Genomic DNA, 57671 nt, shown 5'->3' on the forward strand with positions numbered 1-57671 from the left:
AATACAATTAAACTGTTTATCAGTAAAGAAAAGTCAACTTTATTAATTTTTCTAACCTCCTCTTTTTTTTCTATATTATCAATCATTTGTATATTTATTTTTTCGAAATAGTATCTATTTTGATATATTTAATTTAAGCTCAAAAATAAAATGAGTGCTTGACTTGGAGGGAGGAGAAACGCTGCATGGCAGAGGACTCCTCCATTTGCTGTTAAACCCGATTCTTTTGCAGGATGTAGTTCTACAAAGGAAACATTCATATTTAATTGTGATTTACAAAATCGATTTAATGGGTGTCAAAAAATTTTTTTAGGTATGGATTTGGTAGCATGAAAGGTACTCAAAGACCATGCGATGTTTTTGTTTTCTGATACTTACAATTTATAAATTAATCCTTAATTTAATAGATAAACCTAAAAATTAGTGATTACTATAGAGGGGCTAGCAGCGAAGGGGCAGAGGAATTCTGGAGAAACGGTAGTGCTCGTATTTAAAGCCCGATTCCCCCTGTAAACCTCCGTTACAATAAAGGAATCGGACTTTAACAGCGATCGGAAGAATCCTCTGCCGCGCAGCGTCCCCTCCTTCTAGAGGGCAACCACTAATTTGGGTTTTGAGCCAATTTAACTGTATAAAAATGTCCTACAGAAGATAGAAATACATACTTGTTTCGTTTCTCCCATTCATTTATAGTAGATGAATATTTAGGATACTATTAAAGCGACCGGGGGAGGGGAGCCAACATGACCTTGATTCAGGTAGACAATCTGTATAAAGAGTTTAAAAGGCAAAAACGGAAAGATGGCTTTTGGCAGCTTATGAAAAGTCTGGTCTATCGTGAATACGAGATGAAGACCGCTGTCGAGAACATCTCCTTCCAAATTGACCGTGGAGAAATTGTCGGTTATATCGGTCCAAACGGTGCAGGCAAGTCCACCACGATTAAAATGATGGTAGGCATTCTGGTGCCAACATCCGGTCAAGTGCTTGTCAACGGTCTCGTCCCTTATCAAAACCGGATTGAAAATGCCCGCAAAATCGGCGCGGTGTTCGGTCAGAAAAGCCAGCTCTGGTGGGATACGCCCGTTATCGAATCACTTCGGCTTACCAGATATATGTACGACATCCCGGAGGACCGCTTCCATCAAAATATGAAGCTGTTCGATCAAGTGCTTGGTCTGGACGAATTCAAAACGGTTGCCGTTCGCTCGCTCAGTCTGGGGCAGCGGATGCGCGCGGACTTATGCGCAGCACTGCTGCATGATCCGGACATTCTGTATCTGGATGAGCCGACGATTGGCCTGGACGTTGTGGTTAAGGAAAGAATTCGGGAGTTTATTAAAGAAATTAATCGCCAGAGAGGGACGACCGTCATTCTGACGACGCATGATATGTCCGATATTGAAAAGCTGTGCAGCCGGGTTATGGTTGTCGATCAAGGCAAGCTGATGTATGACGGCAATTTAAGCACACTGAAGCATGATTTCGGCAACATGGAGTCGATGGAGCTAGAAACGACCGAGCCGTTTATAACCGAGCAGTCGCTTGTTCATATGGGGGTTTCCGTCAATGCCGGCGAGGATAACAAGACGCTGCTTACGTATGACAAAAACGAAATCAATTCGTCTGCCATTATGAAATGGCTGATGGAGCGTTATACGGTAACAGATTTTAAAGTAAAGGAAACGGAAATTGAAGCCATTATCCGCAATCTGTACGGTCAGTTCGAACAGGTTAAAAGCAAGCGGCAGGAGCAGGAAGTGAGCTTGGTATGAAGCTGGTTCTCTACCGTGAAATGACGATGAACTCATTCCGCTCTCTGCTCGCGTTTAGGGCGGAAGTTCTTTTGTTTCTGCTGTCGCAGGTGTTTAGAATCTTTATTCAAATTTATATTTGGCACGCTTTATTTGACGGCAAGGATGCCTTGAATTCACAAGCAGGAGCAATCTCTCTGCATGAAATGATTACCTACGTTTTGATCAGCTCTGTCATCTCGGTCTTTGCGACTAATGATGTCATCTTCCGTGTCAGCTCCAAAGTGTCCTCGGGCGAGATCGCCATGGATCTAATAAAGCCGATGAGTTTTCGGTCCGTTGTTTTTTGCCAAATGCTTGGCAGCAATTTATACCGCATTCTATTTGAATTAGTACCTCTTATCGTCATCAGTATCTTATTTTTCCATGTTCAGCTCCCTTCCTTTGCTCACGGAATCGCCTTTTTATTGCTCGTTCTAGGCGGCTTGTTCCTGAACTTCGTGATTACATATACAATTGGGTTGATCGCTTTTTGGTACATTTTAATCTGGCAGGTTAACATGTTATTAAACGGCCTGATCCGATTATTTTCCGGCGCATTTATTCCGATTTGGTTTTTCTCCGATTCGTTAATCCAAATCTCGTACTTTTTACCGTTCCGCCTCATCTACTATGAGCCGATCTCCGTTTATCTGGGCAAAATCTCAAGCGTGGAAGAGCTGCTGCTGCTGTTTGCCCAGCAACTGGCCTGGATTGTCGGATTGCTGCTGCTGCAAAAATGGATGTGGACGAAAGCTGTAAAACGTCTTGTGCTGCAGGGAGGTTAACATGAGATATTTGAAGCTTTATATGCGCTTTATCCCTGTTTATTTTAAAAGCAAAACGGAGTATGGTTTTGGCTTTTACATGGACTTTATCGGCTTTGCCATTTCACATGTCGTCAGCTATATGGTTATTTGGGCGCTTATGAGCCGTTTTGAGACGATCAACGGCTGGAATATGTACGAAGTGATGCTCATTTACACATTAAATCTCATTACGTTTGGAATTGCGGGCGCCTTTTTCTTTTTTCAGATGGATGATGTAGAAAACATGGTGCACCAGGGGAACTTTGACGGCTTTTTAGTGAAGCCGATCAACCCGTTTATTCATATGATTATTAAAAGTTTCGGCCATTTTTACTTGGGCGATATTGTCATTGCCATCATAATGCTCGCTTTTTGCTTTCAAAAGCTGGGCTTGAGTCCCGATATGATCGCCTACGCCAAGCTGATCTTTGTTTTGCTAGGGGCTGTACTCGTTCAAGCTTCCTTTATTGTGATGACTGGCTCAATGTGCTTCTGGCTCGTGCGTTCCCGATCCATCATGAATATTGTCTTGTTCGGCATGCGCGGCTTTGTCGATTACCCGATCTCGATTTACAGCAAGTTCATCCGGATTTTACTGACATTCGTTATTCCGTACGGCTTTGTAAACTTTTACCCGGCCCAAATCATATTAGACAAGCAAGACGGCGCTTTGTTTGCCGGCTGGCTGCCTTATGCAACGCCAGTTGTTGGGCTGATCCTGTTTATGATCGCGTACAAGGTGTATATGACGGGCATTAATCGTTACCAAGGAACAGGGAGTTAGCTAATAAATGGTCAAGCCCCACCGCTAGAGTCCATCTTGCGCGGTGGGTTTTTGCTGTGTTCTCTTACAAGCGATATTTCTAAATAATTGCTGCCTAGAGTGAAGCTATGTCGTATCATTTATTGGCGAATTTTAAGAAACAAGGTCGAAAATAGGTCTCAATTGTGATTTTTTTCACATACAACATTAATGAAATAAGTCATACTGTAGATGTAGCAAAGATCACATCAAAGATTAAGTAGTGAGGGGAGATGTCAACATGATTAGAAAATGGTGGACTGAGCATACGGGGGCTTCGGCTCTGCTTGCCTTACTGAGGATTTATCTGGGGTGGCAATGGTTAGTGGCGGGGTGGCATAAGCTTGCGGCGGTTAAACCGTTTGACGCGACAGGGTTTTTGAACCAGGCGATAACTAGCCCGGTGGCGGAAAAGGGAACAGGTGCAGTACTTTATCCGACCTTTACAGCCTTTATAGAGCACTTTGCCTTGCCGAATGTGAAGCTGATTAATTTTATGATTCCGCTGGGCGAATTCCTGGTCGGTCTGGGCCTTATTCTTGGGTGGCTGACGCTGACGGCAACATTCTTCGGACTGCTCATGAACTTCATGTTCATGTTTGCCGGTACGGTATCGACGAATCCGTGGCTGATACTGTTTGGCTTCCTGATTATCTTGGGTGGCGCGAATGCCGGACGCTTCGGTATTGATTATTACATCCGTCCGTTTGTCAATAAGACGATTGCCAGATTGAGAAAAGGCAATACACCGGTCAGCAGCGACCATCCAAATCGACCAGCCTGAGTTAGTGGAAATCGACAAGTGTAAACGGCTGGCAGTCGTGAGACTGCCAGTCAATCCTGAAGAAATCCCCTTTAGTTCCTGCAGAGAGGACAACTAAAGGGGATTTCTGATCAAGCCTGTGGCTTCGGTTACATTCTGCAAATATCTTTGGGACAGTTCTCGCAGTGACAAATATCCCGCAAATAATTGATATCATGGATGACCAGATGTTGCTGGTCGTAAGACAGCACGCCGCGCGCCTTGAGATCGTTAAGCATCCGGTTGACACTTTCCCGTGTCGCTCCGATCATTTCGGCCAAATCGGTGTGGGTCTGCTTGCTGGAAATGTAAATGCCATCATTCCGCTGCACACCATACGAGTTGGACAGACGAATCAGCGTAGAGCAGAGGGCGCCCGGCTTGCCGAACATCATAAGATCCCTGAACTTCGTTTGCGTAACCCGGTGCATGAGCCCCATCCATTTCATAAATTCCACTGCCAGCTCTCCATGCCGCCAGAGCAAAATTTCCAGGTCACGCTGCTGGATGACTCCGATTACCGTATCCTCCAACGTATCCGCGCGGAACGCGTGCGTTGATTGCTGAAACGGATCGACTTGCCCGAACAAATCTCCCTCCTGATGGATGCACATAATAATCTGCTTGCCATCCGGCGAGGTTTTCGTTATTTTCACACTGCCTGACTTCAAATAGTATAGTTTATCCGCGTGATCTCCTTCTTCATAGAGGGAGGTATTGGCAGGCCATTTTTTGTCATACATGATTTCTGTCAGCTTTACCAGACTTTCCGACGAAAAGCAAGACGTATTCCGTATTCCCGTATCCTGAACTTGTGATTCATATGCGGTCATGTGGATCCCCTCCAATACTGATAATCTTATTATATACGGAAAATATTGTTTTTGAGTGTGATAAATATCACACCGTGGTGACGGAATGCCAGAAACGTGAGATATCTCACAGCCAAAATGTTTTCTGGGTGGTTTAATTAAAGCTAAAATCAGGGAGGGAGGAGAAAAGGATGGATGTAACAGGAGTCATTTTGGCGGGAAGCCGAGCTTCCAGGACAGCGGGGAAACCAAGTCATGCTTTTTGGTTCTACAATGGGGAGATGATGTTGGAGCGCCAGCTTTCATCCATGCGTCAGTTTTGCAAAGAACGAATTGTAGTCACCGATTCCCCGAAGCCATTTTTGGATGTGCTTGACCCCAATGTTCGGCTTATTACCGATTTCGCTGCAGGGAACGGTCCGCTCGGAGGGTTGCATGCTGCGCTCCACCTGTCGACTCATCCGGTTATCTGGGCTGTTGCCTGTGATTTGCCGCTTTTGAACAGCAAGGCAGCGGAGTATATGACTCATAAGCTGGAAGGCTATGATGCAGTTGTACCGGTGCTTAATAACCGATTGCAGCCTTGGTTCGGTATTTATGACAAGCGCTGTGCGAAGGTAGCGTCAGAGCTTCTGAACCATGGTCTGACATCTCCTCTGGTGTTTTTGTCCTTTATACAATATAAGCCGGTTCCGGCTTTTGAATTTTTGGAACACGGCATTGATCCCGGCTTTTTGTATAGGCTCAGCCATCCGAATGAGATGACGCGGCCATCTTGATCATAGAAATCATTCACGAGTTCTGGCCGTGTGACAAAAATCACAGCACATATTCAGATAAACAGTTATAATAGAAGTATTCAAGGGAATACATTCGGGCTAACCAAGCCGCGTTCCCAATGCAAAGGGGGAAATTAATACTCAGAGCTGTATGCTCAATTGCATGAAGTATGAAGGTAATACGTTAAGCCACAGTCTCAGCAGCATCGAGAAGATAAGGCTTTACCTGCACGAACAACAGACAAGATGATGGAGCCTTCCACTCCAAGATATGAGAGAGCTGATTCCATGGCATGAACGGATACTCGAATCGGCTAATTCGTCTCCGGGTTCCCCCGGGCTATACCTCCCGGTTGGAGACATTAGAATATACACCCTATAAGCGCAGCGGCTGCCGCATCCCTTTAACCGGCAGACACGCTGCGCGCATACAATGAAAATCAAGCAGTCGGATGAAAAGTTTCCTTGTAAAGAGGAGATTTTCTTCCGGCTGTTTCTGCTATATACGTGGAACGAAAGAAACGAAAGAAACGAAAGAAACGAAAGAAACGAAAGTAGCGTGGCGAAGTCTGGAGGAACCCGGAAAATGAAGTCAAGCGCCCGTTTACGTTTTGAGCCGAAAAATTTTTGCTGAACACGGAACCAGTTCCTCTCTTGTATTGTCTAATAGATGGAGGTGAGGATATTTGGATGATTCAGACTGGAAATATGTCGAGCAGATGGATACAGATGGTCTACAGCATCTTATGTCTGCTTACGGTCAGGACATATGGAATCTGGCTTTCCTGTTGACGAAGCGCCATCATTTGGCGGATGACATTACGCAGGATGTTTTTATTAAAGTGTATCAATCCATTCATCTGTTCCGTGGAGCATCCAGTATGAAAACCTGGCTGTTGTCCATTACACGGAATATTGCCATTAATTATTTGCGGACCGCTTTTATGCGGAAGGTGACTTTGACAAGCTGGATTTCAACCCAGGGGGTTAACGCATCGGCTGAAAAAGAAGTGCTGGAACAGTCGGTTGCCGAGGAGATTTGGCGCGTTGTGCTGGAGTTGCCGTTAAAGCTGAGAGAAGCGCTGATTTTACATGCCAAATATGAGCTGTCCATGAAGGAAATAGCCAGTGTGCTTGGGGTATCATCCACAAGCAGCGGACCCGTCGGACCAGGCGGATTATGGTTGCAGCCGCAGCCTTTATGATCATTGCAGGAATTGCGGCCTATCAAGGCAAGATCGGAGAATAGGCAACAGGCTACTGGAAGGAGATCACGGTGCGGCAGGTCCCTCCAGAATCTATTGATCCTCCAAATTAGACCGAAGAAGAACCCAAGGAACCGGAGAAGCTGTTCCCGATTAAAATCAAAGCGGCATCCGGGGTGCTGAAGGATGTATGGCCTATTGATGACGTCTCCGATATATTCATTTATAATGAACGGACCGGAGAAAAGATTGAAATTCCCAAGGAGCGTCAGTATGTCGTGACCCAAGCGCTTGCCTGGACGGACCTTGACAAGGCAAGGGCCTTGAAACCAGATGATAAGGGATATATGGTGACCTTGGCGCTGTACATGCAAGATGGGAAGGAATATGGTTTCCGTTACAACCCGGTGCAAAATACGTTTGATTTGGACAGCGGGCAATATTATGCCAATGACAAAATGTTGTTGCTCCTCAAAGGACTGCTGGAGCCGGACTCCAGATTAGCTGAACTGGATCGCTTGCTGGAGCAGGCGCGCGTGGAATATTCAGCCGATGACAGCGCCAAATCGACGAAAGCTTCATGTATGATTTTCGGCGTTTGCTGGTGGATGGCAGCGATTTTTACGCGTGGCAAAAGCGGCCTGCTGTTTTCAGTAACGTACAGCTTTATCTTTATTATGACAGTATGGTAGAAAAGATCGCCACAATGGGAGAATACGGCGGGGCCGATAACCTGATTGTTCTCAATTCTCAATTCGTGTTTGCCAGCAGCGACTATAAAACGGTGGACGGCATTGGTGTTGGGTCTCTTGAAGCAGAGGTGCTTGAGAAGCTGGGCAAGCCGAATTTGAAGACAAAGACAGGTTGGGGCTATAAATCCGGAGATTATGCAGCATTCTACCTTTATTTTGAAGAAGGCGTCGTCAAGTATATGTCCATCGGCATGCCTTCATAGAAGAACGAGTCAGCATTCCGGGCGATTCTCATACGAACAGGAGGTTCATTTATCTTGAAGCTGCGTTACAAATTCATGCTCATTCGAATTTGCTTTCTACCTTTTATAATCTACTATGCGGTTTTGATATCCCGAATCTCATTTTTCAAGCTTCAATATACGGCAGGCAATGTTCTGCTCGCCATTCTTCCACTTCCGTTGATAATTGCTCTGGCTATAGCTGTCTACTCCAAATGGCTGAAGAAAACGGCAAAAGCATACATGAGCATCTTTGTTGTAATGGGAATTGTATTTTGCCTGATTTCCATATCTTTAATGGGGTACAATCTCAATCATACCAAATTCGACTACAATAAGTGGGTCGGCTCCCCGCAATTGCGCATGGATATAGTCGACCATATGCTGAATAAGTATGGTCTGGAGGGACGCTCCAAAGATGGCGTTATTCAACTGCTGGGGCTTCCCGATCAGCCGGGGACGTCGCTGGAAGCTGCCGATTCATCCTTGTTTGTCTACCATCTTGGAGCAGGAACAGTAACAAAGGATGACAGGCAATATTATTTGGCCATTCGATTTAACCAGGAAGATCAGGTAGAGAACTATAGCATTTACTCGAATTCTTAGAGACTGAAGCGTGATTCGGCAGCCCTTTTTAACCCCGGTTGTAGGGGCCGGATCGGAGCTGGACAGGTCATAATTCTTTGTCCAGCATCATAGCTATATATCGGGAGACCAATTTCGCAGCGGGAGAGGAGAAGCGGTACGAAGGAGCATTACAACTGGCAGGGAGGGAATGCAATGAGTACAGAACTGCTCATTCAACTGCTTGTGCTGATTGTAATGATCATCGGGCTTGCTGTCCGTTCGGATTAGTCTTGCCAGAGGGGAAAACCGGAGGTCCGCGGCGGCTTCCGGTTTCTTCTGCTTGCAGCGTTGCAGCAATTCATCATTAGCCATTTACGAAATCTGGAATAACGTTTAAGATGGTGACAAGACCCGATGGCGGACACGCTGTGTCTCCAAAAGCGCCGCTTGGTGTTTGGGGCTCTGCAGCCGACAAGGGGTAATAGGAGACGAAGGGGTTAAATAGATGGCAAGAGGCTTGGAGGGAAAACGGATTGTGCTCGCAGGTTCGAGAAAATTAAACGAGCTTGGCGTCATGATCGAAAAGCAGGGCGGAGAAACGGTCGTCCGTTCACAGCAAGGGCTGCTTCAACTGGCGGAGAGCGAGGTGGAGCATGATCTTCGCCTGTTGCTGGACAGCGGAGCAGACTGGATGGTGTTCACAACAGGAACAGGTCTGGAGGCCATACTGAATCTGGCGGAGCAGCACGGCTTCCGGGACCGCATTGTGGAGCGAATCAAGCAATCCAGGGTAGCCGCAAGAGGCTACAAAACGTTTGCCATGCTTAAAGGGCTGGGAGTCGTCCCGGAAGTTACAGATGACGATGGCACTGTCCAGGGGTTGATCCGGGCATTGGAGCCGAATCGTTTTGAAGGCTCGAATGTCATGCTTCAATTGCATGGCGAGCTAATGCCGGAGCTGGTGCATTTTCTGGAAGAGCAGGGTGCTTCGGTCCGCAGCATACTGGCGTACAAGCATATTCCACCGGATTCCGAGGTGTCGCTGCAGCTCTGCAAGGAAGTTGCGGAAGGGGCGATCGACGCGGTTTGCTTTACAACGGCTGTGCAGGTCAGGTATTTATATGAATTTGCCCGGCAACACGGGTATGCCGATCGGCTCACTGACAGCTTCAATACCCGTGTGTTGGCAGCGGCTGTCGGCAGGGTAACAGCTGATGCATTAAGGGAAGCCGGGGTGGAGCGGCTGGTTGCGCCTGAACTGGAACGAATGGGTGCGATGCTGGTGGAAGTCGCCCGCTATTATCAGCAGCAAGCGGAAGAGGGACAATGAGAGAGGGAATGCCCCCGTATGCAGAAATAAAAATGCTAAAAGAAAATCGCCTGCGGCCCCTTACAAAATGGAGCGCAGGCGATTTTTTCATGCTTGAACAGCAATTAGGCGTATCCGCGGACCTGCGCATCTTTGGGCAGCCATACGGCAAGCAGACCGAGAAGCGGCAGGTAAGAGCAAAGCTTCATGACGAAAGCGATGCTTGTGGCATCCGCGACCGTACCGAGCACGGCGGAGCCGAGGCCGCCGACACCGAAGGCTAGCCCGAAGAACAGGCCGGAAATCATTCCGATTTTGCCCGGCAGCAGCTCCTGCGCGTAAACGACAATAATCGAGAAGGCGGAAGACAGGATAAAGCCTGCCAGTATAGCCATAACCGCCGACCAGAACAGATTGGTGAACGGCAAAATGATTGAGAACGGCGCTGTTCCCAAAATCGAGAACCAGATAATATTGCGCCGCCCGAAGCGGTCGGCCAACGGGCCGCCAAGGAATGTTCCGATTGCCGCCGCGCCGAGGAACGCAAACAAAAACCACTGCGATTCGCTGACTGACAGACCGTAGTCATGTATCAGATAGAACGTGTAATAGCTGATCATACTGGCGGTATAGACATTCTTGGAAATGACCAAGAGGACGAGAATGGCAACGGCCCATGAGACTTGGCTGCGGTTCAAAACACTGGCGTAACCCGGTTCTGATGCAGCGTGCGCCTTCCGTACCGGTCTTGGAGCAAGCTGCTGTCCTTTGTACCAGCGCGCAACATAAATTTGAATCCCTATTGCTGCCAAGGCCGCCAGGCTGAACCAGATGACGCCGAACTGGCCGATTTTGACAAACAATACAGCGGTCATGATCGGCCCGAGCGAGCTTCCGATATTGCCTCCCACCTGAAAGATGGATTGGGCAAGTCCTCTGCGGGGACCGGCTGCCAGATAAGCCACGCGCGACGATTCGGGATGGAAGATCGCTGAGCCAATCCCGATTGCGGTGACTGCCGTCAGGATGAGGCCATACTGTGGTGCGAGTGCCAGCATCAGAATCCCGATTAGTGTAAAGCAGACTCCAAGCGGCAAAATCATCGGCGTTGGCCTGCGGTCAGAAAATTGCCCGACTAGCGGCTGCAGAACGGAGGAGGTCAGATTCATCGCCAGAGCAATCATACCGATCTGGGCGTAACTTAAGTTCAACTCATCTTTTAGGATGGGAAATAAAGCGGACACTGTGGACTGCATTGTATCGTTCAGCAGATGGACGATACTGATTGCAAACAGGATCGGATATGCAGTTGCTGACGCTGCGCCTGCTCCCTGCTGAATAAACTCTTTTTTTGTACTCATGGTACGTTTTCTTTCACTTCCCTCAATTATAATTACATTTAATAGAATGCTGTCCTAATTAGGCTACTATATCACAGAAGTCAGGAAGCGTGTGAGGGAATTTTTCAAATTTTCTCCATTTCATATATCCGCTCGGATCGCCTTACAGAGTACCCGTCCATACGTGGATATCTTTGCGGTAGCGTTCGATGTCCGCGGCGCGGCAAGATAAGGTGAGTCTGGTTCCTTCCTCCTCATAGGCAGTAGCCTGCACATCCGCATTAGAGTTGAAATAGGCCACGATCTGACCTTTATCATAGGGTACAAGGATATCGCAGTGAACAAAGTCCCGGAATATCCGCTTGGCCAGTTCTGCTGATAGCTCATTCATACCGTATTTCTCCCTGGCGGATAAATAAATGCTGTTCTCTGTTACCCGCGGGTACGGCTCATCAGTCAGATCGGATTTATTGTAAACCGTAAGCTCCTGCACATGATCCGCTCCCAGATCGCGGAGCGTCTCCCGTGTAACTTCCATTTGGCTAGGCCAATCCGGATTGGATACATCCACAACCTGCAGCAGCAGGTCAGCTTCTGCCACCTCTTCCAATGTAGAACGGAATGCCTTCACGAGATGATGGGGCAGTTGACTGACAAACCCGACCGTATCGGTCAGCACAAAGGATTTGTTGCCGGGCAACTCGATGCTGCGCGACTTCGTCTCCAATGTAGCGAACAGCATATTATGAGCAAATACCTGTTTATCTGTATCCGGGTTATAAGTTTCCAGCATTGCATTCATCAGCGAGGATTTGCCGGCATTCGTATAGCCGACTAGACTGACGACGGGGACTTCGTTTTTACGGCGCTGTTTACGCAATATCTGGCGTCTGGACACCAGCTTCTCCAGTTCACTCTCCAGCGCGGCAATCCGGTCTTCGATCCGGCGGCGATCCAGCTCCAGCCTGGTTTCACCTGAACCACGGTTTTTCAGGCCAGATCCGCCGCCTTGTCTGCCCAGCGATTCACGGCTGCCTACCAGCCGGGGAAGCATGTAATGCAGCCGTGCGACCTCGACCTGGAGCTGGGCCTCTTTCGTTTTCGCCCGTTGAGCGAAAATTTCCAGAATAAGCATGGTTCGGTCGATAATTTCACAATTCAGCTCGGATTCGAGGTTGCGGATTTGAGCCGGGGACAGCTCATCATTGAACAAGACGGTCGAATGCTCATGGGCTTTAAGCATAGTCTTAAGTTCCTCGAGCTTCCCCTTGCCGATATAGTGGGAGGAGTGGAAGCGGGCTGATTTTTGTGTCAGTGCGCCAATCGGCTCCATATTGCAGGCTTCAGCCAGGTTGGCCAGTTCCTGCATGGAATAATCGAATTTGTAATGCTGCGGCAGTTGTGCGCCAACGAGCAGCGCTTTGGTTTGTTCTACGGTCATCTGTATATCTTCCTTTCGTCGTACCTGATTTGTTCAAACAAATAAAAGCACAGGCAGGCTGCCTGTGCTTAAGGTAAGCGAAGAGGAAACAGGGGACGATATGAGAGCGCTAAAATGCATGGCGGCACTCAACATGTCCGTGGATTGACCAATATTCCAATGCCGGAGAAGTTCAGAGCAAAGCAGCATGGAGTCCGACTTCAATTAGGCAAACGAAGGGGACAGCCGGGTCGATGCTTGGCGAGACCAGTTCCGTATAGGGTGAAATGGGCAGACCTATCCTGATTCCTCTGCTTACGAGGCAGAGCCTTGAGCGTGTTCAATTAACCGCGCAAAGTGCGAATCCGGATAAAATCTATCACACTTAACCCTCCGTTCATTCAAAATTAGACCTAGTGTAGCATACTCGGCTTCGCCTGGCAAGGGTTGGAAAACAAGAGTTTACAAATTGCTGCCACATCCTCAAAAAATATACGAACGAATTCTGCAAAATTCCCGCGAATTCGAGTAGCAAACGCTCTCGCAAGATCATTGACAATGAGGAAGGAAGCATTATACATTGATGGTAGTCTGTAACGTTATACAACCAATCAGAGGGGGAATGGATATGACCCTGCATTTAGGAATTGATCAGGGCGGGAGCAAGACGGTTGCCGTATTGTTCGGCTCCGATGGAAAATTGCTGTCTCAGGGCAACAGCTATGGTTCATGCTTTTATTATGACGGGGTAGAGCATGCGCTCGAAGCCATACGCCAGGCGTCACAGCAGGCACAGGCGCAGGCAGGTGTGACGTGGGAGGACATTCGCACGGTTGCAGGAGGGATCGCCGGCGTGAACTGGCCGGAGGAGGAAGTGCTGATTTCCAATGAACTGCAGCATCTGTGGGGTGAAGCGCGCATCAAGGTCGTTAATGATTGCCTGATTGCTTTGGGAGCAGGCACGAACAAGCCGAATGCGGCCGTGCTGTGTGCAGGTACCGGATTGAATGTGGCGCTGCGTGGAAGCGGCGGCATTGAGGTCGTTTACGGCAGCTATATCGATCGGCTTGACCAGGGTGGGCGCGGGCTTGGCGAGCGGATTCACCAGGCACTGTTCGACGCAGAGATCGGCCGCATTCCGCAGACCCGGTTGACTGGCAAGGTGCTTGAATTTTATGAGCTGAAGTCGGTAGTGCAGGTGTTGTATGATTTGCCGCGCGACCGGCTGAAGCGCAGTCCGAAGGATATGACCTACTTGCTCTTTGAGTTGGCTAATGAGGGCGATCCGGCTGCGTATGAGATCGTCAGCAGCTTTGCCCGCAACATCAGCAGCTACATAACGGCTGGAATCGCTAAGTATGGCCTGCAAGAGACGGATTTTGATGTAGTTCTGACGGGCGGGCTGTTCAAGACACGGCATCCGTTGCTGAGAGAGACGGTTGTATCGGAAATTCACAGGATTGCTCCGCGCGCACAAATTGTAGATGCCTGGTATGAGCCGGTTGTAGGCGCGGTGAAGCTCGGACTTGGCGGCTTGTATGCCGGGAGTATTCCTGAGGAAGTGCTGCTGCAATGCGAGCAAGGGGCAGATCAGTACGGCCTTGCAAGAGTCTGATGAACGATGAAGGTCGAATTATAAACGTTACGATGGTTAAGACGGAACGGGTCCTTCGGTGAAGCTGCAAGGCAAGAGAGTAATTCGTTCGCTGTACCACGTGTTGCAGATTCTCTGCCGTGTTTTCAAAATGTCAAGAAGAGAAAATTTATTTTTTTCTCATAAACAGGACTAGTCCCGCGCCTGTACTGGTTTTTTTGTATCAGAGGTACATTTTAGGAAATGCCCGTTGTGGTACATTGGATTACAGATACAACACATTCTGACAGAAAGCTGGGGATAGCAAATGAATCCACAACGTGTACCTTATGCAGGCAAATGGCTGGCGGCGGCAGGGCTTGGCTTGACACTGATATTGTCTGGTGGAGGGATCGGCGCACTGCCTGCAACATACGCGGCCACGGAAGGCTCTTCACAGGCGGATGCTGTCATAGCTACCGGAAAACAGTTTCTGGGCGTCGATTACAAATTTGGGGCTCCATCAGGGAGAACGGATGAATTTGATTGCTCTTCTTTTACGCAATATGTGTTTAAACAAAACGGTATTGACCTTCCGCGTTCTTCTAGAGAGCAATCGACTGAAGGCGTCAAGGTCTCAAAGAGCCAGCTTCAGCCGGGTGATTTGATTTTCTCCGATACAGATCGGGACGGTGTCATTAATCATGTCGGGATTTATATCGGGAACAATAAAACGCTTCATACGTACCGCAAAGGAATTGGCGTCACGATTTCGGAATTTTCCGGAAGCACTTGGGACGATACCTTTGTAACTGCTCGCCGTGTCATTAAAGGCATTCCGTCAACGGATGGCGATAGCGGTTCGGCAGTTGACCAGCAAAGTTCCAGCAAGCCTGACGAACCAAATTCAGGTAAGGATAACACCCCTAATCAAAGGGATCGTAACAGCAGTGGCGGTGCCGGAGAGATTGATTCCGGACGGAATGGCAATGGAAATGGAAATGATCAATCGCGTCCGGACAGGAATGACCGCTACAATTACAACAACAACAACAACTGGTTGAATAGATTCTTCTAAATTATTCGGACAGGAATAAAATAATAATTGCACTTGAATTTCTAATGGCAGAAAGGGGACAGTTAAATCTGGTCTCCTTTCTGCTTGTTGTTGCCTTCACCTTGTCAGTCTGCATCCGGGAGTTGTATTCTACTTATACAAGCCAAACCTTTGGTTTAAACGACTGATGACACGATACATAAGGGGAGACAAGATGAATGAGCAATATCATTGATTTAAAGGAGATTAGCTGGCGGAGAGAAGAGAAGACGATTCTTCACGATGTGAACTGGCAGGTAGAAAAAGGGCAGCATTGGGCGGTTCTCGGCCTGAATGGATCCGGCAAAACCACGATCCTGAATATGATTAATGGTTACATCTGGCCGTCAACAGGCTCCGTATCTGTACTCGGACATCCGTTCGGAACCATTGATTTACGGGAACTGCGCAAATCAATCGGCTGGGTCAGCTCATCGCTGCAGGAGAAGATGAACTATAATGACAAGACAGACAACGTGGTAATAAGCGGCAAATACGCCTCCATCGGCTTGTATGAGAAACCGGCGGCGGAGGACATCGAGCAGGCGCATCAGTTGATGCGAGATCTCCGCTGCGGACATCTGATCGGCGGCCTGTACCGGACCTGCTCCCAGGGGGAGAAGCAGAAAATTCTTATTGCCCGCGCCTTGATGGCTTCTCCGAAGTTGCTGATTCTGGATGAGGCCTGCAACGGGTTGGACTTTATTTCCAGAGAGGCGCTGCTGTCAAGCATCAGTGAGATAGCTTCCCGTGCGGATGCGCCGACACTTTTGTACGTCACTCACCATACGGAGGAGATTTCCCCGGTCTTTACCCATACGCTGCTTGTCCGCCGGGGTACTATTTTTGCAGTGGGGGAGACCAAACAGGTGCTTGCAAGCAAGGTGCTTAGCGAATTTTTCGAAATGCCGGTTCAAATTTCCTGGCAAAAGGAAAGAGCCTGGCTGTCCGTACTCTAATGCAATGGTAAGTCGTACTTACAATAAACAGCCCCCGCACGGCATTCCGGCGGGGGCTGTTGCTAATGTTACAGCTTATTCGTTAAAGTAAACGGCTTTTCCGGTGTTGGACGACTCATAGATCGCTTCCAGAATTCGCGATACTACATAAGCTTGCTCCGGTGTGACGATCGGATCGGTATCCTCATCGATAGCTTTGAGCCAAAGCTTCATCTCCAGATCCGGTCCTTCTTCGCTTGTGCCGTCATAGAAAGCAACGCCGCCGGATTCCAGCTCAACTTCAGTTGTATACAGACGGCTGTTGCGCTCGCCATTCAGGCGAAGGCCGCCTTTCATGTCTGCTCCGGCTTTTGTTCCGGAGAGTGAACATTTAGCCTCATCCACCTCAAGCGTATTCAGCGCCCAACTGGACTCGACCATGATCGTTGCACCGTTCTCCATAACAACCATAGCGAATGCGGAATCTTCTACAGTAAATTTAGCAGGGTCCCACGATCCCCAGGCATTTGCCGCGTTTTCCGTCTGGGAGAGCTTGTGATAAGCTTGGCCCAATACAACTTTTGGCTTATAGTTGTCCATCATCCAAAGCGTAAGGTCAAGCGCATGCGTACCGATATCAATTAGCGGACCGCCGCCTTGTTTCTCTTCATCAAGGAATACACCCCACGTAGGAACCGCGCGGCGACGGATTGCATGAGCCTTCGCGAAATAGATTTCACCCAGTTCGCCTTCTTCGCAGAGCCTTTTCAGATGCAGGCTATCTGTTCTGAAGCGGTTGTTGTAGCCAACAGTAAGCTTCTTGCCCGTTCTCTTAGCCGCTTCAACCATCCGTTTGGCGTCAGCTGCTGTTTTGGCAATCGGCTTCTCACACATAACATGCTTGCCGGCTTCGAGCGATGCGATTGTAATGTTCGCATGGGAGTCATTTGGTGTCAAGACATGAATAACATCAATGGAACCGTCTTTAAGCAGCTCTTGGAAATCTGTGTAAACTTTGGCTTCCGACGTTCCGTATTTCTCAGCTGCCTGTTGTGCACGCTCTTCGATAACGTCACAGAAGGCAACCAGTTCAGCGTTTTTCTGTTTGCTCAGGCTTGGCAAATGTTTGCCGTTAGCAATTCCGCCACAGCCGATAATTCCAATGCGATACACCTTGCTCATTTGTCATTCCTCCAAATTCATTATAGGTTTGCGTATATTTGCGAAAAAAATTACAACTCAGGAATATGAATCTCAACCTCGCGCTTCAACTCGGCCGAGCGAAGGAAGCCGTCCAAAATCGCCTGGCTGCGGACAATCTGCTCGCCAGGAATAGGAGCCGGTCCATTTTCCCTGACAGCTTGTACGAAGTCACGGACCTTCTCATGGAATAGATTCAACTTATGATCAATAAGCGGAATCTCACTGTGCGTATTATGCTTCTGAATATCATGGTACAGTGTAATCGATCCGACACGTCCGTCGAATACACCGCTCCATGGTCCTGTTCCGGCAGGAGTGATCTTCAGTCCGGCATCCGTGCCCAGGAACATCGTTGCGCCAAGCGTATCCATGTGCATCGCCCAGGAAATTTTGAAATTCATCACGATATCATTTTCGAAGCGAATCATCGCGACCCCGAAATCCTCGACTTCAAAAGCGGAAGCCTGTGGATGATAGAGCGGATTCGTTCCGAAATGATTGGAGGAGTAGGCCGATACGGACAGCGGTTTCGGGAAGCCGAGCGCATTAAGCGCCATATCCAGTGAGTAGGTCCCTATATCGACAACTGCCCCAGCGCCAGCCAAATCCTTGCGGATGAAAGTACCTTGCGGCATGCCGCGCCGTCTGCCACCGCCGGTCTCGACGTAATAGATTTTGCCGAGTTGGCCGGACTGCACCAGATCACGAACAAGCACTGTATTCGGGTCATAGCGCGGCTGGTAGCCGATGTTCAGCATCGCTCCGGTTTCTTTGGCGACTTGCGTCATATGAACAGCTTCATCTAGTGTAACAGACATTGGCTTCTCCAGCATAACCTGCTTGCCAGCGCGAAGCGCGTCAATAGTCGTCTGATAGTGTGCGACATTCGGCGTACAGATGCTGACAGCATCCAGATCGAGCTCCAGCAGTTTGCGGTGATCGTCAAAGGCTTGTGCTTCCGCCAGCCCTGTCTGCGCGATGAATTCCGCAGCTTTTCCCGGAATAATATCAGCTACAGCTGCGATAACCAGGTTATCCAGCTGACCGTATGCTTCAGCGTGAGCGCGTGCAATGCCGCCGCTGCCAATAATGCCAATCCGCAATTGTTTACTCATTGGGAAGTTGCCCTCCGTTTCGTAATGAAGTTTGATTGCGGTATTCGGACGGCGTCATGCCAAGCCGCTTGCGAAATACCGAGTGCAGATAATTCCCGCTGGCGAAACCTTCGAGAGCAGCAATGCTTTCCACAGAAAGGCCGCTGTCCTCAAGACGTCTGCATACTGCCTCCAGCCGAACGTCTTCTACAATGATGCTGAAGGAGCGCTGATCCGGCTGGGATTTAAAAATACGCTGCAATTGCCGAGAACTGATGTTCAGCTTCTCGGCGACGTCTTCCAGTGTAAGAGGACGATTATGATTTGCGCGAATATATTTCATTGCCAGGCGGTAGCGGATCGCATTCATATCCCTTGAAGGAAGACTGGGCTGAACTTTTCCAGTATCATAAGCGCGCACAGTCCTCAGCAGAATCTGGATAACCGCTTGCTTGATGGTCGTATAGGAACCGATGTAATTATCCAGGCTAGCCTGAAACGCCTCCAAAAAGCAGGGCATAGCCTGATACACATCCTCAGCAGGTTCTAGCGGCATCTCACGAATCTTGGATACACATTCATGAGCCTCCGCAATCTCCCACTGATCGGTAATTCCGATATTCCCTTCGGTACGTTCTTTAATATCCACATGAAGACACAACTCATACATCGCTTCATTAGAGTCTGCTTCCTGATAATGAACGACTCCCGGACCGGTCAAGTAGAGCATTCCGCGTTCCAGCGGAAATTCCCGCTCGCCTATGATAACCTTGCCCATGCCGCGGGGAATATAATGAAATTCGAATTCCTCATGCTTGTGATAACTGACGACTTTGCCTGGAAGGAAAGTCGCCAGATGGAAACGGAGGACGCGAATGTCGTAATTGCCCCACTGAATGCGCAAATCGAGCCGATCAAGCACTTCCATCCGGTCCTGCATCACTTCATAGAGGAAGCTATTCATGGTGTGGCGCCTCCGGCGGTAATTATGCTAAAGAAATCGTGCGCTTTTCCACATTCGAGTTGTTTGCAGCTTCCATAAGCTTGGACAGTTCAACCGCCAGGAAAATATTTTCATCAGCAGTAGTGCCATTCTCGATATGTGAAATCCATTGTTTATAAGCGCTCTCGCGATTTGCAGGGATTGGAAGCTCATGCCACGATTTAGCGTACTCTTCACCTTTGCGGTTTGTACGCAACAAGAGCTTTTCATCCGGCGTGCCGTACAGCAGCGTGCCTTCAGTACCTTGGATTTCTACAGTAAACGGCGAGTGGCTGTTTACAAATCCAGCTTCTACGATGCCTACTGCGCCGGATGGAGTTTTCAGCACAGCTACTGCATTATCTTCAACTTGTCTGCCAGTGACATAGCCGTATTGGGCAGTCAGAGATTCCGGGGCTTCTCCCAGGAACAGGCGAGTCAGATACATCGGGTGGCAGCCCAAATCAATCAGCGCGCCTCCCAGACAATCTTCCAGACTGTAAAAATGCTCAGGCAGCCAGTTCTCTAAAGCGCCGTTGTGCGACAAGCGAGCGCGTACTTGGGTGATCTTGCCCAGAAGCTGCTGATCCAGCACTTCGCGAATCGCCAGTGTGTATCCATCATTCAAACGCGGGAGGGATACCGTAAGCTTGACGCCGCTGTTGTTCACTTCCGCAACAATGTCCTCAGCTTCTTTTGCTGTAGGAGCAACAACTTTTTCAGTAAAGATATGTTTGCCTGCGCGCGCGGCTTTAACCATCACTTCATGGTGCAAACGAGTAGGCGCATCGACAATGACTGCATCGATGTCACTGGCAAGCAGGTCATCAAGCGAAGCATAGAACGGCACATTCAGCTTGTCTGCAGCTTCTTGTCCGCGTTTTGGGTCTTCATCCCACACTGCAACGATTTCGGAACCTGGATGCTCCTGTGCCTCTTTTGTATAATCCCAGGCATGAACATGCCAAAAGCTGATTTTACCTATTTTTAAAGTCAATTTAATCGCTCCTATCTTACAGGCCAATGTTTTGTATGCCAGCTTATTTTGGAGTCATACAGAGCCTATATATAATATTATGACATTTCGAAATAACTTTATCATATCTAATCCTTTATTTTAAGTATGAAATAACGACAATTATATTCAATATTACGACTTAGATTGAAAAAGATCAAGTTGTTTTCAAGAAAAAATATTGCATAAAATGTACAAAGTGGGGCAGGCCACTTAATGGTAGGAATAAAAGTTGAAGGGAGAAAACGCATAACCTATTGGTACGCAAGCGTGGAGAAGGGTGCCTGGTGCAAGTGGGAATCACTGCATCAGGCACCCTTGAAAAACGGGGATGAAGCTAACATCTTAAGTTATGAAAGTAAGGGGAGAATTAGCGAATTATTGCAATTGCTCCAATGTGAATTGTTCCCATTGTCCGCCATACGAAGGTCGGTTCGCATATAGCACAGGCGTACTCTGGCTGAGATCAACGCACACATATTGGTTATTGGCTAGCGCTTTGAGCGCTACAAGGCCATTGCCCACATTTTCAAGCTGGAATTTCTCCCATTGCTGAATGGTGTTCCCATTGGCAATCAGTCGACCGCCCTGATTCGGATTGGCTTGAACATAACGGTTGTTCGCCATCGAGAGGAAGGAGACGGTACCGTCCGGGTTGTTGATCATTTTGAACATTTCCCATCCGGATGCTTGTGTCCGGTCAGCGATCAACGGATTGTTTCCATAGTTGTCGGCGCTGACGTATCTCTGGTTCGCATTGGCTTTCAGTGCAGTCCAGGTAGCTGGCGTAGGAGCTTGCTGCGTATATTTTTTTACCAGATTAATAAGACTGGTGTTGGTATTGAAGTTGGAAGTGACGAATTGGTTCCATTTAGAAATAATAGTTGACGCACTGTCTGTATTCAGGTTTGGCGAAGGGTTGTTATTATTATTGTAATAACCCCAGTTGCCTCCACCCTTGACTTTATAGGTCCAGTTTGTCCAGGAAACGTTCAGAGCATTCAGTCCGGAAAGCCATTTTTCATATAGATCATTATGGTCAAAGGAGAATTCGCCTGCGTACACCGGAACATTCCAGTTGCGCTGGTAGGTCGTAATATTGCGAAGCCAGCGTTCGATTTCGGAATTGGTCAGATTCCAGTTAAACCAGTCTGCAAAATTGTAGTGGTGGGTCTGATAGACAACGTTGGTCCAGCCGTAGGTGGAAGGTGGAAGAGCGGCGAACCACTCAAAGAAAGCAGCGATCATGATGATGTGATCCGGGTCTTTCGCACGAACCGCTTTATATAGTCTGTCATAGAAGTCCATTTTTTGACGAACCTGGGCGGCATTTTCTCCGGCGCCGTTTGTTACGAGCGGCTCATTGAGCAGGTCATAGGCAGCAACAGTCGGATTGCCGTTGTAGCGTGTAGCGATGCGCTCCCAGATTTGAATCGTCCAGTTTTGATATGTTGAGTTGGTCCAGAGCTGATTCGAGTTTTCACGGCCGCAGGAATGCCATGGACAGTGGGCGCCCGGGGTGCCGTGCATATCAAGAATAACGTAAATGTTGCGGTTTCCGCTCTGTTCGATGAGCCAATCCAGTTTGCGGAAGGAGACGGAATCCGGCTTCATGTTGCCGCTGAGATCCATGAAGTCTTCCCAGTAGATTGGCACGCGTACAGCGTTCATGCCCATATTTTTAATATTGTCCAGGTCGCTGGCCTGAATCCAGATATCCTGATAGCTGTTCAGGAGATTTTGCGCCCCGGCTTCACCGAAGCGGCTGACCAATGTGCGCCGAAGCGTATATTCATCAACAGCACCGGCAGGGGTCATCCAGTTCTCTTGCAGCAGCCAGCCGCCGAGATTTGTTCCACGCAAATTGACAATATCTCCGTTCCCGAAATTATTCCGAATGACTGTGCCGTTTGCTTTTAGAAAATCATTTTGGCTAAATGCCGCCTCGACCTTAGCCGGCCCAATGAAGCCCAAAATGCTGCTGAGCAACAGAGCAGAGAAAGTGACGAGCAAGCTCTTCTTAAACATAATTTAACCTCCTGTTTTTCATTTTGATTTTCTTGATCTTGAAGCGGATTGTTTCTCGCGAGCACCTCCTTATTTTATATAAATTGAAAACGCTTCCAAATGAAGCTGATTTTATCATGACAGTTTTTAAACAAAAAAAACAGGTATCATTTTTTAGATTTACTCCTATTTTTTTCAATCTTTTCCTTTATACATGGAATTTCGACAAATGCGTCATTTTGTAGAATGCTTTGGACATTCGATAAAACGGCTACGTCATCAAAAAAATGACTCATATTTTACACCGCTTATAAAATTTATACTAAGAGCAGTTCCTGGCAACCTGCAATACGAGGAACAAAACATGATCAAACAAGGAGGGTGTACGTTTGAAGAGAAAGCTGGCGAAGTGGATCGCGATCCTGCTTGTCCTTCCGCTGCTGTCTGGAACAGTTCAGTTCGGGACAGCTTCGGCTGCCCCGGGAGACGAAGGCTTGCCGCCTTATCTGAATCCAGGCCGAAGCACGGAAGAGCGTGTGAAGGATTTGTTATCACGTATGACACTGGAGGAAAAAGCCGGTCAGCTCATTCAGGCTGAGCGGGCAAGCATTACCCCCGAAGAAGTCAGACGTTATTATGTCGGTTCGGTACTAAGCGGCGGCGGGTCATTCCCGAATAGCGTCGAGGCTGACAGCACGGCTGACAAATGGCGGAAGCTTGTAGATCAATATCATAGCGGAGCGCTGTCGACAAGGCTCGGCATCCCGATTCTGTACGGTGTGGATGGCATCCATGGGCATAACAATGTCATAGGAGCGACCTTGTTCCCGCACAATATCGGACTTGGCGCCGGCAACAACCCGGATCTTGTCCACAAGATCGGGGCAGCGACAGCCAAGGAAATTCAAGCGACAGGCGTGAACTGGAATTTCGCCCCGACGATTGCTGCCCCGGAAAATATCCGCTGGGGCCGCACCTATGAAGGCTACAGCGACAAACCTGAAATTTCCGCTGTGCTAGGCAGTGCCTACATTCTCGGCCTCCAGGACGGAGAGGGTCCAAGCTTCGGCAGAAAGGACCGTGTTGTCGGGACGGCCAAGCACTTTATCGGCGAGGGCTATACAGACAACGGAACCAACCAGGGGAATACAACTCATTACACTGAAGAAGAGATTCTAAAGAAAGACCTGGATATGTACAAACAGGCCGTTGATGCCGGTGTGCAGACCGTAATGGCGTCTTATCACAGCATCCAGGGACTGAAGATGCATGCTAATAAAAAGCTCTTGACCGATGTGCTGAAAGGTGAGCTTGGATTCCAGGGCTTTGTTATTAGTGATTACAACGCCATTCAGCAAATTACGAGAGATCAGGACGGCAATGCCGTCAGCGGACTGAAAAATCAGGTGCGCGCGTCCATTAATGCAGGCGTTGACATGCTGATGCTGACGGGAGATTGGAAAAATGCGCTGGCTCACATTATTTCACTTGTAAAAGAGAAAGCGATTACAGAGGAGCGGCTTGACGATGCGGTGACACGTATTTTGCGGGTCAAATTCGATTCCGGCGTGTTCGAATATCCGAAGAGCGACGGCGACCTTGCGCCTTTCTTCGGGGCGGAAAACCATCGCAAGCTGGCCAGTCAGGCCGTGTCGGAATCACTTGTATTGCTTAAAAATGATGAAGTAAACGGCAGTCCGATTTTGTCACAGCTGGGCGATGCGAAACGTATCTTTGTCGCAGGCAAAAATGCCGATAATATCGGCAACCAGTCTGGCGGCTGGTCCATTACTTGGCAGGGCAAGTCCGGCAACATTACAACGGGCGGTACAACGATCCTGCAAGGAATTAAAGACAAGGTAGGGGCGAATAACGTTACCTTCAACCTGCATGGCCGCGGGGCAGCAGGTCATGATGTAGCGATTGCCGTACTGGGCGAGACGCCTTATGCCGAATCTGCGGGCGACCGGTCTGAGCTGGGCTTGGATATGGCGGACCTGGCCACCCTTCAAAATGTTCGCGCTTCCGGCGTACCGACAATCGTCATTCTCGTCTCCGGCCGTCCGTTGCTTATTGCGGATCAGCTGAAAGATATGGATGCGCTGATTGCTGCATGGCTTCCAGGGACGGAAGGGCAGGGGGTTGCCGATGTATTGTTTGGCAATCATGATTTTACAGGTAAAAATCCGATTCGCTGGCCGTTTAGCATAACCCATGACTATCCGATCAAAAATTCCAGCAGCAGCAATTTGCTGTTCGATACCGGTTATGGCCTGACCAAAAGCCAGCCGACGCCTGTACTTCCGGTCAAGCCGGCCGAGCCGGAGGCGAAGTCGTACCCGATTCCGGGCAAGATTGAAGCCGAGGATTTCGCGGCCAAGAGCAGCGGCTTGAATACAGAGACGACCTCGGACGAAGGCGGCGGCTTGAATGTAGGCTGGTCTGCTGCAGGAGCGTGGCTGGAGTACAATGCAGATGTTAAGGAAGCGGGGACGTACCGCGTCGATTTCCGCGTTGCTGTTAACGCTGCCAATGCTTCGTTGCGCGTCAAACTGGCTGACGGAACAACAGCTGGCACCTTCCAGACGACAACATCAGGCGGCTGGCAGAGCTGGAAGACCGCGTCCCTCGAAAATGTGGTCATTCCAAAGGCGGGCAAGCAAAAGCTGCGCATCGAGTATGTAACAGGCGGCCTGAACTTTAACTGGATGCAGTTTACCCGCACGGGTGACGTACCTGATGGAGGCGTTGGAAATCCTGAATCGCCAAATAATGGCGAGCAGGGAGAAACGATTGCAGCCGATGCCGTAGAAGCGTGGGTAACCCGCGAGCGTGATCCGTCGGACCGCAGATGGTATTATGCGGATCGCTCTCACCAGGGAGATCCGAGGCTTACAAAGCAGGAGAATCTGGATTTGCAGAAGCCGGGCAGCGGGACAATGACAACGATTACACTTGACCCCGACAAAAAGTATCAGTCGATGCTCGGTATCGGAACCTCGATGGAGGAATCCACTGTCTATAACCTTGTCAAGATGTCCGAGGAAAAACAGCAGGAAGTGCTGCACAAGCTGTTCGACCCTGTGGACGGGGCTGGCATGAGTCTGGTACGCCTGACAATCGGCACGTCGGACTTTACAGCTCAAAAGTTCTATAGCTACAATGATCTGCCTCCGGGCGAAACGGACGTAGAACTGAAAAAGTTCTCCATCCAAAAAGATATTGATTTTGGCATCATACCGACAGTTAAGAAAATGCAGGCTATAAATCCGGACCTGAAGTTTTTCGCCTCCCCTTGGAGTCCGCCAGGATGGACCAAAACAACGGGAAGCATGGTTCGCGGCCAGATTATTGAAGAGTATCTGCCGGTTGTAGCCAAATATTATGTGAAATTCCTTGAAGCTTATGCGGAGCACGGAATTTATTTTGAAGCGATGACGCTGCAAAATGAACCGCTTCTGGAAATTGACTACCCAAGCACGCGCATGTCCTGGCAACAGACTGCCCGTCTAGCCAAGCTGATGCGCGCCGAATTGGATAAGCACAGCAACGAAAAAATCAAGCAAGTTAAATTGTGGATGTTCGACCATAACCCGGGCGACACCATGGCATTCCCGGCGCTGATTTTGCGCGATAATGTTGAAGGCGCGTATGATGCGGTTGACGGAACGGCATTCCACGATTACGGCGGCGAGCTGTCCATGATGTCGCAACTGCATGATATGTTCCCGGAGAAGAATGCTTACTTGACGGAGCGCGCAGTATGGGGAACTACGGGAGCCGACCGGATCGTACAATATTTCCGCAACTGGGCAAGAAGCTATAATACATGGGTGACCATGCTGGACAGCGATATCAACAAGCATCAGTGGGTCGGCATCCCAGACCCGACGCCGATTGTTCAGGATTCGTCGGACCGTGATAATTATTGGCTGCTGCCGGAATATTATCTGTTCGGCCAGTTCAGCAAATTTGTGAAGCCGGGCTATGTGCGGATCGACAGCAACTACGGTTCGGCAAATACGGTGACGAACGTTGCCTTTGAAAGTCCTGACGGCACTGAAATTGTAGTTGTTGCTGTCAACAGGACGGACGAGGCGCAGCCATTCAGAATTTTGGCGGATGGACAGCAAATTACAGCCAAGCTGCCTGCCAAGTCAGCAGGAACGTATCGTTGGAAACGCAGCGTGTCTCTTCCTGGTGAAGTAACAGCGACCGCCTTCACCAAAGCGGAAGGTGATTACAATGTGCATGCCGAAGGCTATGTCGAGATTGGCCATGAGGGCACAGGCGCTTCATTGAATTACACGGTCAATGTTCAAGAGGCTGGAAGCTATGAAGCCAAAATCAGATTGGCGGCGGAGGGAGCATCCGGCGAGGTGCAGCTGTATCTGGACAACAGCTCTGAACCGATCGCTTCAGTTCCGGTAATTGCTACAGATGGCGGACGCTTTGCGGAGACGAGAGTGCTTGCCAATCTTCCGGCAGGAAATCACAAACTGACCGTAAGAGCAAACGGAGCAGCCTATAAATTGAAATCGATTGCTTTTGCCAAACCATCGGAGGAAGCCACCCCATTGCCGGGTCTGCTCCAGGCGGACAGTTTCAAAACGGCAGATGGCGTACTTGCCGATGAGGATGGCGCTTATTATGGAACAGGAGGAAGCACGGCCACCTATAAGGTTGATGTTCCGGTCACAGGAGATTACGCGCTGACTTACCGCTATGCGGCTTCAGGCGATGCTGCAGTTGTGCTTTCAGCCGATGGCGAGCAACTCGATCCGACTGAACTTCCTTCTACCGGAGGTCTGGATAGCTGGGGCAGTGCCGAGACGACCGTACGCTTGAATGCGGGCGAACAGGTGCTGAGAATTAGCGCACAGGAAACAGGCAGCAAACTTCGTCTGAAATGGCTGGCAATCGGTCCTGTGCTGCAAATTGACAACCCTGTTATTTATGAAGGGGAAGAAGACAATCATTCATTCGAGGTTTCCCTTCTTGGAGGAACGTTCCAGGAGACGCTGGATCATTCCAAATGGGAATTAACCGGTTACGATGAAGGCACTTCAATTCGTTCTGTTGATCGCCTGAATGATACAACTGCGCGAGTCACGCTTCAGGGTACTCGCACGAAGGCATTTGACAAAGACAGAACGATTACGCTGAGTGTGGACCAATCAGAATTGACAGAGCCGCATTATGGAGGCAATGTTCGAATTTACGGTGTACTGAAGGCTGTAGTTGTCAACAGACCGGCTTATCTGGAAGTACTGGAGGGTCAAGTGCCTTATGGGCAAGATGCATTCAACCTGACGCTCAAGCTGGACGGCAGTGTCTTCGCCGCCGATAAGCTGGATCAAATTACGTTGTCGGGACCAGGTGTGACAAATGGATATATTGGAAGCAAGCATCCTCAACTGATTGACCCGAATACCGTACGGTTGACAATATTCCGGAATCCTTCGGTATTCTATGAAACGCTGGATCTGAATATTGAGGTGCCGGCCGACGTATTCACAGGCAGGACAGCATTGCATGCGAGTGTCAAGCTGGAGGGTACAGAGAAGAACGCAACGCCAGTGCCGCTGCTGCAATTGAATGCTGTTGACCAGTTCAACCGGATTCAAGGCATTGTCGTAACAGGCACAGGCAATCAGAGCAGATTGACCGAGATTGATACCGGTGACTGGATCGACTATTATGTGAACGTTCCGGAAGCGGGACAGTATACGGTCACGTTCACGGCGGCTTCCCGCGTATTAGCCAATAATGGCCTGCAGATCAAAACTGATAGCGGCAGTGGTTGGAAAGTTCAGGATCAAATTACTGTTCCGAATCTGTATGAGCAGGTTGCGGAAATACGCAGTACGCTTGATCTCCCGACAGGAGCTGTGAAAATTCGTCTTGAAGCTGCGGCTGGGGGCTATGAAATCCGTGGTATCCGTTTTGAAAAGCATGTTCCATTCAATCTGGAAAAGGGCCGGGAGCATACCATTCAGGCCGAAAGCTATTTCAAAGCCAATACAAATGCGATTCAGACGCAAACAGCGGGCTTTAAAAATGTTGGATTTACGATAGCAGGCTCGACTTTCTACTATGATCTTCAAGTGGAAGAAGCAGGCTATTACAAAGTTACTTACCGTTATGCTACCCAGCAGAATGGTGTTCGCTTCGCGCTGTCGGCAGGCGACTCGGAGCCTTATATTGTAGCTGCTCCGAACACTGGCAACTGGGCGACCTACAACGAGCTTGTTAGCGGAATCAAGCTGAATGCCGGCAGGCAGACGTTGAAGCTGACCATGCTCGGCGAAGGAGCCAATATTGACTGGTTCAAGCTGATTCCGGCCGAAGAAGAGCCGCAACAAGAAATTGGCGGAGAGGCCGAAATTCCGAAAAGCTCGCTGAAGCCAGGCATTTATAGCGAAACGAAGAGAATTGAGCTGAGTTCAGCAACGCCAGGCGCGAAAATTTACTATACACTGGACGGTTCACTGCCAACGGCAGAGCACGGCCAACTGTATAAAGAGCCGCTGACATTGAGCGAAACTATCGTACTTCGTACCATTGCAATCAAACCAGGTGCGGCAAACAGTTTCGTCTCTGCATTCACTTATATAGTGAAGGAAGCGGAGCCTGGACGTGCCGCGGCGCCAACCGCTTCTCCGGTACCAGGCACCTATTCTTCGGCCCAGAAGGTAACCTTGACTTCTGCCACTGAGGAAGCACAGATTTACTACACGCTCGACGGATCTCAGCCAACTGAATCCAGCACCGAATATACGGGCAGTCTGGATGTGAAGAAATCGGTCGTTATTAAAGCGATTGCGGTTAAGGAAGGGCTTGAGGCTAGTGAGACTGCTGTGTTGTCCTACACGATCAACTCGGCGCCATATTATCCTTCGCAGCCGGTAACTCAGCCGGAAACGGATAAGCCGGACGAAGAAACACCTGAAACAGGCACTAAAGATGGCCAAATTTCACTCTCCGATCCGAAGCTGGATACAGCGACAGGAGTAGCCAAAGCTTCTGTATCCGAGAAGGAACTGAATGAGGCTGTTCAATCAGCAAAACCTGACAATAAGGGCATCAAGCGGATAGCCATTCAGATCCCTGCTGTATCTGAAGCTAACGGTTATGAACTTGAGCTGCCATCAGCGGCGCTGACTGCCGGCAAATCTGCCATCAGACTGCAAATCGACACGGCAACCGGTCAGTTGCTCATTCCGGACACGGTGCTTGCCGGGCTGAACCTGAGCGAAACGGATCAAGTAAGCGTCATTATTGCGAAGGCTTCTGCGAATGATCTACCGGATAGCATCCAGGCAGCAGTTGGTGAACGTCCTGTAATCAAACTGAGCTTTGCTGTGAACGGGAAGATCATCGAATGGAGCAACCCGCAGGCGCCTGTTCAAGTAAAGGTTCCTTATAAGTCCGGTGCTGCCGATCAAGCCGTCAGCGAGTTGCTGTCCATCAGACATGTTGCGGGCAAAGGCGCAGTGACGTCTGTCTATGACGGCAAATACAGCGCAGCCAGCGGAGCAGTGCAGTTTACAGCAGTTCAGGATGGATGGTACGCTGTTGTTTACGAGCACAAGACTTTCAATGATCTTGGCAACCATTCATGGGCACAGCAAGCAATTGAAGTGCTGGCAGCCAAAGGCATCATTAACGGCGTATCGGACAACAGCTATGCGCCGCGGCAAGACGTGAAGCGAGCCGATTTCGCATTGTTGCTCGTCAAGGCGCTCGGCCTCACGGGAACAGCATCAGCCAGCTTTACAGATGTGCAAGAAGGCAGCTACTACTACGAAGCGGTAGGCATTGCCCATAGTCTGGGGATCGTAAACGGCAAGGCAAATGGAGGTTTTGATCCAAATGCGCCGGTTACCCGCCAGGAAATGTTCGCGATGGTTGCAAGAGCGCTGAAACTGACGGATAAGGAACTTGTTCCGGCCGACAGCAATTCGCTCGCCAGCTTCCAGGATCTCTCCAGCCTTGCTTCCTATGCAAAAGAAGGAGCGGCATTGCTTGCAGCAAATGGCATTGTTAAGGGCAGCGGCTCCAAGCTAAACCCGCTCGGCCTTACAACAAGGGCAGAAGCAGCACAACTGATTTACGAGATTTATAAACGGTAAATGGTCAAATAAGAAGCAGCAGGAGCGTCATCCTGCTGCTTCTTTCATTATTTTCATGCCTAGAAGTTTCATGCTTACAAGTACGGGGAATCGTTTCGTTTCCTCATTCAGTGTCCGAGAATATGGATTGTACAGATCAAAAAACATAAAAGTAACAGAATAAGGTATTGTTATAGAAGTTATTGTTGTAAAATGAAAAACAAAACGAAAGAATCACAGTAATAACAAGAAGAGCGGGTTATTATGAACAAAATGATGATCGGCCTAAGCAGAATGATTCGAAATAAGCTCTCCTAAATGGGGGAGTTTCTTGATGGTATCGATAAAAATAGGAAAGTACAGGGAATAAGGGAATAACCCAAGGAGGAAGAAGCGTATGTCAACCGTTAAGCTGCCAAGAGAACAGAAACTGCAACTCGTAGAACGGATCCAGTATTACTTTGAAATGGAGTTGTCCCAAGAAATGGGTCAGTTGGCTGGGGAAAATCTGCTTGATTTTATGATCAAGGAACTGTCGCCTTATTTGTACAATCAGGCGATGGCGGATGCCCGCAGCGTTATTGGAGAGAGAATGGCCTCAATCGAGGAAGAACTGTATGCGCTAGAGAAGCCTGTTGCAAGGTGACGTTAAGCTTGTTGCGCAAGGTTAGCTTATTTGGTTAGCAGATCAGGGATCAGGCCGGGCAGCAAGTTCAATTTCCTAAGAAAGAGATGCGGCCGCCAGCCTAGCTGGTCGGCAACGAAGATATGGCAGCTGCCCGAGGGGGAATTCTATATGTGAATTCCATATACGAGTAAGTTTTGGATTTTTTTTCATTTTGTCTGAGCGATATTCTCCTTTTTTTATGAGTCTCAATAATGAATTTTGATTCACTATTAGGGTGGATTTTTTGAGAAAGATATATCGACATTATAAGTATGGATAAAAAAACCATGAAATCAAATTGTTTTTCTGATCGTGGGATTGACGGGGCGGCATCCGGGTCTCATCTAGGCGGAAGCACCGATACCGATGGTGGTTGAAGGGTGTGCCTCCATTTTTTATATTGGAATAGTGAATGGGGGTTCATTTATGCAAGTGCTAAAAGATGAAGTGCGCAACTCGATATTACGCTGTGCGAGGACTGTGTTTTTGGATCGAGGGTTCGGCAAAACTTCGATGAAAGATATTGCGGCGAAAGCCGGGGTTGCCGTCGGTAATTTGTATCGTTACTTTCCCAATAAAGAGTATTTGTTCGATGCTGTCGTTTCCCCGGTTTATGATCAGCTTATGGAATTGATGATCGTGAATGAGCAGGAATTTATTGATGCCGCCGGGGTCATCGATCGTCTCAGCCATATTTTCGCAGAGCTAGCATATGAGAACAGGGAAGGGCTGCTCATTTTACTGTACAAAAGTTCGGGAACGCCGTTCGCTGGCACGAAAGAGGAATTTATTATTCGCTTGACGGAACAGATGGATACGCATTTGTATGAATATAATCGAAAGCATTCGTCTGACCCGCTGGACTTGCTTATATCAAGGCCGATTGCTATAGCCTTTCTTGAAGGCTATTTCGATATTATACGCACCTTTAACAGCCGCAACGTGATCCAGGAGGCGACGAAACATTATATTGCCGTCTGGTTTATGGGGCTGAAGGCTGTGCTATAGTTTGTTTTCCGATGTATCGGCTCGTCGCCTGTGGGCCTTTTCGCTTCCATGGCTAGGCTCCGCAGCAGCCAGGGAACCAGGGACCAGCTACGGGGCTGTGATGAAACTCTGGCACAGCCCCTCTCAAACCTCATAGAGCGCAGGCAGACTGTGAAGCATCCATCCTATTGACTATGTATTGACTATGCCTAATGCGCAACCGGGTAGTTCTTCTGATATTGCGTAGGGGTCATGCCGGTCCACTTCTTGAACGTGGAGCTGAAATGCCGCTCCTCCTGGTAACCGACCAATTTGGCAACGGCGTAAATCTTATACTGCTGGCGCAAATATTCCTTGGCCTTTTCAACCCGGTACTGGTGCAGGTAGTCCAGGAAATTAATGCCCAGTTCCTGCTTGAACAGTGAACTGAGATAGGAGTTGCTGACGAATACTTCCTTGGAGGCGCTATCGAGCGTCAGATTGGTGGCGTATTTGGCTTTGATCAGATCGAGCGTTGCTTGCACGGTGCGGTGAAGCACTTTCTGAGATAAGACGCCGACAATTTGCTGGAGGGTCCGCTGGAGGACGGAGGCGACATCGTCCAAGGTTTCCAGCTTGGCCAACTGATCCGCCGGCACCAGATCACCGGGCCAGTCCGGGGAAGCGGTGTAGCGCTCCCGCATCCATTTTTGCAGCTCCCAGACCAGATTGGAAGCGCGGAGGTTGACTTCTTCTTTTGTGTGATGAGGATTCTGCCGCAGATAGCTTAGCCATTCCTCCAATGTATCGACGGATTGCTCGTAGCTTTCATTCTGCAACTGGAGCAGAAGGTTTTTCTCCGTTTGGTCCAGATAAGGGTGATCGTGCAGCAACTGCTCCGGGTCTGCTGCGTCAGACTCTGTATACATATAAATACCGCCCCGCCCTCTGTAAAACCGGGCTGACATCGCCTGTGAGACCTCTTGATAGGCGAGATGCAAGGTCATTATGTTGTGTGAGGCGGAGCTGACAGCAAGGCTGGCTGTATGCTGCAAATAACGTCTAAGATTGGACTGCACAAGCTGCAGGCCGTCTGAGAGCCGCAGGCCGCCGCTTGATCCTTGATGGCTGAGCGGCCCGCCGACCCAAACGATATCGTCCTGGTAGACAAACGTCTCCAATCGGCCGACATAAACATCCTTGAGCGATTCATAAGTAATATTCAGCGCAGCATAGCGGAACAACTCGGCATCCTGAACGCTCCAATTTGCGGCTTTTTGCCGGGGCTGCTCCAGCCGCACGGCTCCGACCTGAATGCCGTCCTGCTGTCCCAGCGCGATGCCGAACTCCTGCATCATATCGGCGCGGTCCTCCAGCGGGAGCGGGGCAAGCTTGATCCATCCCGACAGCACCTGGGCTTTGAGCAGGGGAATGTTCTTGTTCCAGCTGTGGCTAAGGTCATCGATTCGCCGTCCCTTTTGTTCCTCCAGCTCCTTCTTCTGTTTGATCTTCATAATGACACGCAATATATCCTGAGGCATGCACGGTTTGAGCAGATAATCCTCGACGCCGAGTTTGATTGCCTCCTGCGCATACTGGAATTCGTCGTAGCCGGTCAACAGCACGGCATAGAAGTCGAGTCCCGCCACCTTGGCCTCGGAGATCAGCTCCAACCCGTTCATGACCGGCATGGTAATATCGGTGAGTACAAGATCGGGCTTCTCCTGGAGCATGCATTCCAGCGCCTCACGGCCGTTTTCCGCTTCGCCCATGATTTGGACTCCGTAATCATTCCAGTCGACCATGTTGATGATTCCTTGACGGAAAGAGGGTTCATCCTCTACCACTAGCAGTTTTAACGGCATGCTGTATTACCTCCCCAGTTTTAATTTGATCGTAATCCGTGTTCCTGCGCCATGCCGGGTATCAATGTCCATGCTGGACTGTTCATCGAATAATTGCAGTCTTTCCTTGACGTTAATCAATGCAATTCCCGAGCCGCTGCCTTCCGGACGGAACGGCAGGGAGGGCCTGGCGAGCCGCTGCCGAAGTGTCTCGGCCTGCTCAGGCGTCATGCCTTTGCCGTTATCCGTCACTTGCAGCACGACCCAATCCTCCTCTTGACAGGCGCGCACGCTAAGGTGCCCACTGCCGTCAAGCGGCTCAATGGCATGAACGATTGCATTCTCGACAAGCGGCTGCAGAAGCAGCTTCGGCAGCTCGAAATGCCGCAGTGAAGGCGCAAGCTCAATATCAAAATGCAGGCGGGAAGCATACCGCTTCTTTTGAATAAACAGATAATGCGAGACCAGTTCAAACTCCTTCTCCAACTGGATGAAATCCTGGCCGCTGTTCAGACTGAGTCTGAACACCTGTGACAAAGAAACGACCAGCTCGGAAATTTCCTTATCGCCCTTTTGAACAGCACTCCAGTTGATCATATTCAGTGTATTGTACAAAAAATGAGGATTGATTTGAGATTGGAGCGCTTTCAGCTCCGCTTCCTTCTGCTTGAGCCGGGAAAAGTAGACATCGTCGATCAGTGTTTTGATGCGCTGGACCATCGTATCGTACCAGTAGCCGAGCCGCCCGATCTCGTCATTGCCGGTGAAATTGACGCGCTGGGTAAAATCGCCATGCTGCAGCGCTTTCATCGAACGGATGAGCGTTCGCAGCGGGTTCGTTACAATTCGAGCCATAATCCAGGTGAGTGCAATCATGACGAACGATACGACGAGGGCAATAATCAATGTGATGGACCGGATACTGCTCAGTTCCGACAGCAGGCTTTCCCGGTCTTGGATGACAACAGCTTGCCATCCCGTGACTGTCGACAACGCTTTGGTAACGAGATATTCATCGTCCAAGCTGCTGTCTGAGGGGAAGGGCAACTCGTCCGCAGGCTTGCCGACCCACTTGAGGCTGGAAGCAGCGACGACAATCCCTTGCTCATTCACTATGTATTGGAAAGCGCTATCACTGCTGTCGTACAAAATTTTGCTCAAATGATCGGCATCCATGCCGATGATCAACAGCCCGTTCGTCTGAAAGCTGTAAAAATCTTTGAATGATTTGATGAGCACAATTTTGTGATGATAATCGCCGGGAATGATGCCGTCCGAGGGCCGGAACAAATCCCAGATAAGCTGTCCGGACGCTGCCTGCAGCCGGGCATAGAACTCGCTCTTGCGAAAGGCCTCAAGCGTAATTGCATTGGCAATGCCGACCTGGCTGATGAAAAACGGATATACCGGCTCATCTCCGACGGGATCCGGGTATAGAATAACGGATTGAATCGTATTTCCGGTAACCATGAGGGGGACCAAATTTTTGAAGAGCTGATCGCGATTTTTGCGGGTGTCCTTGCTGATGACCATGCTCTGAACAACGGGATTAATAAACAAATAATTCGAAAAATTGAGCATATCTTTGGCGACATAGTCCAGTTGGTCTCTTGTTTTGCTTGCCATATGATTCTGTGAATCTTTGATCTTGGCAACCACTTGATTAGAGGCGATATAGTAGGAAAACATGCCGGTCAGTCCCACTGTTGCAATAAGCAGCGGAATGACCATAGCAAGCAGCTTTTGCTGAAAGGATAGATTGCGGAAGAAATGAACCGGACGGCCTCGAATTTTCATGGCTGGTCTCTTTTCCCCCTGCCTTAAAGTCTGATATGTTCTCTGATTCAAGTATATAAAGAATAATAGGAAATGGACATAGATTTTGGATAAATTCAAAAAAATACGTCATTCATCTAAATAATCGGTCATTCTCCCTCCTGTAAAAAGCCGTTATAGTAGGTACCAGAGCAGGCACGAACCTGATCAAAATTGCAGCGATAAGGTGGGTTAACGATGAAAAGAGCATTGATACTGGTCATGATGTTTGCATTGACGGGCATGCTGCTGGCAGCATGCGGGGGGAACAAAGAAACGACTCCGACGAATCAGCCTCCGCAGACGAACAAGGAGGGGGGGGCGAACACCAAGCCGGAAGGAGAGCAGGTCAAGCTGAAGTTTTTTAGCGCACTTGCCGACCGTTCCAATGGCCCGGGAAAAATCGAGCAAAACCTGATTGACGCCTACATGAATGATAACCCGAATGTGAAGATTGAGGTGGAAGCCCTTCAGGATGAGCCTTACAAAGCGAAGATGAAAGTATACGCCTCTTCCAACGATATTCCGGATATTATTCAGTCTTGGGGCCAAGCATCCTTCATCAAGCCGCTTATTAATGCCGGATTGTTGCTGGAGTTGAATGAAGCGGATTTTGCCTCCAGCAAGTTTGTAGCGGGCGCGACAGATGGCTTCTCCCAGGACGGCAAGTTGTATGGACTGCCTCGCAACACGGATTTCTTTGTTGTCTATTACAACAAAAAGCTGTTTGAAGATCATGGCGTGAAGGTGCCGGGGACGACTCAGGAGCTGAAGGAAGCGGCTGCGGCACTCAGAAAAGCCGGTGTTAATCCAATCGCTTCCAACGGAATGGATGGCTGGTCACTGCCGATCTGGTTCGAATATGTTGCGCAGCGTCATAACGGGGATTTCAATAAGATTGATGCTGTATTGAACGGTCAAGCAACATTCTCCGGCGACGCGGACTTCTTGGCTGCTGCAACAGAGTTTCAGGAGTTTGCGGTTATCAAAGGCTTGGCGGATGGATTTATTACAGCCGACTATGGCACTTCCCGCAATATGTTTGGCCAGGGCCAAGCGGCTATGTATCTGATGGGCAACTGGGAAGCCGGTCTTGCTACTGATGAGAACTTCCCGGAAGATTTCCGCAACAATGTTGGCGCGATCCCTTACCCGGCTTCGGATAAAGGAAAAACAACCGACGTAGCGGCATGGTTCGGCGGCGGCTATTCGGTAGCCAAGAACAGCAAACATCCGGAAGAAGCGGTTAAATTCCTGCAATATTTCTTCGCTCCGGAAAACTGGGCGAAGCAGCTCTGGCAGACTGGAAGCGGCACGCCTGCGCAAAATTTCGATGAGTTCCTGACAGGCGATGAGACAGAGCTGCAAAAGCAACTGATCGGCATTTTCAGTTCCATTTCAAGCTCCAGCGGCACGCCGGTACAAGATAATGGAACCGATGAATTCAAAACAAAGGTTATGGAAGCGCACCAGAACCTGCTCAGCCAGTTGATTACCCCGGAAGCATTCCTGAAGGAACTGGATGCGGCAGTAGCTCTGATCAAGTAAAGGCGGAATTAACATGCACAAATTAATGAGCAACCGATGGACGATTACCTGGCTGGTTGCACCAGGACTTACCTTGTTCCTGTTCATGGTCTGCTTTCCGATTCTGATGAGCGTCTACTACGGAACAACCAACTGGACGGGACTTGGAGAATATCAGAGCGTAGGGTTCGCCAATTATCAAAAGGTGTTGTTCGACGACCCGATCTTCTGGCGCTCCTTATGGAATGCGCTGCTGCTCCTGCTTGCAACGTTGCTTCTCCAGCACCCGGTTGCCATTTTATTCGCGATCCTGATTACACGCGCCGGGCGGCTGGAGAAGACATTCCGCACGATTTTCTTCATCCCGGCGGTCATCTCCATTGTGGTCACCTCCAAGATGTGGGTGAGCGTCTTCCATCCGAGCTATGGCGTGCTGAACAAGGTGCTGGAGCAACTGGGTCTCGCCTCGCTCAAACAGGATTGGCTGGGCGATCCGTCCGTTGCCATCTGGAGCCTGATCTTCGTTATCATGTGGCAGGGCTTCGGCTATGCGCTGCTCCTGTACTATGCGGGCTTGCAGGGCATACCAAAGGACTTGTATGAGGCAGCCGAACTGGATGGAGCGGGCAAGGTGACACTGTATACCCGTGTCGTAGTCCCGCTGCTGTCTCCCATGATCCGGGTAGCAGTTATTATCGCGGTGACGACTTGTCTCAAGCAGATGGAGACGGTCTTCCTGATGACGAACGGCGGTCCCGGCAGTACGACGCAGTTTTTGGGCAACTACCTGTACAAGACAGCGTTCAGTTCATCTCTGTATGGTTACGGAAATGCGATTTCTGTCATATTCGTTATTATTTGTCTCATCATTACCGTTATCATGAACCGTGCTTTGAAAAAAGATGTCGGGCAATTTTAGAAAGAAGGAGGAGCGCATATGGAAAGACAGGAGCGGCCTCCGATCTTGCTTCAGCTGCTGTTATGGCTCGTAGCGCTGCTGCAAATATTTCCGCTTGTGTGGCTGGTTAACTTTTCGTTCCTGAAGAGCGGGGAGTTTTTCGGCAGCGAGATTTTGAAATGGCCGAAGACCTTTGAATTCGCCAATTATGTCAATGCTTTTACTTATGGAAGCGTGCCGAAGTACCTCGTGAACAGCTTCATGATTACAGCCGTGACGATTGTCGTGGCGGCTGTATTCTCGCTCATGATGGGTTACGCTTTTACCAGAATGGAATGGAAGCTAAGGGGACTTGCGCTCGGGCTTGTCATGCTGGGTATGATTGTTCCGATCCATGCCACACTGCTGCCCAACTTTACGCTGTTCAACAACATTGGCCTGCTGGATCATCCGTTGTCGCTGATGCTGCCGTATATTGCCTTTTCACTGCCGATCAGCACGCTGATCATGACTGGATTTTTGGAGACGGTGCCGCGCAGCATTGAGGAGTCGGCGGTAATGGATGGCTGCGGCGTGTTCGGCTTGCTGACGCGGATTATATTCCCGATTACCAAGCCAGCGATTGCAACGATATGCATTATGAACTTTATCAGCTGGTGGAACGAGTTTATTATGGCCAATACCTTTTTAACCTCGGACCGCTTCAAGACATTGCCCTTTTCCATTATGAAATTTGCCGGGCAATACTCGTCCAATTACGGCGCGCAATTTGCCGTTATGACTATGATTGCTCTGCCGACCCTGATCATCTATCTGCTGTTCACAGAACAGATGGCCAGAGGAATTACCGCGGGCGCGGTAAAAGGGTAAGGAATGACTCAAGGCCGCACAGAGAAATGCCTATAAACATATCCTATCGAAAGCTGCAGCCTTATTAAGGTTGCAGCTTTCGATGTTTGTTACGGCAGTTGCAGATGAACCTTTTGATGGGATATGATAAAAGGATGATTGCAGAACGTGAGGTTGATGGAAAATGTGGAAAAGAATAGTGAGCGACTCGATTTCACTTGTAGTCGGGGCATTTTTGTTTGCGCTGGCTGTCAATTTGTTCGTGATCCCGAATGATCTTGGCGAAGGCGGCGTCACGGGGATAACTATAATTTTGTATTATTTGTACCAGTGGTCTCCAGGGCTTGTCAACTTGATCATCAACTTATTTCTGCTCGCAGTCGGGTACAGATTTTTAGACAAAAGGGCAATCATCTACACGATTGCCGCCGTTGTATTAAATTCAATGTTTCTGCATTTGACGAAGGACTGGAACGTTGCTTCCGATGAAGCGATGGTCAATGCCATATTCGGCGGCATCTTGAGCGGGGCGGGTATCGGCATCATTATCCGTGCGGGCGGAAGTACGGCCGGTACGACCATTCTGGCTCGCATCGCCAACAAGCTGCTGGATTGGAATATCAGCTATGCGCTGCTGTTTTTTGACTTGATTGTGGTGTTCTGCTCTTACTTCATTATTGGGTCGGAGCGGCTCATGCTGACCGTTGTGATGCTATATATTGCGACCAAGGTAATGGACTTTATTATTGAAGGACTTAATCCGAAGAAGGCGATTACCATCATTTCAAATAACCAGGATCAGATTGCCGAGCAAGTCAATCTGGTCATGAACCGCGGGGTTACGGTACTGCAAGGCAAGGGCTACTACACCAAGGAACCCAAAGAAGTGCTTTATATTGTGATCAGCAAGCAGGAGGTATCGATGCTCAAGAAGATTGTTAAAAACGCGGACAAGGATGCCTTCCTGACTATTCACGATGTCAGGGATGCGTTTGGCGAAGGTTTTGTGGAGCTGTCCAAATAACGTCTTTTCGTTGCAGGATGGGGCCGTGAATGCTTGACCGCCGAAAAAGGACATGTATATAATACTGTGCAGGATGCAGAGGTATTTTTTGAAAAGGAAGGGAGCCCGGCAGAATGGATCTGACACGCATCAGGTGGATTTTTTTCGATCTTGGCGATACGCTGTTGGATGAGTCTGCGGCCGCTGACGACGTAATTGGTCAATATGTTCGCAATGCCAACCGTCTTGGCTACAAGATCTCCAAGGAAGACATGTGTGAGCGGCTGACCTATTATTTCCGGGAGATGACGGAAATACCGATTCGGCCAGTGCTTGAGGAGCTCGTTTCCTCCACGGAACATTGGCATGCCATCCGGGAGGGAGTCAAATACAATAAGCAGCTGGAGCAGCCGTTCCCTGGCGTCGAACCGATGCTAAGACGCCTGTCCGCCCAATATCGGCTCGGGGTCATTGCCAATCAAAGTCTCGGTACGCTCGATCGGCTCAAGAGCTATAAGCTGGATTCCTATTTCAGCCTGATGGGGTCTTCCGCAGAGCTTGGCATGAACAAACCTGATCCTCGCTTCTTTCAATGGGCTCTCAAGGAAGCTGATTGCCGTCCTGCCGAGGCGGTTATGATCGGAGACCGTATCGACAATGATATTATTCCGGCCCGTCAGCTTGGACTGCATGCCATCTGGGTAAAACAGGGGTTTGCCAAAGTGCAACCGCTACCAGCAGGGGAATTGGCCCCGGATTACATCTTGAATCATATACTTGATCTGGAGCCCTTGCTCACAAAGGAGTAGCAGAACCTAAAGCGTGTCGCTATAACTAACCGATGGCTTGATCACTTCTGCCTATGGCGGCCATAATGATGATTTAAGTTTTGAAAATAGGATTGACTTTAAGATAAGCGGTAATTTATAGTAATTTTAGAATGCATCGGGCCAGGCAGAGATACGCTGGCCTTTTGTATACTTACAATTCCAATTAATCCTATAGATTTAATACCAAGGAGGCTGTCTAATTATGACTCATTTGTTTACTCCTTTTTCAGCAGGGAATCTCCACTTATCCAATCGCGTCGTAATGGCTCCGATGACAAGGGGGTTTGCGCCTAACGGGGTGCCTGGGGATGATGTTGCTGCTTACTACGCGCGGCGGGCCGCGAACGGCGTAGGGCTGATTGTCACGGAAGGGACATTGATTGATCACCCTGCGGCGGGCTCCAATCCGAATTGGCCCAACTTTCACGGTGAGGAGGCGCTGTCGGGCTGGTCCAAGACCGTAGAAGCGGTCCACGCGGCAGGGGGCAAAATTATTCCACAACTCTGGCATATCGGTCTTGTACGCAAACCGGGAGACCTGCCGAACCCTAATGCGCTTCCCGTTGGTCCCTCCGGTCTGTCGCTAGCTGGAGAGCAGATTGCGGAGCCGCTAACCGAGGCGGGGATCGCAGATTTGATCACCGCCTTTGCCAAGGCTGCTGCAGATGCCAAGCGCATTGGATTTGACGGCATTGAGTTTCATGGCGCGCATGGCTATCTGATCGATCAATTTTTCTGGGAGAAGACCAACCACCGGACAGATGAATACGGCGGGGATCTTGTCAGACGGACGCGCTTTGCTGTCGAGGTCATCAAGGCCGCAAGGAAAGCGGTAGGGGATGATTTCCCGATCGTGCTGCGGTTCTCACAATGGAAGGGCGGGGCATATGAAGCCCGGCTTACACAAAACCCGGCGGAACTGGAACAGTTCCTTGCACCTTTGACGGATGCAGGTGTCGACATCTTCCACGCTTCGACCCGCCGCTACTGGGAGCCTGAATTCGCGGGCTCATCTCTGAATCTGGCCGGATGGACGAAAAAATTGACCGGCGTCCCGACCATTACAGTCGGCTCCGTCGGACTGGACAAGGAATTTATCGGTTCCAAGCATCTTCAGGATGCGGAGGTATCTGAATTTGATCGTCTGCTGGAGATGCTCGACAATGAAGAATTTGATTTGGTTGCAGTTGGTCGCGCCTTGCTGACCGATCCGGGTTGGGCGGACAAAATTCGCGATCAGAAGCTTGCGGAATTGCTGCCATACAGCACTGAATCTCTGAAAACACTTTATTGATCCCAGAGCATGAAGAAATGATCTCAAAAGCAGGTTTGTTTACTGAAATGGCGGTGCCCGGGGTGTTGTGCCCGGCATCGCTATTTTACATTTCAACCGCAAGCTCCGGCTATAATCCTCCGAACCTTCAGACATGCGAAGACTCAAACCATTGAACACTAACTTTGGTGCAACCCCCTTTTCTTTTGAGAATATGTCAAATAAATGCAAGGTAAAAGTAAGTTTAGTGGATCGAAATTTAGCGGAAAGTCCGTTATGATGTAACAAGATAGCCAGTTTTTTACTTTGTTGTTATATTGAACTTTCCTTTTGCAATTATCCAATATGGAAGCTAAATAACCGGAGCGACAGCCGTTTGGGGGTATTATCCGGCGGTGAATTCGAAACCGGCTATCAATATGCCTATAGTCTTGTCTTACCGTTGATATATAGAATGCGAGAAGTTAAACAGGCGGTCACAGCCTTGAAACGTTTTTGCTGAGAATAACCTCGTATTTATTTTTTGTACACAAGAAGGAGGCTCATTATGAACTCAATCGTTTTTAATAAAGAGGAGGGCGGTTATTACCCTTTAATTCGACAATGTGAAGGGGGGGAACTGACAATCCCATTTCCGGTGGAAGCCGCTTTTTTACTAGGGGAGGCGCTTTGTTTCCGTTATCAGTCTGTAAAGGAGATCCAAGTGGGGAACTGGCTGGCGCTTTGCGAATTCCGGCAGGCTGGATACCGCTTTACTATTGAAGATAACTGGACCGCAGATACCTCTTCCAGAGTGCATAGAACTGTGCGGGCAGAGCGGGAATCGGACGAGCCGTGCTCCGGCAGGACAGAAGGCGTTCAGTTTCGGCTTCGTTTTGTACAGTCTGTTCAGGAAGAGACGCCCTTCCGTTTCCATGCGCCTTCTATTTGGTATGGAACTATTGATCAGCATCGGGAAAATGTAACGCGTATGTATATGGATGATCGAATGACCTACCCGCTCATCTTAGGGTATGATTCCTCTACCGGCACGACCGTTTCCCTCTCACGCATACATCTGCCGTCTTTTGTGTTGCCGCCAATTAGACCGGAGCGCGAGAGCCGCTATACTCAGCGAACGGATATTGGCTCATTGGGGTACAGCCGCCATGGGGATACCGTCATGTATCAGGCTTGTCTTCCTTACTATGAAGGGGACCGCAGTGTCGCATTGTCAGCCGACCAAAGGCCGGTTTCCGCTTTTTATCCGCTGGACGAGCAGGTGATCGAGCTGAAAACCGCCTATGAGCTGCGTATTAGCAACCAGTGGGGGTTTGATGAAGCGGTCTTTGATGAATTCAAGCATAAGGCTGGCCTTAACAAGCCTGAACCTTTCGAGCTCCCTTTCTCTTTGGAGGATTCCATGGAGTACCGGAGCGTGTCCCTGCGCAATTCCTACCGGGAACTTCGTAGCGGTGCAGCTGGGTTCTTCTTCCATTTCGATCCACGGAAGGGATATCGCAGCGCCCCGTCAGGGTTTGGAGCTTCCTTTGTGAATATTCCCCATGAGAGCTACCAAACGGTGCTGGAATACGGATTCACCGGCCGCCAAATTCATGCTGCACATGAAATGGCCAGACGAAACGGCGGGGAATGGTGGGACAAAGGAAAAAAGGTAATTGATTTCTTCGTAGACCGATGTACGACGCCTTCGGGCTGGATGTATACACTGTTTGAAGTGGAGGAAGACCGTCCTTTCCATTCGTTCGGCGATCCTACCGCTCCGAAGCTGCATTATGTCTCGCACGGCGATGTTCGCGGCAATTACCTGCGGTTGATGGTAGAGCCTGCTTTTGATTTGCTTACGGCCTATCAGCGATACCGTGAGGAAGGCCGAATCGAGACCAAATGGTACGACGCAGTAAAGCGTTTCGGCAACTTCCTGGTCAATGTGCAAAATGGGGATGGCTCCTGGTATCGCGCGTTTCAACCGGACGGCACGCCTCTAAAAAATGAGCCGGGCTTTGGAGATGATGAATTTTCCTCCAAATCCGGTACGGCTATTCCGATTATGTTCCTGGTTGCCTTGTGGCGGGAGGAACCCGGGGAGGGTATGAAATATTTGCGTGCTGCAATCAATGCGTCCGAGTATGTGCTTTCCAACTTTGTTCAACGCAATCATTATCAAGGCGGGACCCTTGACAATCCGAATATCATCGATAAGGAAGCGGTCCAATATACGATGGCGGCATTGTATACGTTATACAACCATACGTGTGAGGAGCGGTATTTGAAGGGAGCTGTGCGCGCAGCCAGACTGTTCGTCACCTGGAATTATATTTGGACAGCGCCAACGATGCCGGGAACGAGCTTGCACAACCAGCGCTTTAATACGGTAGGCTGTGGTGGTATCAACTCGATCTGGGGCGGGGGTGTCGTAGACATCTATTCGCTATTCTTTATTCGTGAGTTGCATGGGATTGGGAAAGCAGCGGGAGAACCGTTCTTTTGCCAGATGGCGGCATGGATTGCAAATGGCTGTCAGCAGATGCTGTCATACCCGGGGGACCAGATGGGATTTGCGGATATCGGCATGCAGCCGGAGGGGTTTGGCATATGCAGTCAGGGCCTGGATGAGGGCATGATTGCCAAAGGCGATATTTGGGGGACACTTGGCTGGATCTATTCCGCTGGTCTTCTGGGCCTAGGACGTTATATAGAGAGCTTTAGGTAAAAGGATAGATAACTGTATGGCTTAGGCTACATTTGTTCATTTATTATGAGTATGATTCAGGGTACAGTGAAAAGAGCTTCTAAATATTCAAAAAAAGGGGAGGTAGAGGGGATGGTTATAAAAAGAAGCCGGGTCCTGCTGCTTGCTCTGCTTACTGTATTGCTGGCCGGATGCTCCGCAAATTTACAGAAGGAGCCAAACAGCAAACAGGCGGATGAACCGATTGAGATCAAAATGCTAAGCAGTTGGAGCACGGATACAGAGCGTGGGAGAGCTCTTCATTTACTGGTCAACAAGTATAATGAAGCGCGCGCCGGCAAAGTCAAGATCAGCATTGATATTAATCCAGACTGGCCTAATTATCAGGAGAAGGTAAAGACTATGATCGCGGCCAAACAGCCGCCGGATTTGTTCAATTACAATTTCAATCCGAATGATTTGTCCCGGCAGAACTCAGGCCAGCTTCTTGATTTTTCTCCATATATGGACGAGCAATGGCGTTCGCGCTTTAAGCCTGAGGATATCGAAGCGCTGACCTTTAATGGAGAACTGACTTCCATACCGTATGAAAAGGCGGGTGTGCTTTTCTATTACAATAAGAAGCTGTTTGCCGAGGCGGGAATTCAGACGTTTCCCCAAACCTGGGATGAATTTTTTGCCGCATGCGCGAAGCTTAAGAAGAAGGGAATTATCCCGATTTCACTTATGACAGCTGATGATTCCTGGCACTCGACGAATGCGCTGACTTATTTGGCTGCTGCCGCGGACGGGATGGATGTATTCAAAGCGGGCGTCTCTTTAGATACGCCAGGGATGGTGGCAGCGGCGGAGAAGTTGAAGCAGTTGTTCAGCTACTCTACAGATGATGCGATCGGGGCTAATTATTCCATCAGTTCCAATCACTTTGCACTTGGCAATACCGCCATGATTATTGACGGACCTTGGCTGATCGGATCACTGGACGATGAACTGCAAAAGAATATCGGAATCTCGGCAGGTCCGCTTGTTCATCAGGGACATGCCCAGAAAGGTTTCATTGTGACGGATACCTACACACCTTGGTCTGCGGGCAAGCAAGCATCGAAGGAAAAGGAACAGGCCATCGTGGATTTTATGAAATATATGACCTCTGATGACGGGGTCAGACTCATGACGTTGGAGGGGCGCATTCTGTTGTCCGCAGAGCTTAGTCTCAGCGAGGAAGAGCTGAAGAAGGCAGGCCCGGTTCTGAGTCAATTTATCGACGTATCGGGCAGCGCGCCAGAGAGTATTATTCAAATTTCAAGAGTGCTCAAGCCGGCAGCCATATCGAAGCTCCCATCCCTGATTGAGGGCATGATGTTTGAACAGTACGACCCGGCTGGTATGGTGCGCAGAATGAATGAAGCCAATCAATAACCGATCATAAACAGAAACGTTTGGACATCAAGGTGCCGCTAACGGATTGGAGCAGATCCAGCCTTAGCGGCATACGTTTTAATTTTATGAAAAAGGAGAAAGTTTCTCATGATTGCCAAAAGACATATCGTTCTCTACCTGATGCCGGCAGTTATATTTACTCTCCTGTTTTTTGTCTTTCCATTAATTTTTGCAGGTTATATCAGTCTTCAGCAATGGAATGGGATTAACGAGATGGTGTATGCAGGGTTGGATAACTTTAAGCTTGTTTTTCAGGACCCTGTTTTTATCAAGGCGGTTATCAATACACTGCTCTGGGTTGCCGGTGCGGTTTTATTGCATATTCCGTTCGGACTTTTACTTGCTCTTCTGCTCGCGCGCCAGCCGCGGGGCTGGAAAGTTTTCAGAGTGCTGTTTGTACTGCCGAATGTCATATCGACGACTGCTATTGCTTTTTTGTGGTATTTTGTACTGCATGTCAATCTCGGGCTCGTCAACAATATCCTCAAGCTTATGGGGCTCGGCGCTCTGGCCAGACCGTGGCTGGCGGATTTAAAGACCGCCTTGTTTGCCCATCAGCTTCCGTTTATTATTTATGCCGGCCTGACGATGGTTGTTTTTTTGACCCGGATATCTGCAATCCCTGCCGAACTGAATGAAGCGGCGAAGATAGAAGGCGCAACTAATTGGCAAAAAGACTGGTATATAACGATACCGCTAGTAAAAGACGCCGTGCTTATTAATATTATTCTCAATCTGGCCTTTTGCCTGCGCATGTTTGAATACCCTCTCCTTATGACTGGAGGCGGACCGGCTAACGAAACAGTCAATCTGGGACTGTATATGTTCAAAGAGATGATTATTGCTAACAGGTATGGCGTATCCATGGCTGCCGGATTAATGACGATTGCGGTAGGAGCGGTTGTGACCGGCACGACACTGGCGCTCTCGTGCATCATGGATCGGAGGAACGGCATATGAGATGGATCAAGGAACTTTTCCTGTATCTGGTGAGTTTCATCATGCTTGCGCCGTTTGTGTGGCTCATTATCGCTTCCTTCAAGACGAACCGCGAGTTGTTTGCAGAACCCTTCGGACTACCTGAAAACTGGATGTTTGACAATTATATAGCCGTTATGACCAGGCATCCGGTCACGACCTATTTTCTCAATTCCGTGATCGTATCCGTAGTCTCTACGCTGCTGGCCCTATTGCTTGCGACGCTCGCATCGTATATATTTACCTATACATTCCGCTGGCGCTCGTACTGGCAGCTTTTGCTGGTTGGCGGCATTCTGGTACCGACGAATGCATTTATGGTTCCTTATTATTTTATTGTAAAATGGATTGGCTTTTATGACTCGCTATTTGGAATTGCACTTGTATATGCAGGGATATCCCTCCCGCTTAGCGTATTAATTATTAAAAACTATATGAATACAATTCCCCCGGAGTTGTCCGAGGCGGCATTTATAGATGGAGCCGGGGTTCACCGCACTTTTACGAGAATCATTCTGCCGCTGAGCTGTCCTGGGGTTGTAACGGCGTCAATTTTCCTAATGGTTACAGCCTGGAATGAGTTGATGTATGCCAATCTGCTGACGCAAAGCGAAGGAACGCGTACGCTTCAGGTTGCGATTCGCTTTTTTCTGACGACTTTTCAAGCTAATTATCCGCAGGCCTTCGCTGCTATGATTTTGGCTATTGTACCCAGTATTGTAATCTACGCATTGCTTAGCGAGAAGATTATTGGCGGATTGACAGCAGGGGCTGTGAAATGAGAGAGTGTGAGATTGCAAGAAACGCTGCCGCGGCCGGCACTGATCTCTGCAGTGTTGCATCCGGATGGAAAAGAGAGGGAGAATAGGAATGCGCGTACTGTTTGTAGATGACGAAGCGATCATCCGAGAAGGCTTGCATTCTCTTATTGACTGGCAAAAGGCCGGCTTTATTGAGTGTCTGGATGCGCCCAACGCAATAGATGCCATAGAGATGATTGAGAAAAATCCGCCTGATTTGATCATTACGGATATCTTTATGCCAGAGATGTCTGGCATCGAATTTGCCAAACGGATCAAGCAGAGCCATCCCGGAATCCGGTTCATTATTTTGACAGGTTATGAGAAGTTTGAATATGCCAAGGAAGCGGTGTCGCTCGGAATATCCAGCTACCTGGTGAAGCCGGTACTCCCGGAGGAATTGCAGGAGACGGTGAACGCGGTTGTCAAAGAAATTACATATGAGCAGCGCAACTCGCTGCAAAATGAGGATACGCGGCGGAAGCTGGATATCTACAAGCCGATTATTATCGAAAAGCTGTGGGCAGATCTGATGTCCGGTACCTTTCAGACCCCTGAGGAGATGGAAGAGCGTATGGAAGCGGCCGGTCTCTATTTGGAGGAGGGCAGCTACTACTGTATTGCAATCAAGATCAATATCAATCAGGTAGTTCCGAGCGGAGCGGACATTGCCCAGTTGAAGGGGAAGGTCCGGGCAATCGCGGAGAAAAAATTGAAGCGGAGATGGATGCATTTTGCGGACTCCGGGCCTGGGCTTATTCAGGTCATCCTGCATAAGCAAGTGGAGCCTGACGTATATGAGGCTCTGCTTGCGGAGATAGAGGGTCACTTAAAGGTGACAGCATCTATTGGGGTGGGCAGAAGCTATGACTCCTACAGCTTTATTCCCCATTCCGTGCATGAAGCCGAAGAGGCGGTTCATTTGCTGTCCCTGCTTGATCATCGGGGAATTATTCATTATGAAGATATGCCCAATTGGAACAAAAGTCATGTCGAATACCCGTATGCGGAGGAAAAAGAGCTGATTGAAACGGTCCGTTTTCGGGATCAGTTTGAAGTCTATCCGTTAAGACCGTTCATCGCTGCGCTTGAACAGCAAAAGGCAATTTCGCCTATGATGAAGCTTATGTTTGTCCATCTGCTCGGAACCGTATACAGGCTGGCCGACGAATATCAGGCCGGAGACACAATGCCAAGCTATTTTGAGAGCTATACGAAGCTGAACGATATGGAATCGGTACAGGATATTGAATACTTCTTTGAAGACTGCTTTAATCAACTGCTTGTGCTGAGAACCCGCACAAATGCCGGTTTTGTGGATGTCCTTGTCGAGCGCGCCAAGCTTGCGATGACCGAAAGCTATGCGGACAGTGAATTGTCGGTCAGCACGGTAGCGAAGCTATTGTGCATTACTCCGAATTACTTATCCCGAATCTTCCACCAGAAGACAGGGATGACCTGTGTGGAATTTTTGACCGGTATTCGCCTGGAGGAAGCAAAGAAGCTGCTTGTCCATACCTCTCTAAGGAATTACGATATTGCGGAGAAAATCGGCTATGCCAGCGCGCACTATTTCAGCAGTCTGTTCAAGAAAAATACCGGATTTACCCCAAGTGATTTCAGAGATCGTTACGGGGCCAGAGAATCATGAAGTTTTTAAGATCCATTCGCTCCCAGATGGTCTTTTTCTTCTCCATTTTGCTCTTGCTTCCGGTGTTAGGCAGTGCCGCGTATGTGTATTGGACGGTTCAGACGAATCTGCTGCAGTCATATGCCCGCCATCATAATCAGTCTGCGGAAGCGCTGTCGGATGAGATTGCCAAGTGGAGGAAGGAATACGAGAGTCTAATGCTCCGCATATTTGGTGATCCGCTCGTGCAGCGCTTTCTCAACGTGAAGGAGTGGAAGCAGACGGCCGAGCTTTTTACCCTGAGCAGTGATGTGCGCAACCGTCTTGTCGCATACGGAGATTCGGGAGAGTTTGCGCGCAGTATTTTTATTATGAATAATGATTACCGAATCTCCGGCAGTACGGCGATATCCCCCAAGCTGACGGTAAATCTCATTAACATGACGGAGAAGGTGAATGAAGCGGACGGCTCATCCATCTGGTTTAACGGTTATGATGAGGGAACGATCGTAATTGCCCGGCATATTATGGATAACCGTTATGATCTGAATCGTAAAATCGGGTACATGTTCATCCTGCTGGACAAGCAGGAAGTGCTGAATATGTTCGAGCAGTTTATCTTGGATGAGGGCCAGCAGTTCGCTGTGTTTGACAACGAGCACCAATTGGATATTTCCAGCACTACGAATTGGGACCCCAGAATGTTTGTCTCCGGAGTCGGCACTGCGGCAGGGTACTCTGTCTTCCAATCGGGTTCGGACAAATATTCTTATTTCACAATTCACTTGAATGACTGGAATGTTGCTACCTGGATGCTGGAATCCAAAATCAATGAGCCGATCCGCAATGTATTGATTGCTTTCGCATTTGTCACGTTCACATTGCTGATCTTCACAATTGTTATGGTGGTCTTCATCTCACACCGGATTACAAGGCCGCTGCAGCAGCTCCAATCGGGAATCAAGCATCTGGGCAGCGGGCAGCAGATTCAGATTCCGATCCTTCGCAATGACGAAATTGGCCAGGTGGCGAACAAGTTGAATATGATGTCCGATGAAATCGCCGTTCTGATCGAGAAAAACCGCGAGGAACAGGAGAAGCGGCGCATGTTGGAGCTTCAGACGCTGGAATATCAGATCAATCCGCATTTTTTATATAATACGCTGGATTCCGTGTACATGCTGGCACGAAAATATGGGGATTCCAGAATTCGAGATATCGTCACCTCCTTGTCCCGGCTATTCCGCATCGGGTTAAATCAAGGGCAGGAGATCATTTCGGTTGAAGCGGAAGTGATGCATGTCAGCCACTACTTAAAGATTCAGGGTATCCGTTTTGAGGAGCAACTGCATTGGGAGATTGATCTGGATGAGGAGGCGGGAAAACAGCATATTATCAAGTTTCTGCTTCAGCCGCTGGTCGAGAACAGCATTATGCATGGCATTCGCCAACAATGCCGTCAGGGCACGGTGACGGTGCGAGCCGCCATGGACAAGAATAGGGTGGTGCTTACTGTCAGCGATGATGGGCAAGGAATGACGGCGGAGAGGCTTGCTGAAGTTCGGCGTTCCCTGGAACGGGAGGAAATTGAGGATTCCTGGTCCGCCTCGACGATGGAAAAGGGGGGCTTCGGGCTGCGTAATGTGCATCAGCGCATTCGGCTTCATTACGGCTCCAGCTACGGAATTGAACTGTCAAGCGAACTGGGCAAAGGGACGACAGCAGTCATCCGGCTTCCGGTTCAGCAGAAGGCCAAATCATAGTTGCAAGCAAATTTATAAATGGATTGTTAGTCAAACGAAACAGCTTTGCTCGTCGAAAGACGGCAAAGCTGTTTCGTTTCTATTGAAGTGAAACGGTCGCCTTTGTTCAAATATAAGGGATTATAATGTCTTTACAGCGGTTCTAATCGAAAGTGGCGCGTTCAATTTTGTATAAATTACTTGGTTTTCGCACTAAAATAGTTGGGTTAAAATGGATATCCGATAAGATTAATATGAATAGTGAATATATAAATATATCACAAAACAATTAAAAAAATCAAGAAAAAAATGTTGAAAAGACCGGGCAAATATAGTATTCTAGTAATCAGAAGGAAATAAACTTTAGGAGGAGAAATAAAAATGAACAATATGATGATGTCCACGATGATGATGAACATGTGTATGGAAGAGATGATGTGCAAAATGAAATGTATGAAAATGATGATGGACTCTATGATGGAAATGGACACGGATATGGGAATGAGCATGGATACCGATATGATGATGTCCAAAATGCAGGAATGCGATGAAATGATGACAATGATGATGACAATGATGAGAGAAATGAAGCAAAAAGCATAAAAAGGCCGCTTGCACATGATTATCGCATAGCCGTTCCCGTTCGGGTCGCAAAGGACGGGAGAGCATATACGAAATCACGGCAGAGCAGACCTCTGTATGCCAGCAATTCGGCAATAGTTGATATTCCTCATTTACAGTCCTCTTAGTTGTTGCGCAACTTGCAGACGCTCCAGCTTGAGATCCCACAGTTTTTCCTTGATGTACTGACTACCTTGGTTTCCCTCATCCTTGAGTCCATGAAGCTGCCCATATAACGCGAGCAATTCCTGATTAATCTGGTCGAATTTTTGCCAGAGCTTGGTTCTGATTGTCGAGCGAATCAGGCCGTAGATATGAAGTTCTTTTTGCTTCAAGGTGAAGAGAATTTCCTCCTGCCATGCCTTATCTCCAATTTCGACTGCATAATTATATAAATCCAAATGATCGTCAATCCATCTTTGGGCAATGTGCTTTGATGTCATAGGACATGCTCCTTTTATCGTATCGATTCAGATCCGTATGTTCAATCTCTTTACCAAGTATTATACTAGGATTTATCGGGAAATCAATACGTTTTGTGAAAAAAATTAATTTTCGAAAATGCAGTCTGAAACGGTTGTACAAATAACCGGGGCAGGCTGCTGTTTTCGTTCGGCGTATTGCCCGGTCAAAGGACAGCAATTCCATTAGAAAAGCGCAAGTTCTAAGGCTAAATTTGCTGCGGAACTTGCGCTTTTTTCTGCATGGCTGCGGAAGTACAATCAATGCGCAGTTGCCTGAACGGAGGCAAAACTTTAATATAGAGGCTGTGAAACTAAAGCAAAGAGGAGAATCGAGATGACAACGGTGCTGGTCGTTGATGATGAGGCGCATATTCGGGAACTGGTGCGCTTATATTTGCAGGATGAAGGTATGGATATTGTGGAGAAAGCAAATGGCGAGGAAGCGTGGGAGTATATCAACTCTCATCCGGTCGATCTGGTCATACTCGATGTGATGATGCCGAAGATGGACGGCTGGGAGCTATGCAGACGCCTGCGCGACTCTGGAGATATGCCGATATTGATGCTGACAGCCAAAGGGGAGGCGGGAGATCGCATTAAGGGCTTTACAGTGGGGACAGACGACTATCTGATCAAGCCTTTTGAACCGATGGAGCTGGTCATGCGGGTAAAGGCGCTGCTCAGACGATACCGCATTTCCGTGTCTAATAGCATTCAGCTTGGGCGAATTTTATTGGATAAACAGAGCTATTTGGTTACATTCAATGATACCGGAGCAGAGACGTCGCTTCCGCTTAAGGAATTCGAACTGCTCTATATTATGGCCAGTTATCCGGGACAACTGTTTACCAGGGAGATGCTCATTTCTCAAATTTGGGGTTATGAGTATGAGGGTGATGAGCGGACCGTCGATACTCATATCAAGAGACTGCGCGAGCGGTTTGCCGATTACCAGGATGATTTCAAAATTGCAACCTTGCGCGGCCTGGGTTATCGCCTTGAGGTCGGTCATGATTAAATCGTTGTATGTGCGCGTCATTCTGGTGTTTCTGGCAGCTGTCATCGGAAGTTTGGTTCTGACTCTTCTATTATATGGGAAGTTGTATGGCGGCCAGGTTAAAACGGTCATACAGGATAGTCTGATCGAAAGCGGTAAAACCATTATTCAGTCTTACGAGCAATCGTATCCCGACAACCTTGAGCCGCTCATCGAAGGAATTAGCGCGTTGCCGATCTATACCCTCAATATTTATGACCAACAAGGTACGCTGCTTCATCAGAATCTTAGCCACACCGTGCAGCGCATTGCTGTGAATGACCAGCAGGTAGAGCAGGTGCTGAGCGGCGGTGTGTTGCGGGGCAAGGTGCCGGGACCCAATCATTCGGAAATTGTCGTGGGTCTTCCCTTTCAGGTGGGAGGCAAATCTTACGCTTTGTTCCTCTCGCCAGAGGCGAGCCACCTGGAACGAATGCTGACTTATTTTTTTCGGTCCCAGCTTCTATTGGTGCTGCTATTCGGGAGTCTCCTAATTCTGATTGCGGCCGGGTACATCGTCAGACCGCTTCGCCAGCTTACACATGCGGCAAGACAGATGGCAAGGGGCGATTTCAGCTTTCGTCTGGAGACGAGAAGACGGGATGAGATCGGAGAACTCGCGCGCAGCTTCAATCTGATGGCGAAGGAACTTGGAGCGTTGGAGAAAAGCAGGAAGCAGTTTGTGTCGGATGTTTCGCATGAATTCAAATCGCCGCTTACCTCCATCAAAGGTTTTACCCAAGCGCTAAAGCACAAGAAGCTGGATGAAGAAAGCCGGCTGCGCCTGCTCGATATTATGGAGACGGAGACGGACCGCTTGTCCCGGCTAAGCGGCGATTTGCTTCAACTGTCGACGCTGGAATATGAACATTTTCAACTGGATACCCGCGTGTTCAGGCTGGATGAGCAGCTGCGAAAAAGTGTGATTGCTTTTGAACCGCAATGGTTGGCTAAAAACATTGATGTTGAGCTGCAACTCGCTGACCTCCCTATTCGGGCGGATGAAGACAGGTTGAATCTCGTGTGGACGAATTTGATCAGCAATAGCATTAAATTTACCGAACCAGACGGGACAATTCGCATAACGCTGGAGCGGGACAATGATACCGTAAACGTGGAGATTGCCGATACCGGCAGCGGCATTCCGCAGGATGAGCTGGACCAAATTTTCAAGCCTTTCTATAAAGTGGATCGTTCGAGGGACCGGACAGCCAGCAGCGGAAGCGGCATCGGTCTGTCTATCGTTAAACGTATTGTAGCGCTGCATGATGGGAATATTAGGGTAACGAGTCAGCTGGGAGAAGGTACGATATTTGTCATCCACCTGCCGTCTGCATAAATTTGTAATCCTTCATTCACAGAGGGTTCAAATGAATTGGCTATACTGCATGTACAACTTATAGAGGAGAGAAGCCAATTGAACCAGATTACCCGACTCAGCCTAAGAAACAGCGCTGCTGTCATCCTGTTGTGTTTGCTGGTATTAGGCTACGGACTATATTCCGCAACTCAGATCAAACAGCAGACATTCCCCGATGTGGAATTCCCGGCTCTGTTTATTCAGGGCATACAGGCGGGAGCATCGACAGAGGAAATCGAGAGCGGCATTACAGGTCCGATTGAGGACAGCATCATTCGCCTGAAAAACTATGATTCCATCACAAGCACATCCGCTGAAAATGCCGCCAGTATCGTGCTGCAGTTTCCGTTTGGTACCGATATGGACAAGCGAACAAGTGAGGTGGAGGGGGCAATCGCCAAGCTGAACCTGCCTGAACAGGCGAAAATAACGGTACAGCGTCTGTCGGCTTCTGCCGCACCAATCTATCAGGCGGCAGTCTATGCGTCAGATGGCCAAGCGGAAGAATTCTCCAACAAACTTCAAAATGAAATTGTGCCTAAAATGGAAAAGCTGAGCGGCGTAAGCTCGGTCACTCTGAAAGGCATACCGACTGAGGAACTGCAAATTTCAGTCGACAAGACGAAAGCTGCCGGGTACGGCATTACGTTGAAAGCTATCCAGTCAGCGCTTGCCGGTCTCGATTATGCGCTGCCGCTAGGCGCTGTTCATGAAGAGGGCGCAACCATTCCCATTCGACTCTCGGGCAAGATAGCTTCGGTAGCCCAAATTGAACAGCTTCCGCTTGCTCCCGCTGCCCCTGCAGGGGGTGAACATTCATCTGTCCCTCAGCAAGGCGCTGCCTCGACCACAAGCCCGCCTTCTGACGCTGCCGCCAGGGGAATCAAGCTAGCGGAAATTGCCACGGTAAGCACAGTAACTTCCCAGCAAGAAATCACACGGTTCAACGGGAAGCCCAGCTATGTTGTGGAGGTTATCAAAAATCAGAATGCGAATACAGCTGAAGTAGCCAATGAGGTAAAAGAACTGCTCACTTATGAACAGGAGAACAGCGGTCTGGAGCTTCATGTGATTATAGATCAGGGGAAGGATATTGAGCAGTCCGTATCTTCGCTTGTCAAAGAAGGGCTATTCGGCGCTTTATTTTGCGTGATCATCATCTTCCTGTTCCTGAGAAATATCCGGGCGACCCTGATTTCCATTCTTTCTTTGCCGTTGTCCATATTCGCCACCATTGCCGTGCTGAACCAGATGGACTACACGCTTAATATTATGACGCTCGGCGGAATTGCGGTGTCCATTGGCCGGATTGTGGACGACAGTATCGTCGTCATCGAGAATATTTATCGTTGGCGTCAGGAAAAAGGCGATCAGATGAGCGGCAAGGAGTTGGCCTGGCACGCCACCAGGGAAGTCATCGGGGCCGTCACCTCTTCCACAGTGGCCACGGTCGTTGTTTTTGCGCCGCTGGCTTTTGTGAGCGGCATTATCGGGGAGTTTTTTCGTCCCTTTTCGCTCGCGGTCGTTATTTCCATTGTGTCATCGCTGCTTGTCTCGGTCATGCTCATTCCGGTCCTTGGCGCAGCGTTGTTCAAGCGTGTCAAGCCTCACAAGGAAGGTGCCCGCCTAGCGGATGGATTCGAGCGTCTGCTCCGAGGCGCGCTTAAACGCAAGGGCTGGGTCATCACGGGCTCTGTACTGCTGCTCGCAGCTTCCTTGAGTATCATTCCACTGCTTGGTGTGACCTTCCTGCCAGCAGATTCCGTTCCAACGGCCTCGATTAGCCTGACCTTGCCTCCGAGCAGCAGTATGGAGCAGACCGGGAAGATCAGTGAAAAAGCGGAACAGTACGTTGAATCCTTGCCGGGATTGGATACCGTCCTAGTAGCGGTCGGCGGCGCTTCCGGCAATCCGTTCCTTGGGCAGGGAGCAAAGAACAAGGCGTCTCTTACGGTTCAATTTGTCAAAGGCACGGATATGGATGCGGTCATCGAACAGGCCAACCGGGAGCTCCCGAAGATCGTAGCCGCGATTCAAAATGGGGCGGTTGTCCAAATTCGCGAAGGACAGCAGCAGGGAATGCCTTCGGGCAATAATATTGACATTAATGTGTATTCAACGGACACTAAAGCTTTGGCCCAGGCAGCCCGCCAGATTGAGGATCTGATGAAGCAGGACGCGGAGTTGAAGGATATAACCAATTCCATGAATGAGCTGATTCCAAAATGGGAGCTTACGCTCAAAGATAATGCCGAAGGCGTCAGTCCGTACCTGATTATGCAAATCGTCGGGGAGCAGCTCCGTCCTGTAGACGGGGGAACCTATACAATTGCAGGCAAAGAACGCCATATAACGATTGGATACCAGCAGCAGATTGCTGCCCGTGAAGAGTTGGAAAACTTGTTGATCCCGACGAATGCAGGGCTGGTCCGGCTGAAAGATATTGCTGAACTATCCGAGCAAAAGGCGCTGGTCACAGTTCAGCATAATGAAGGGAAGACGTATGCTCAAGTCAAAGCGTATGTGAAAGGCAGCGACACTGCCACTGTCACCAAGCGCGTGCTCAAGGATATCGACAGTCTAAGCTTGCCTCAAGGGGTCGA

The 57671-nt window shown here is 49.1% G+C and carries 43 protein-coding genes (1 of these 43 running past the window's edge); 32 read left to right on the forward strand and 11 right to left on the reverse strand.

Going from position 1 to position 57671, the window contains the following annotated elements:
* Positions 1-743: 743 nt before the first annotated feature.
* From JFN88_RS15585 to JFN88_RS15600, 4 genes are all read left to right on the forward strand, one after another.
* On the forward strand, positions 744-1775 hold the full coding sequence (locus JFN88_RS15585; RefSeq protein ID WP_199020187.1) for an ABC transporter ATP-binding protein: 1032 nt from the start codon (positions 744-746) through the stop codon (positions 1773-1775).
* Complete coding sequence (locus JFN88_RS15590; RefSeq protein WP_199020188.1) at positions 1772-2581, forward strand: ABC transporter permease; 810 nt, start codon at positions 1772-1774, stop codon at positions 2579-2581. Before JFN88_RS15585 ends, JFN88_RS15590 begins: the two co-directional genes overlap by 4 nt.
* Before the next feature lies 1 nt (position 2582).
* Positions 2583-3386 (forward strand): ABC transporter permease, encoded by an 804-nt coding sequence (locus tag JFN88_RS15595; RefSeq protein ID WP_199020189.1) that lies wholly within the window; start codon positions 2583-2585, stop codon positions 3384-3386.
* A gap of 259 nt (positions 3387-3645) precedes the next feature.
* Positions 3646-4188 carry a TQO small subunit DoxD gene (locus JFN88_RS15600; protein WP_199020190.1) on the forward strand — a complete coding sequence of 181 codons (543 nt, stop codon included), beginning with the start codon at positions 3646-3648 and terminating at the stop codon, positions 4186-4188.
* A 128-nt stretch (positions 4189-4316) separates the two neighbouring features.
* On the opposite strand, the gene JFN88_RS15605 is transcribed toward JFN88_RS15600, so the two are convergent.
* Positions 4317-5039: a Crp/Fnr family transcriptional regulator gene (locus JFN88_RS15605; protein ID WP_199020191.1), complete on the reverse strand. Its 723-nt coding sequence runs from the start codon at positions 5037-5039 to the stop codon at positions 4317-4319.
* A gap of 170 nt (positions 5040-5209) precedes the next feature.
* Between JFN88_RS15605 and mobA the strand changes: the two genes are divergently transcribed.
* The 6 genes from mobA (at position 5210) to JFN88_RS15635 (ending at position 9872) form a co-directional block, all read left to right on the forward strand.
* Positions 5210-5797, forward strand: a complete 588-nt coding sequence (gene mobA / locus JFN88_RS15610; RefSeq protein ID WP_199020192.1) for a molybdenum cofactor guanylyltransferase — start codon at positions 5210-5212, stop codon at positions 5795-5797.
* Between the two features lie 686 nt (positions 5798-6483).
* A complete protein-coding gene (locus JFN88_RS15615) occupies positions 6484-7002 on the forward strand; it encodes an RNA polymerase sigma factor (protein ID WP_199020193.1) in 519 nt (172 codons plus the stop codon).
* 176 nt (positions 7003-7178) lie between these two features.
* Positions 7179-7694 carry a hypothetical protein gene (locus JFN88_RS15620; protein WP_199020194.1) on the forward strand — a complete coding sequence of 172 codons (516 nt, stop codon included), beginning with the start codon at positions 7179-7181 and terminating at the stop codon, positions 7692-7694.
* A gap of 14 nt (positions 7695-7708) precedes the next feature.
* Entirely contained in the window at positions 7709-7957 is a 249-nt protein-coding gene (locus tag JFN88_RS15625) for a hypothetical protein (RefSeq protein WP_199020195.1), read from the forward strand.
* 54 nt (positions 7958-8011) lie between these two features.
* On the forward strand, positions 8012-8581 hold the full coding sequence (locus JFN88_RS15630) for a hypothetical protein (protein WP_199020196.1): 570 nt from the start codon (positions 8012-8014) through the stop codon (positions 8579-8581).
* Positions 8582-9047: 466 nt separating this feature from the next.
* Positions 9048-9872, forward strand: coding sequence for a uroporphyrinogen-III synthase (locus tag JFN88_RS15635; protein WP_199020197.1), 825 nt, complete (start codon positions 9048-9050; stop codon positions 9870-9872).
* Positions 9873-9976: 104 nt separating this feature from the next.
* Here JFN88_RS15635 and JFN88_RS15640 read toward each other — a convergent pair whose 3' ends face one another.
* Entirely contained in the window at positions 9977-11212 is a 1236-nt protein-coding gene (locus tag JFN88_RS15640) for an MFS transporter (RefSeq protein WP_199020198.1), read from the reverse strand.
* Between the two features lie 142 nt (positions 11213-11354).
* Positions 11355-12632, reverse strand: coding sequence for a GTPase HflX (gene hflX, locus JFN88_RS15645; protein ID WP_199020199.1), 1278 nt, complete (start codon positions 12630-12632; stop codon positions 11355-11357).
* A gap of 607 nt (positions 12633-13239) precedes the next feature.
* On the opposite strand from hflX, the gene JFN88_RS15650 reads away from it, so the two are divergent.
* The 3 genes from JFN88_RS15650 (at position 13240) to JFN88_RS15660 (ending at position 16239) form a co-directional block, all read left to right on the forward strand.
* Positions 13240-14226 carry an N-acetylglucosamine kinase gene (locus tag JFN88_RS15650; protein WP_199020200.1) on the forward strand — a complete coding sequence of 329 codons (987 nt, stop codon included), beginning with the start codon at positions 13240-13242 and terminating at the stop codon, positions 14224-14226.
* Between the two features lie 286 nt (positions 14227-14512).
* A complete protein-coding gene (locus tag JFN88_RS15655) occupies positions 14513-15262 on the forward strand; it encodes a C40 family peptidase (protein WP_199020201.1) in 750 nt (249 codons plus the stop codon).
* Positions 15263-15459: 197 nt separating this feature from the next.
* A complete protein-coding gene (locus tag JFN88_RS15660) occupies positions 15460-16239 on the forward strand; it encodes an ABC transporter ATP-binding protein (protein WP_199020202.1) in 780 nt (259 codons plus the stop codon).
* Positions 16240-16314: 75 nt separating this feature from the next.
* On the opposite strand, the gene JFN88_RS15665 is transcribed toward JFN88_RS15660, so the two are convergent.
* The 5 genes from JFN88_RS15665 to JFN88_RS15685 all read right to left on the reverse strand — a co-directional run bounded on the left by JFN88_RS15665 (position 16315) and on the right by JFN88_RS15685 (position 22540).
* Positions 16315-17400 carry a Gfo/Idh/MocA family protein gene (locus tag JFN88_RS15665; protein WP_199020203.1) on the reverse strand — a complete coding sequence of 362 codons (1086 nt, stop codon included), beginning with the start codon at positions 17398-17400 and terminating at the stop codon, positions 16315-16317.
* Positions 17401-17450: 50 nt separating this feature from the next.
* Positions 17451-18536, reverse strand: a complete 1086-nt coding sequence (locus JFN88_RS15670; protein ID WP_199020204.1) for a Gfo/Idh/MocA family protein — start codon at positions 18534-18536, stop codon at positions 17451-17453.
* Positions 18529-19479, reverse strand: a complete 951-nt coding sequence (locus JFN88_RS15675; RefSeq protein ID WP_199020205.1) for a helix-turn-helix domain-containing protein — start codon at positions 19477-19479, stop codon at positions 18529-18531. Before JFN88_RS15675 ends, JFN88_RS15670 begins: the two co-directional genes overlap by 8 nt.
* A 22-nt stretch (positions 19480-19501) precedes the next feature.
* Complete coding sequence (locus JFN88_RS15680; protein ID WP_199020206.1) at positions 19502-20494, reverse strand: Gfo/Idh/MocA family protein; 993 nt, start codon at positions 20492-20494, stop codon at positions 19502-19504.
* A gap of 396 nt (positions 20495-20890) precedes the next feature.
* Complete coding sequence (locus tag JFN88_RS15685) at positions 20891-22540, reverse strand: glycoside hydrolase family 5 protein (RefSeq protein WP_199020207.1); 1650 nt, start codon at positions 22538-22540, stop codon at positions 20891-20893.
* Positions 22541-22908: 368 nt separating this feature from the next.
* On the opposite strand from JFN88_RS15685, the gene JFN88_RS15690 reads away from it, so the two are divergent.
* The 3 genes from JFN88_RS15690 to JFN88_RS15700 all read left to right on the forward strand — a co-directional run bounded on the left by JFN88_RS15690 (position 22909) and on the right by JFN88_RS15700 (position 32308).
* Complete coding sequence (locus JFN88_RS15690; RefSeq protein ID WP_233167922.1) at positions 22909-30654, forward strand: glycoside hydrolase family 3 N-terminal domain-containing protein; 7746 nt, start codon at positions 22909-22911, stop codon at positions 30652-30654.
* Between the two features lie 376 nt (positions 30655-31030).
* Positions 31031-31279: a DUF2164 domain-containing protein gene (locus JFN88_RS15695; protein WP_199020208.1), complete on the forward strand. Its 249-nt coding sequence runs from the start codon at positions 31031-31033 to the stop codon at positions 31277-31279.
* 447 nt (positions 31280-31726) lie between these two features.
* Positions 31727-32308, forward strand: a complete 582-nt coding sequence (locus tag JFN88_RS15700; protein WP_199020209.1) for a TetR/AcrR family transcriptional regulator — start codon at positions 31727-31729, stop codon at positions 32306-32308.
* A 188-nt stretch (positions 32309-32496) separates the two neighbouring features.
* Here JFN88_RS15700 and JFN88_RS15705 read toward each other — a convergent pair whose 3' ends face one another.
* Positions 32497-34131, reverse strand: coding sequence for a response regulator transcription factor (locus JFN88_RS15705; RefSeq protein ID WP_199020210.1), 1635 nt, complete (start codon positions 34129-34131; stop codon positions 32497-32499).
* A 6-nt stretch (positions 34132-34137) separates the two neighbouring features.
* On the reverse strand, positions 34138-35907 hold the full coding sequence (locus JFN88_RS15710; protein WP_199020211.1) for a cache domain-containing sensor histidine kinase: 1770 nt from the start codon (positions 35905-35907) through the stop codon (positions 34138-34140).
* Positions 35908-36123: 216 nt separating this feature from the next.
* On the opposite strand from JFN88_RS15710, the gene JFN88_RS15715 reads away from it, so the two are divergent.
* The 13 genes from JFN88_RS15715 (at position 36124) to JFN88_RS15775 (ending at position 52190) form a co-directional block, all read left to right on the forward strand.
* A complete protein-coding gene (locus JFN88_RS15715; protein ID WP_199020212.1) occupies positions 36124-37473 on the forward strand; it encodes an ABC transporter substrate-binding protein in 1350 nt (449 codons plus the stop codon).
* Positions 37474-37486: 13 nt separating this feature from the next.
* Positions 37487-38371: a carbohydrate ABC transporter permease gene (locus JFN88_RS15720; protein WP_199020213.1), complete on the forward strand. Its 885-nt coding sequence runs from the start codon at positions 37487-37489 to the stop codon at positions 38369-38371.
* Positions 38372-38389: 18 nt separating this feature from the next.
* A complete protein-coding gene (locus JFN88_RS15725; RefSeq protein WP_199020214.1) occupies positions 38390-39220 on the forward strand; it encodes a carbohydrate ABC transporter permease in 831 nt (276 codons plus the stop codon).
* 163 nt (positions 39221-39383) lie between these two features.
* Positions 39384-40223: a YitT family protein gene (locus JFN88_RS15730; RefSeq protein WP_199020215.1), complete on the forward strand. Its 840-nt coding sequence runs from the start codon at positions 39384-39386 to the stop codon at positions 40221-40223.
* Positions 40224-40336: 113 nt separating this feature from the next.
* Positions 40337-41011, forward strand: a complete 675-nt coding sequence (locus JFN88_RS15735; protein ID WP_199020216.1) for an HAD family hydrolase — start codon at positions 40337-40339, stop codon at positions 41009-41011.
* Positions 41012-41234: 223 nt separating this feature from the next.
* Positions 41235-42326, forward strand: coding sequence for an NADH:flavin oxidoreductase (locus JFN88_RS15740; protein ID WP_199020217.1), 1092 nt, complete (start codon positions 41235-41237; stop codon positions 42324-42326).
* Positions 42327-42852: 526 nt separating this feature from the next.
* Complete coding sequence (locus tag JFN88_RS15745) at positions 42853-45018, forward strand: hypothetical protein (RefSeq protein WP_199020218.1); 2166 nt, start codon at positions 42853-42855, stop codon at positions 45016-45018.
* Between the two features lie 111 nt (positions 45019-45129).
* The gene (locus JFN88_RS15750; protein ID WP_199020219.1) at positions 45130-46416 is read left to right on the forward strand and encodes an ABC transporter substrate-binding protein; all 1287 of its coding nucleotides are present in this window, start codon (positions 45130-45132) and stop codon (positions 46414-46416) included.
* Positions 46417-46524: 108 nt separating this feature from the next.
* Entirely contained in the window at positions 46525-47397 is an 873-nt protein-coding gene (locus JFN88_RS15755) for a carbohydrate ABC transporter permease (protein ID WP_233167924.1), read from the forward strand.
* Positions 47394-48197, forward strand: a complete 804-nt coding sequence (locus tag JFN88_RS15760) for a carbohydrate ABC transporter permease (protein WP_199020220.1) — start codon at positions 47394-47396, stop codon at positions 48195-48197. The genes JFN88_RS15755 and JFN88_RS15760 overlap by 4 nt, the downstream gene beginning before the upstream one ends.
* Before the next feature lie 88 nt (positions 48198-48285).
* Positions 48286-49866, forward strand: a complete 1581-nt coding sequence (locus JFN88_RS15765) for a response regulator (protein WP_199020221.1) — start codon at positions 48286-48288, stop codon at positions 49864-49866.
* Positions 49863-51608 (forward strand): sensor histidine kinase, encoded by a 1746-nt coding sequence (locus JFN88_RS15770; protein ID WP_199020222.1) that lies wholly within the window; start codon positions 49863-49865, stop codon positions 51606-51608. Before JFN88_RS15765 ends, JFN88_RS15770 begins: the two co-directional genes overlap by 4 nt.
* A gap of 360 nt (positions 51609-51968) precedes the next feature.
* Complete coding sequence (locus JFN88_RS15775) at positions 51969-52190, forward strand: hypothetical protein (RefSeq protein ID WP_199020223.1); 222 nt, start codon at positions 51969-51971, stop codon at positions 52188-52190.
* Between the two features lie 131 nt (positions 52191-52321).
* Here the strand turns inward: JFN88_RS15775 and JFN88_RS15780 are convergent, their stop codons facing one another.
* Positions 52322-52651 carry a hypothetical protein gene (locus tag JFN88_RS15780; protein ID WP_199020224.1) on the reverse strand — a complete coding sequence of 110 codons (330 nt, stop codon included), beginning with the start codon at positions 52649-52651 and terminating at the stop codon, positions 52322-52324.
* A 355-nt stretch (positions 52652-53006) separates the two neighbouring features.
* Between JFN88_RS15780 and JFN88_RS15785 the strand changes: the two genes are divergently transcribed.
* The 3 genes from JFN88_RS15785 to JFN88_RS15795 form a co-directional block, all read left to right on the forward strand.
* The gene (locus JFN88_RS15785; protein ID WP_199020225.1) at positions 53007-53690 is read left to right on the forward strand and encodes a response regulator transcription factor; all 684 of its coding nucleotides are present in this window, start codon (positions 53007-53009) and stop codon (positions 53688-53690) included.
* Complete coding sequence (locus tag JFN88_RS15790; protein ID WP_199020226.1) at positions 53683-55047, forward strand: sensor histidine kinase; 1365 nt, start codon at positions 53683-53685, stop codon at positions 55045-55047. The genes JFN88_RS15785 and JFN88_RS15790 overlap by 8 nt, the downstream gene beginning before the upstream one ends.
* Positions 55048-55125: 78 nt before the next feature.
* Positions 55126-57671, forward strand: partial view of an efflux RND transporter permease subunit gene (locus JFN88_RS15795; protein WP_199020227.1) — the 5' portion only. Its footprint extends 556 nt past the window's final position; 2546 of the gene's 3102 nt are visible here — the first part of the coding sequence; it begins with the start codon at positions 55126-55128; its stop codon lies off the right edge, out of view.

This window comes from Paenibacillus roseus (genome assembly GCF_016424485.1).
In the GTDB taxonomy this organism is placed as follows: domain Bacteria; phylum Bacillota; class Bacilli; order Paenibacillales; family Paenibacillaceae; genus Paenibacillus_D; species Paenibacillus_D roseus.

Coding starts and splice junctions, on each gene's coding strand:
- JFN88_RS15585 (WP_199020187.1), top strand. CDS start 744: ATGACCTTGATTCAGGTAGACAATCTGTATAAAGAGTTTAAAAGGCAA.
- JFN88_RS15590 (WP_199020188.1), top strand. CDS start 1,772: ATGAAGCTGGTTCTCTACCGTGAAATGACGATGAACTCATTCCGCTCT.
- JFN88_RS15595 (WP_199020189.1), top strand. CDS start 2,583: ATGAGATATTTGAAGCTTTATATGCGCTTTATCCCTGTTTATTTTAAA.
- JFN88_RS15600 (WP_199020190.1), top strand. CDS start 3,646: ATGATTAGAAAATGGTGGACTGAGCATACGGGGGCTTCGGCTCTGCTT.
- JFN88_RS15605 (WP_199020191.1), bottom strand. CDS start 5,039: ATGACCGCATATGAATCACAAGTTCAGGATACGGGAATACGGAATACG.
- mobA (WP_199020192.1), top strand. CDS start 5,210: ATGGATGTAACAGGAGTCATTTTGGCGGGAAGCCGAGCTTCCAGGACA.
- JFN88_RS15625 (WP_199020195.1), top strand. CDS start 7,709: ATGGGAGAATACGGCGGGGCCGATAACCTGATTGTTCTCAATTCTCAA.
- JFN88_RS15635 (WP_199020197.1), top strand. CDS start 9,048: ATGGCAAGAGGCTTGGAGGGAAAACGGATTGTGCTCGCAGGTTCGAGA.
- JFN88_RS15640 (WP_199020198.1), bottom strand. CDS start 11,212: ATGAGTACAAAAAAAGAGTTTATTCAGCAGGGAGCAGGCGCAGCGTCA.
- hflX (WP_199020199.1), bottom strand. CDS start 12,632: ATGACCGTAGAACAAACCAAAGCGCTGCTCGTTGGCGCACAACTGCCG.
- JFN88_RS15650 (WP_199020200.1), top strand. CDS start 13,240: ATGACCCTGCATTTAGGAATTGATCAGGGCGGGAGCAAGACGGTTGCC.
- JFN88_RS15655 (WP_199020201.1), top strand. CDS start 14,513: ATGAATCCACAACGTGTACCTTATGCAGGCAAATGGCTGGCGGCGGCA.
- JFN88_RS15660 (WP_199020202.1), top strand. CDS start 15,460: ATGAGCAATATCATTGATTTAAAGGAGATTAGCTGGCGGAGAGAAGAG.
- JFN88_RS15665 (WP_199020203.1), bottom strand. CDS start 17,400: ATGAGCAAGGTGTATCGCATTGGAATTATCGGCTGTGGCGGAATTGCT.
- JFN88_RS15670 (WP_199020204.1), bottom strand. CDS start 18,536: ATGAGTAAACAATTGCGGATTGGCATTATTGGCAGCGGCGGCATTGCA.
- JFN88_RS15675 (WP_199020205.1), bottom strand. CDS start 19,479: ATGAATAGCTTCCTCTATGAAGTGATGCAGGACCGGATGGAAGTGCTT.
- JFN88_RS15685 (WP_199020207.1), bottom strand. CDS start 22,540: ATGTTTAAGAAGAGCTTGCTCGTCACTTTCTCTGCTCTGTTGCTCAGC.
- JFN88_RS15695 (WP_199020208.1), top strand. CDS start 31,031: ATGTCAACCGTTAAGCTGCCAAGAGAACAGAAACTGCAACTCGTAGAA.
- JFN88_RS15700 (WP_199020209.1), top strand. CDS start 31,727: ATGCAAGTGCTAAAAGATGAAGTGCGCAACTCGATATTACGCTGTGCG.
- JFN88_RS15705 (WP_199020210.1), bottom strand. CDS start 34,131: ATGCCGTTAAAACTGCTAGTGGTAGAGGATGAACCCTCTTTCCGTCAA.
- JFN88_RS15710 (WP_199020211.1), bottom strand. CDS start 35,907: ATGAAAATTCGAGGCCGTCCGGTTCATTTCTTCCGCAATCTATCCTTT.
- JFN88_RS15715 (WP_199020212.1), top strand. CDS start 36,124: ATGAAAAGAGCATTGATACTGGTCATGATGTTTGCATTGACGGGCATG.
- JFN88_RS15720 (WP_199020213.1), top strand. CDS start 37,487: ATGCACAAATTAATGAGCAACCGATGGACGATTACCTGGCTGGTTGCA.
- JFN88_RS15725 (WP_199020214.1), top strand. CDS start 38,390: ATGGAAAGACAGGAGCGGCCTCCGATCTTGCTTCAGCTGCTGTTATGG.
- JFN88_RS15730 (WP_199020215.1), top strand. CDS start 39,384: ATGTGGAAAAGAATAGTGAGCGACTCGATTTCACTTGTAGTCGGGGCA.
- JFN88_RS15735 (WP_199020216.1), top strand. CDS start 40,337: ATGGATCTGACACGCATCAGGTGGATTTTTTTCGATCTTGGCGATACG.
- JFN88_RS15740 (WP_199020217.1), top strand. CDS start 41,235: ATGACTCATTTGTTTACTCCTTTTTCAGCAGGGAATCTCCACTTATCC.
- JFN88_RS15745 (WP_199020218.1), top strand. CDS start 42,853: ATGAACTCAATCGTTTTTAATAAAGAGGAGGGCGGTTATTACCCTTTA.
- JFN88_RS15750 (WP_199020219.1), top strand. CDS start 45,130: ATGGTTATAAAAAGAAGCCGGGTCCTGCTGCTTGCTCTGCTTACTGTA.
- JFN88_RS15755 (WP_233167924.1), top strand. CDS start 46,525: ATGATTGCCAAAAGACATATCGTTCTCTACCTGATGCCGGCAGTTATA.
- JFN88_RS15760 (WP_199020220.1), top strand. CDS start 47,394: ATGAGATGGATCAAGGAACTTTTCCTGTATCTGGTGAGTTTCATCATG.
- JFN88_RS15765 (WP_199020221.1), top strand. CDS start 48,286: ATGCGCGTACTGTTTGTAGATGACGAAGCGATCATCCGAGAAGGCTTG.
- JFN88_RS15770 (WP_199020222.1), top strand. CDS start 49,863: ATGAAGTTTTTAAGATCCATTCGCTCCCAGATGGTCTTTTTCTTCTCC.
- JFN88_RS15775 (WP_199020223.1), top strand. CDS start 51,969: ATGAACAATATGATGATGTCCACGATGATGATGAACATGTGTATGGAA.
- JFN88_RS15780 (WP_199020224.1), bottom strand. CDS start 52,651: ATGACATCAAAGCACATTGCCCAAAGATGGATTGACGATCATTTGGAT.
- JFN88_RS15785 (WP_199020225.1), top strand. CDS start 53,007: ATGACAACGGTGCTGGTCGTTGATGATGAGGCGCATATTCGGGAACTG.
- JFN88_RS15790 (WP_199020226.1), top strand. CDS start 53,683: ATGATTAAATCGTTGTATGTGCGCGTCATTCTGGTGTTTCTGGCAGCT.